Here is a 56,873-nt window from a genome sequence, read left to right on the forward strand (position 1 = left end):
CCTCTTGCCTCGGTCCGTCAGTTATTTTGTTCTGTGGGCGGTCGAACCCGCTTCAAAAAATCAAATAAAGCAGGTTTATTCAACGCCCGTTCACATCTATCAACATAAACAATCGGGCAAAACTAGGGCAGACCGTTTACTGAATGGCGAAAATTGCCTTCATCCTTCTGTGCCACAAGGAGCCGGACGCGATCATCCGCCAGGCACAAAGCCTGACCGCGGCGGGCGATTACATGTCGATCCATTTCGACGCCCGCGCCCGGCCCGAGGACTACGCCAAGATCCGCGCCGCGCTGCGTGAAAATCCCAACGTCACCTTCGCCCGCAAGCGGCTGAAGTGCGGCTGGGGGGAATGGTCGCTGGTCGCCGCCACCCTCAACGCGGTCGAGGCCGCGGTCGATGCCTTCCCGCGCGCCACGCATTTCTACATGCTCTCGGGCGACTGCATGGCGATCAAGTCGGCGGAATACACCCACGACTTCCTCGACCGGCACGACAAGGACTTCATCGAGAGCTTCGACTACTTCAACTCCGACTGGATCAAGACCGGCTGGAAGGAAGAGCGGCTGGTCTATCGCCACTGGTTCAACGAGCGCACGCAGAAGAAACGCTTCTACGCGATGTTCAACCTTCAGCAGCGCCTTGGCCTGACCCGCCCGATCCCCGCCGACATCGACGTGATGATCGGTTCGCAATGGTGGTGCCTCAGGCGGCGCACCATCGAATGGATCCTCGACTTCACGAAAAAGCGGCGCGACGTCATGCGCTTCTTCTCGACCACCTGGATTCCGGACGAGACGTTCTTCCAGACCCTCGTCCGCCACCTCGTCCCGGAGGCCGAGATCAAGAGCCGCACGCTCACCTTCCTCATGTTCACCGAGTACGGGATGCCCGTGGTCTTCTACAACGACCACTACGACCTGCTGCTCAGCCAGGACTTCCTCTTCGCCCGCAAGATCAGCCCCGAGGCGCTCGAGCTGAAGCGCCGCCTCGGCGTGCTCTTCTCCTCCGAGGGGGTGAAGTTCCAGATCTCGAACGAGGGCCGCTCGCTCTTCAAGTTCCTCTCCGCCAAGGGCCGCATCGGCCGCCGCTTCGCCCCGCGCTTCTGGGAAACCGAAAGCTCGCTGGGGCGCGACCGCGAACTGCTCATCGTCGTCTGCAAGAAGTGGCACGTCGCCAAGCGGCTGGTCGAACGCATCCGCAAGATGACCAACGTCCCCTGCGTCGAATATCTGTTCAACGAGGAAAGCTGCCCGCTGCCCGACCTCGGCGGCATCCAGTCGACCATGGGCAAGCGCCACCGCCACCGCCGCGCGCTGATGCGGATGCTGTTCGACTATTACGAGACCGACCGCCTCGTGGTCTGCATGGACCCCGCCAACCTCGACCTGCTCGAGGACTTCGGCCGCGACCGGTCCACCACCCGCTTCCTCGAGGTGGAGTGTCAGTTCTCCGACGACTACCTGATCGGCCATGCCATGCGCGTGGGCCTCGCCGGTGCCCGCACCCCGCGCGAGACGATCGAGCGGCTTCTGCCCACCGTGCGCAACGACATGATCCACGAAAGCGACCGCATCCGCGACGCGGGGTTCGAGCATCACAACCACATGCGCGAGATCGACCCGATGGAGGTCAGCGCCCGCGCCGTGGCGGAGTTCCTGACCGTGCCCGAAAGCGTCGCGCAGGACATCGTGCGCCACGACCACCTCTTCGCCGACTGATCGGGCGCAGCCGACAGTCGGCAAGACCCGCCAGGGTCTCACGGAAACCCTTAGTCCTTCCGCGCCATCCACAGCCGCGTCACGCCCCACAGCACCACGCCGATTCCCAGCAGGACCGCCGCGATCATGTATTGCGCCGGGTCGCGCCCGGTCCACGGTCCCAGCAGGAAGGCGCAGGTCAGGGCGCCCAGCACCGGCAGCGCGGTCGGCGTGCGGAAATGCTTGTGGTCGACATTGTCCCGCCGCAGAACCAGCACCGCGACGTTGACCACGGTGAAGACGCCCAGCAGCAGGAAGGCGGTGGTGCCGCCCAGCTCCGGCACGGCGCCCACGAAGGTCACCAGCCCGGCGGCCAGGACCGAGGTGAACAGGATCGCCGTCACCGGCGTCTGCCGCGACGCATTCACCTTGCCCAGCACGGAGGGCAGCACCCCTTCCTCGCTCATGCCGTAGATCAGGCGGCTGGCCATCAGCAGGTTGATCAGGGCCGAGTTGCCCACGGCGATCATCGTGATCAGCCCGAAGATCCACGGCGGAAAGCCCGGCGCGCCCGCTTCCACCACCTTCAGAAGCGGCGTGTCGCCCTCTGCAAGCTCTTCCACCGGCACGATGGAAATGGCGACGATGGACACCACGAGGTACAAAACCGCGGCGATGGTCAGACCCGCGAACAGCATCTTGGGGAAGCTGCGCGAGGGGTCCTTCGTCTCTTCGGCCATGTTCACCGAATCCTCGAAGCCGACCATGGCAAAGAACGCCAGCGTCGTGCCCGCGATCACCGGCCAGAACACCCCTTCGCTGCTGTCGAACTCGAAGGCCTTCGACACGTCCGCCTCTCCGGCGCCGAATACCCACAGGCCGATGCCCACGATGATCAGAAGGCCGGTCAGTTCGATGCAGGTGAAGACCGCGTTGACCAAGACGCTTTCCCCGACACCGCGCATGTTGATCAGCGCAATCGCCGCGATGAACACCAGCCCCACCAGCGTGACGGCCCAGCCGCCCAGTTCCAGCCCGAACCCGGTCGAGAAGTTCTCGGCAAAGGCGCGCGCGGCGGTGGAGGACGACGTCAGTCCCGACGACATCACCGCGAAGGCCACGAGGAAGGTGACGAAGTGGATGCCAAAGGCCTTTTCGGTGTAAAGCGCCGCACCGGCGGCCTTGGGATACTTCGTCACCAGTTCGAGGTAGCTGCAGGCGGTCAGACCCGCCACGACGAAGGCCACGAGGAAGGGCAGCCAGACGATGCCGCCGACCTCTTCGGCGACCTTGCCGGTCAGCGCGTAGATGCCGGTGCCCAGCACGTCGCCCACGATGAACAGAAGCAGCAGTCCCGGCCCGATGGCGCGCTTCAGCTTGCCGTCCGATCCGGCCTCTCCGTTCTCGGGCTGCCCGGATGCGGACTTGCCGTCGCTCTCAGTGAATGCCATGGAGCCACCCTTTTCTGGCTGGTGCCGGAAAACGCCCGGACACAGTGGGGGGTTCCCGCCTGCGCCCGTCCGCACCTTGCACCGGCCCGCTTTTTCCGCCTTCATGGCGGCAAACCGAATACCGCAGGATGACGCACATGGCCTACAGCTACGACGACCAGAACATCTTCGCCAAGATCCTTCGTGGCGAGATCCCGAACCAGACGGTGCTGGAGACCGAGCATTCGCTCGCCTTCCGCGACATCCGCCCGCAGGCGCCGCTGCACATCCTGGTCATTCCGAAGGGCGCCTACGTGACCTTCGACCACTTCGCGCAGGAAGCCTCCGACGCCGAGATCGCCGATTACGTGCGCACCGTCGGCAAGGTCTGCGAGATGGAGGGGGTGGAGGCCGACGGCTGGCGGCTGATCTCCAACGCCGGGGCCAATGCCGTGCAGGAGGTGCCGCACCTGCACGTCCACATCCTCGGCGGCCGCCCGCTGGGCCGGATGCTCGAACCCGCCGCGTGAGGCATGACATGGCGCGGACGGCTCCTTCTGCTGCCGCCCGCGCTGGTGGGCCTGTACCTTCTGGCCGCCGTCGCGGGCGCCCTCTGGCCCAATGACCGGACGGGCGGCGGCGACGGTCCGGTGACCGTCTGGCTGCTGTCCGGGCCGATCCATTACGATTTCCTGCTGCCCGACGACCCGGCGACCGTCGCCGCCTTCGGTTTTGCCGAACGCGCGGGCGTGCCGCTTTCCGACCCGCGTGTCGAATGGATCGTCGTCGGCTGGGGCGCGCGCGCCTTCTACACCGCCACAGAAAGCTATGCGGACCTCGGTGCCGCCACCGTCTGGCGCGCCGTCAGCGGCGACGAGGCGGTGCTGCATGTCTCCGTCGCGGGCGGGCTGGGCGACGGCAGCGGCGCCCGCCCCCTGCGCCTCACCGCCGCGGAATATGCCCGCCTGCGGGATGCGATCCTCGCCTCTGCCCCCGCGCCCGATCCCGTGCCGGACGCCGGGTTCGGTCCCTACGACCGGTTCTTCGCCGCCACGGGCCGCTTTCACCTGTTCAGGACCTGCAACGTCTGGGTCGCGGAGGTGCTGGACCGCGCCGGCATCCGCTTCGGGCTCTGGACGCCGACCCCCTTTGCGGTCACGCTGTCCCTGGCCCGTTTCCAGGCGGATTGATCCGGCAACACCCGATGCCATGCGTCAACCACCCGCTGCGGCGCCATATTGCCCCCGCGCCGGGGTTCGGCCATAACGCCCGGAGTCACATGCCATCGACCATGAGGGACCGTCATGACCACGCAAGCCCCCGAAACACGCATCGTTCAGGCCTACCGCATCCCCTGCGACGGCGGCGGCGTCGCGCTGGGTCATCCCCGCGTCTGGTTGCAGATCCCCGAGGACAAGGGCTATGTCGAATGCCCGTACTGCGATGCGAAGCTCGTGCACAAGGACTTCGAAGGCAAGGTCTGAGCGGGCGCCGCACGACATCCGCCATTCGGAGTGACTGATTTGAGCAAGCTGGTTGTTTCCCTGACGACGATTCCGTCGCGCGTGCCCTACCTGTCCGCCACGCTCGACAGCCTGCTGGCCCAGAACACCCGCCCCGACGCGATCGAGATCAACGTCCCCCGGACCTACCGCCGCCCGGAATTCGGCACGCTCGACACCGCGCTGCTGCCCGACGGCCTCGACGTCCACATGATCGGGTCGGACTACGGCCCGGCCACCAAGATCCTGCCGACGGTCGAGCGTTACCGCGACCAGGACGCGCTTCTTGTCTACTGCGACGACGACTACTCCTACGATCCGGACTGGCTGACCCGCCTGACGGAAACCGCGGCAAGACACCCCGAGGCGGTCATCGCCGAGCGTTGGCGCTCCTCCCTCAAGTGGGAAGGGGCACAGCGCTGGATGCACCGCCGCAACAGCCTCTCGTACCGCCTGCGCCGGATTGCGTCGCTCGGACTGTGGCGGCCGCTGCGCACCGGCGGCTACGTGCCCGACATCGCCGAGGGGGCGGGCGGCGTGCTGATCCGGCCGCATTTCGTCGACGCGGAAGCCTATGACATCCCGGACAAGTTCTGGGCGGTGGACGACATCTGGCTCTCCGGCATCTTCCAGAAGAACGGCCACCCGGTCGTGCCCACCGGCATCTCGCGCCGCGGCCCGGACCAGAGCACCGTGGTCGACGGCAAGCTGATCCGCGAGGTGGACGCCTTGCTGGACCTCGTTCACGACGGCATGGACCGCTGGCAGCTCAACGTCGCCTGCATCGAGCATATGCGCGCGCGCTTCGGCGTCTTCGACAAGGGGCGCATCAGCCGCAACTGAGCCGCCCTCCCGTCCGGCGCACGGTCGCCCGGAAGACAGATCGGAACTGGCAGAACGGCCCGGAACGTGGCACACCCGCCGGAAACGGAGCAACGCGCGGAGAAATGCACCATGGCGGAAACTTTCGGCAAGGGCTGCCATCTGCACCTGATCGACGGATCGGCCTACATCTTCCGCGCCTTCCACGCGCTGCCGCCGCTGACGCGCAAGTCTGACGGGCTGCCCATCGGCGCGGTGTCGGGCTTCTGCAACATGCTGCACCGCTACGTGGAGGACAACCACGGCCCCGACGCGCCGACCCATGTGGCCGTCGTCTTCGACAAGGGCAGCCACACCTTCCGCAACGACCTCTACGAGGACTACAAGGCCAACCGCGAGGCCATGCCGGAAGAGCTGCGCCCGCAGATCCCCCTGACCCGCGAAGCGACCGAAGCCTTCAACATCGCCTGCAAGGAGATCGAGGGATTCGAGGCAGACGACATCATGGCGACACTGGCCTGCATGGCGCGCAAGGCCGGCGGCCGGGTCACGATCCTGTCCTCGGACAAGGACCTCATGCAGCTGGTCGGCGACGGTGTCGAAATGCTCGACCCGATGAAGAACAGGCGCATCGACCGCGAAGGCGTGATGGAGAAATTCGGCGTCGGGCCGGAACGCGTGGTGGACGTGCAGGCGCTTGCGGGCGATTCCGTCGACAACGTGCCCGGCGCGCCCGGCATCGGCATCAAGACCGCCGCCCTCCTGATCAACGAGTTCGGCTCCCTCGAAGAGCTTCTGGACCGCGCCGAAGAGATCAAGCAGCCCAAGCGCCGCGAGACCCTGATCGAGAAGCGCGCCCAGATCGAACTGTCGAAGAAGCTCGTGCAGCTCGACTGCGACATGGAGCTGCCCTTCACCCTCGACGACCTCGAGGTGAAGGAACCCGATCCCGACACGCTGCTCGCCTTCCTGACGAAGATGGAGTTCCGCACCCTGACGAAGCGGATCGCCGAGAACGCCGGGGTGGACGCGCCCGCCATCCCGGAACCGGCCCAGCAGGACACGCCGGAGGCCGCGCCGGACTGGCCCGCCATCGACCCCGCCGCCTACGAATGCGTGCAGGACATGGCGGCGCTCGAACGCTGGATCGCCCGCGCCATGGACCTCGGCACCGTCGCCGTCGACACGGAGACCACCGGCCTCAACGAAATGCTCTGCGACCTCGTCGGCATCTCGCTGGCGGTCGCCCCGGGCGAAGCGTGCTACATCCCGCTCGCCCACCTCGCAGAGGACGGCGGCGAGGGGCTTTTCGCCTCCGACGCCAAGGCCGAGGGCCAGATCCCCATGCAGCAGGCGCTCGACGCGCTCAAGCCGCTGCTCGAAGACGCCTCGGTCATGAAGATCGGGCAGAACATGAAATACGACGCAAAGATCTTCTCCCGCTACGGGATCGAGATCGCGCCGATCGACGACACGATGCTGATGTCCTACGCGCTGCACGGCGGCGAACACCTGCACGGCATGGACACGCTGTCCGAACGCTACCTTTCGCACACCCCGATCCCGATCAAGGACCTGCTGGGCACCGGCAAGGGGCAGATCACCTTCGACCGCGTGCCGCTCGACAAGGCCACCGGCTATGCCGCCGAGGATGCGGACATCACCCTGCGCCTCGCGCTGACCTTCAAGCCGCAGCTGCACCGCGCGCGCGTCACCCGTGTCTACGAGACGCTGGAACGCCCGCTGGTGCCCGTGCTCAAGGCCATGGAAATGCAGGGCATCAAGGTGGACCGCGCCACGCTGTCCCGCATGTCCGGCAAGTTCGCGCAGAAGATGGCCGAGCTGGAGGAAGAGATCCACGAGCTCGCGGGCGAGAAGTTCAACGTCGGCTCTCCGGCACAGCTTGGCGACATCCTGTTCGAGAAGATGAGCCTGCCCGGCGGCAAACGCGGCAAGAACGGCAAGTACAGCACCCCTGCGGACGTGCTCGAAGACCTCGCCACGGAACACGACCTGCCGGGCCGCGTGCTCGACTGGCGGCAGCTGTCAAAGCTGAAGTCGACCTACACCGACGCGCTGCAGGAACACATCAACCCCGACACGGGGCGCGTGCACACCTCCTATTCCATCGCGGGTGCGAACACCGGGCGACTGGCGTCGAACGATCCGAACCTGCAGAACATCCCCGTCCGCTCGGAGGAAGGCCGCCGCATCCGCGAGGCCTTCGTCGCGCCGGAAGGGCATACGCTGGTTTCCCTCGACTACAGCCAGATCGAACTGCGCATCCTCGCCCACATGGCCGACATCGACGCGCTGAAGGAGGCCTTCCGCGACGGTCTGGACATTCACGCCATGACGGCGAGCGAGATGTTCAACGTGCCGCTCGACGAGATGACCCCCGACATCCGCCGTCAGGCCAAGGCCATCAACTTCGGCGTGATCTACGGCATCTCGGGCTTCGGCCTCGCCCGCAACCTGCGCATTCCGCGCGGCGAGGCGCAGGGCTTCATCGACCGCTACTTCGAACGCTTCCCCGGCATCAAGCAGTACATGGACGACACGGTGAAGTTCGCCACCGAACACAAGCGGGTCGAGACCCTGTTCGGCCGCGTCATCCACACGCCCGAGATCGGCGCCAAGGGCCCGCGTGCCGGTTTCGCCAAGCGCGCCGCGATCAACGCACCGATCCAGGGCACCGCCGCCGACATCATCCGCCGCGCCATGGTCCGGATGCCCGACGCCATCGCGAAGATCCCCGCGAAGATGCTTTTGCAGGTGCACGACGAACTGATCTTCGAGGTCGAGGACGGCGCCGCCGACGACCTGATCGACGCGGCCCGCGAGGTCATGCAGAACGCCTGCGATCCGGTGGTGAAACTCGACGTGCCGCTGGTCGTCGACGCGGGGCAGGGGGCGAACTGGGCAGAGGCGCACTGATGGGCGACTTCGACCGTTCCCCGGACGGGCTGGTCTTCACCCCCGCCGTGCAAGAAATGCAGCGCCGCCTTGGCTCGCGCGGGATGTTCGAAACCGCCGAATGGCCCATCGACATCTCCGCCGACCTCGAGTCCTTCATCGCCCGGCAGCGCAGCGTCTTCCTCGCCTCCGCCAGCGCCGACGGCCAGCCCTACGTCCAGCACCGCGGCGGCGCGCCGGGGTTCCTCAGGGTGCTCGACAGCCGCACGCTGGGCATGGCCGACCTGCGCGGCAACCGGCAGTACGTCACCCTCGGCAACCTGTCCGAAAATCCCCGGGTCGAGCTTTTCCTGATCGACTACATGCACCGCCAGCGCGTGAAGATCTGGGGCAAGGCCCGCGTCACCGACGACCCCGCCACCGTCGCCCGGCTCCGCCCCGAAGGCGCCCGCGCCGACCGCGCCCTGCTGATCGAGGTCGAGGCCTGGGACGTGAACTGCCCGCAGCACATCCCCCAGCGGTTCGAGGCAGAGGACGTCGCCGCCAGCATCGCCAAGCGCGACGCCCGCATCGCCGAGCTTGAGGCCGAGGTGCAGGCCCTCCGCGCCCGCCTGGCCGAGGGCTGACTCAGTCCAGCTGCCCCTTCGGCGCCTGGATCAGCCCGTGCCCGCAGTCCAGAACCGTCTGCCCCGGCACAAGCCCCTGCCGCGTGACCGTGCCGATCAGCTTCGCCGCAAGGCTCTGCGCGGTGACACGCTCGCCCTCGCCGCGCATCTGCTCCACCCAGAGCGCCGCCACCCCCGCCGCGTGGGCCGCCGCCATCGAACTGCCGTTCAGCGACCTCAGCCCGCCGCCCAGGCTGGCCGAGATGATGCCCACCCCCGGCGCCACCAGCGCGGGCCCGGCGTTGGAGAAGACCGCGGGCTCCAGCCCCTCAGGCCCCGGCCCGCAGGCGCCCACCGCCAGCACGTGGCGGGCCGCCGCGGGCGCCGCCGGCCCGGTCTCGAAATCCGGAGAGATCACCCGCAGGCTGTCGTTGCCGATGGCCCCCAGCAGCAGCGGGCCCTTGGCGGCGCAGATCATCTGCATCACCAGCTCGAAGATCCGCAAGTTGCCGCGATAGGCGTTCACCGCTGCCGTGTTTGCCTGCACCCGCGGATAGCCCTCGGCGGTCAGCGCCTCCACCTGCGCGGCGATGTCGAAACTCAGCGCAAAGACCGCGATGTCCACCTCTGCCCCGGCGGCCCAGAGCACCGCCTGCATGAACCCGTCCGACCGCCCCATGCCGTTGTCCGCCAGCGTCTTGACGACGAACAGATCCTCGACCCCGCGCGCCACCCCGATCCGCGTGCCGCCCAGGTCGCGGCCAAGGATCGTCCCGGCCATATGCGTGCCATGGCCGTTCGCATCGCCCACGCCTGTCCCGACGAAATCCTTGGTGATCAGACGCACCCCGGCAAAGGCCGGGTGCTTGCGGTCGATGCCGGTGTCCAGAAGCGCCAGCCGAACCCCGTGCCCCGTGGCATTGGTCCAGTCCGCGCCCACCGCGTGCAGGCCCCAGCCGGGCACCGCGTCCTCCGCCCTCAGGTCGTCCAGCGGTTCGGGATTGACGATCCGGGTCGGCATCACCGGCGCCACCGTCAGGCAGGTCGGGTCGCGCACCAGGTCGCGCAGCTCGGCGGGGCTGAGGTCGACGGATTCGATCAGCGGGTCGGACGCGGCCTCCGGCGCCCGCGGTGCCACCGAGGCACTCAGCGGCACGGATGGCCGACGCCAATTGTCGGCCCTGTCGCGCAGCACGATGAATCTGGACATCAAATCCCCGGGACAAAATCTCTGTCCACAGGCTACATCCGCGGGCGACGGGCCGGAACGGTGTCCGCGTGAATGGCGCGTTAAAAAAGACGCCAACCGGCGTCAGAGCGCCCGCACCCCCGGGCCGGGCGCCGCGTCAGGGCGGGGATCAGGGCCGGGATCGGGGTCAGCGAACCGGGGCGCAGGCCGCCCCGGCACATCACGCGATGCGCCCCTCAGACCAGGCCCTTCTGACGGAACAGGCCCATGACGTTGGCCTCCGGACGCGGTCCCATGTGGCCGATCACCTCGCGCGCGGCGACGGTGCCCATGCGGCCGGCGGTGGCCATGTCGCGCCCGGTCGCCAGACCGTAAAGGAAACCGGCAGCGAACTGGTCGCCTGCCCCGGTCGCATCCACCGGCACGATCTTTTCCACCGGGACGTCCGTCCGCGTGCCGTCCCGCAGCACAGACACGCCGTCGCCCGACCGGGTGCAGACCACCAGCGGGCAGATCGCGCCCACCGCCTTCAGGTCGGCCTCGAGGTTGTCGTTGCCGTAGAGCGACCGGATCTCCGCCTCATTGCCGATGACATAGTCCATCTCGTGCTCGATCAGCCGCAGGAAATCTTCCCGGTGCCGTTCCACGCAGAACGGGTCGGAGATCGCGATGCCCACCTTGCCGCCCGCCGCCCGGCAGGACCGCGCCGCCTTCAGGAAGGCCTCTTTCCCCTTGTCCTTGTCGAAGAGGTAGCCTTCGAGGAACAGGATCTCCGCCTCCGCGGCCACCTCCTCCGAGACATCCTCCGGCGCCAGCTCGGCCGAGATCCCGAGGTAGGTGTTCATCGACCGCTCCCCGTCGGGCGAGACGAAGATCATCGAACGCGAGGTCGGCAGCTCGCCGCCCGCCACCGGCGGGTTGACGAAATCGGTGCCGTCGTCGGCCATGGCATCGGCGTAGAACCGGCCAAGCGCGTCGTCCCGCACCCGCCCGATGAACCCGGTCCTGAGCCCCATGGCGCCGATCCCGGCCAGCGTGTTGGCGACAGAGCCGCCGGGCGCCTCCACCCGGTCCTTCATCGCGCCGTAAAGGTGTTCCGCGCGTTCGCGCTCCACCAGTTGCATGATGCCCTTCTGGATGCCCATGAGGTCGAGGAACCTGTCGCTCTCCCGGGTCAGCACATCGACGATGGCGTTGCCGATCCCGACAACCTGGTACTTCTTCATGAGGTCTTACTCCTGCAGGATGGCATCCGCGCGGCGGGCAAGGCCCCGGGCCGGGCGGCTCAGGGTGCACGCCACCGGAAGGACGTCCATCCGGGTGGAAATTTCAGTCAGGTCGATCTGCGCAAAGGACGCGCCCCGGACATCCGCCCGTCCGGTAAGCCCGACAACCGCACCCGCCTTCCGCCAACCGCCGTCCGTTCCACGAACAGCGGCACGACAGGCCCCGGTCCCCGGTGCCGGCGGCACCCGGTGGGGCACGTTCACGCGATGGCTCATGCGGTCTTTTCCTCGAACGGGCAGAGATCGTTTATGAGACACGCCTTGCATTTCGGTTTACGCGCCACGCAGATGTAGCGCCCGTGCAGGATCAGCCAGTGATGCGCGTGCTGCTGGAAATCCACCGGCACGTGATCCTCGATGGCCCGCTCCACGGCGACCACGTCCTTGCCCGGACAGATCCCCGTCCGGTTGCCGACCCGGAAGATATGCGTGTCCACCGCCTGCGCCGGGTAATGCCACCACATGTTCAGCACGACATTCGCCGTCTTCCGCCCCACACCGGGCAGCGATTCCAGCGCGGCGCGCGAACAGGGCACCTCGCCGCCGTACTCCTCCACGAGGATGCGCGACAGCTTGATGACGTTCTTCGCCTTGTTGCGGAACAGCCCGATCGTCTTGATGTGCTCGATCAGCCCCTCTTCGCCCAGCGCCAGCATCTTCTCCGGCGTGTCCGCCACGGCGAACAGCCCCGCCGTCGCCTTGTTCACGCCCGCGTCCGTCGCCTGCGCCGACAGCGCCACCGCGACCACCAGCGTGTAGGCGTTCACGTGGTTCAGTTCGCCCTTCGGCTCGGCCTCCGCCGCCCGGAAGCGCGAGAACACCTCACGCAGGGTGTGATAATCCATCTGCCTGGCCATGAAACCGTCATGCCCGCTCGCGCGCCCGCCCGCAAGCACCGCGCCGCCCCCCGCCCTTCATCTTGGCAAAAATACCTCTGGGGGGCCGAAGGCGGGGGCAGCGCCCCCTCCGCCCCGAAGGATCCCGCGCCGCCCGGACAGGCCGGGCCCAAAACCGCAAGAAACGGGCTGCGCAGCCCCCGCGCCCCACGCTATCTTCCCCCCAAAGGAGCCAGCGCCATGCCCAGGGACGACACCGAAAGCTACCACTACCACGTCATGGCCCGCGCCATCGAGGCGGTCGACCGCCTCGGGCCGAAGGCCACCCTCGACCAGCTCGCGGCCGAGATGCGCATGTCGCCCGCCCACTTCCAGCGGCTCTTCAGCCAGTGGGCGGGCGTTTCGCCGAAGCGGCTGCAGCAGTACTTCACCCTGGGCCACGCCAAGGCGCTGCTGCAGGACCGTTTCACCACGCTGGAAACCGCGCTCGCCACCGGGCTCTCCGGCGGCGGCCGCCTGCACGACCTCTTCCTCAGGTGGGAGGCGATGAGCCCCGGCGACTTCGCCCGCGGCGGGCTGGGGCTCACCATCTACTGGGGCTGGTTCGAAAGCCCCTTCGGCCCGGCGCTCGTCATGGGCACCGACAAGGGCATCTGCGGCATCGCCTTCTCGGCGGAAACGACCGAGGAACACGCCATGCAGGACCTCACCGGCCGCTGGCCCAACGCCACCTATGTCGAGGACCCGATGCGCCTGCGCCCCTGGGTGATCGCCGCCTTCGGCCAGCAGGCCGAGGGGCCGGTGCCGCTCTTCCTGATCGGCGCGCCCTTCCAGATCAAGGTCTGGGAGGCCCTCATGCGCATCCCCTCCGGCCATGTCACCACCTACTCGGAAATCGCCGAGGCCATCGGCCATCCGAAGGCCGTGCGCGCCGTGGGCACCGCCGTGGGCCGCAACCCGATCAGCTTCCTGATCCCCTGCCACCGCGCCCTGCGCAAATCCGGCGGGCTCGGCGGCTACCACTGGGGCATCCCGGTGAAACGCGCGCTGCTGGCATGGGAATCGGCGCGGCTCGAAGCCTGAGCAGCCCCTTGCAGACCCGGCCAGCGCCCCTAAACTCCGCCCCACCCGGAGGAGGAGCGCCCATGCCGCAGGACCTGATCGCCGCCATAAAGGAGCAGGAGCGCGCCCTCGTGCTCCCCGCCTTCAACGAGGACACGGCCTTTGCCATCGGCTGCGCCCTGCGCGAGCGCGCGCAGGCCATCGCCGCCCCCGTCTCCATCGAGATACGCTCCTCCGCCCGCCGCTATTTCTTTACGACGCTGCCCGGCGCCACGCCCAACAACGAGGAATGGGGCCGCCGCAAGGGCAACACCGTGCTCCGGACGTGGAAGTCCTCCATGCGGGTCGGGCTGGAACTCGAACGCTCCGGGCGCGTGCAATGGCCCGACGCCGGTCTGCCCTACGAGGACTTTGTCGACCACGGCGGCGGCTTTCCGGTCACGCTCCGCGGGATGGGCGTGATCGCCGCCATCGCCGTTTCCGGCCTGCCCTCGGTCGAGGATCACCAGTTGGCGACCGCCACCCTCGCCGCGCACCTCGGCATGGCGGAGATTCCGCTGCCAAGACCGGACTGACCCGGAAGGGGCCGGTCACATCTTGCGCAGATACGCCTCCGAGACGAAGCCGCGCAGCCCCATCGCCCGGTCCAGCCCCACTTCGCACCACTTGGTCGCCCCCGTGCGCTGGCAGTCCAGCACCCGGACCACCGTGCCGTTCGGCAGGCCGACGATCACCACGTAACCCGTGCCCGGACCTTCCCGCATCTTCAGCATGTCGTCGCCTTCGACGCCGAAGACCTCGTAGCGTTCCCGCCACTGTGCCGCCGCGGGGGTTGCCCCCGCCAGAACCAGCGCCGCCGCCACGGCGGGCACCATCGCCCCAAGGATCACCTTGCGCATGCCATTACTCCTGCTCGATGTCGTCTTGTTGTTCTTGCGCGCAGTCTAGCCCGCGCGCGCGCCGCTGGAAACCGTGCCGGAACGCAAACGCGCGGGGAATTGCGCGCCGCCAATACCGTTGATCGAAACGCCCCTCCCGGCGCACCATGGCGCATCGCCCGCCGCCCGTCCCGACCCGCAAGGACACCTCCGCCATGACCCGCCGCACGCATTACCTCGGGCCGCTGACCGACAGCAGCCGCTGGGATGCCGTCACGCTCCGGCCAGACGACGTGATCGTCGTGACCCCGCCCAAATGCGGCACGACATGGATGCAGACCATCGTTGCGCTTCTGCTCTCCGGCGATCCGGAGGTCGAGACGGAGCTGGCGATCCGCATGCCGTGGATCGACATCAGGCATCGCGACATCGCAGAGGTCACCGCACGGCTCGACGCGATGCCGCACCGCCGCAGCATGAAAAGCCACACGCCGCTGGACGGGCTGCCTCTGGACGACCACGCGCAGTACATCTGCGTGTTCCGGCATCCACTGGATGTGCATGTCTCGTTCAGCAAACACGTCCGCAACATTCCCGTCCCGTGGTTCGACGACTGGTATCCGCAGGACGACAGGGCGGGCCTGACCTTCCGCCATTTCCTTGAGGGCGCGCCGGACGGCTACGACTGCGATGCCGTGCCGCTGGCCCATATCCTCAGGCATTACGAGGCCGCCCGCGCGCTGGCCGGACGGCCAAACGTCGCGCTCTTCCATTATGCCGACATGACGCGGGACCTGTCGGGGACGTTCGAACGGGTGGCGGCACTTCTCGGCACGCCGCACCCCGCGCCGCTGATGGCGCGGCTTGCCGGGGTCGCCACCTTCGACAACATGAAGCGGAACGCCGCCCGCTATGCCCCCTCGGGCGGCAAGGGATTCATGAGGTCCGATTCCGATTTCTTCCATCGCGGCACCCACGGCCAATGGCAGGGTGTGCTGACCGATGAGGAACTGGCCGCCTATGACGCCATGATGGACGCCCGCCTGTCCCCGGAAGACCGGTTTTGGCTGGAGAACGGGGCAGGGCGCGCGGTCCCGCGCTGAACGATCACGATTCGGCTTCGGGCGTCAGCCCAGGCTTGCACCGCAACATGGCGCCTGCCGCCTCGCGCGACGCCCCCGGCCCGCGCCATGCGAAGTGCCGAGAGGGCGCGGTCCGGACCTTTGCGCCATGCGACGACTCTCCGGCCGCCGTCTCGTACCGGGGCAAAGCCTCACCCGGGGCCCCGCTTCCGGAGGGCCATCCGCGACAAGTCTTTCAGCCTGCAACGGTTCCGCGTGATCTGCCGCTTTTCTGGGTTAACCAATTGTTAATAAAAGAGGTTTCGCCGCGAAACCTCCCGTTCCTTGCCAGCGGGTGGCAATTTGCCGCCACCCATCCGCGAAAGAGTGGATTTTCTCGGGAACCTTGCCCCTCCCTGTGGCATTAAGCCTTCAGGACAACAACGCGCCCTCGAAAGGTGCGCCAGAAACTACGAGAGGCAATGAGAGACATCATGATCCGTTCGTCCATCCTTCTTTCCACCGTGGCCGCGCTTGGCCTGTCCGCCTGCACCACCGGCGGCGCGCTCTTCGACGAGAACGACCCGAACCGCCAGGCCAAGACCGGCGCCCTGGCCGGTGCCGCCACCGGTGCCGTCGCGGGCCGTCTGGCCGCCGGCAACGGCGACGTGGGCGAGCGCAACCGCTCCGTTCTGGCCGGCGCCCTGATCGGTGCCGCCGCAGGCGCCGCCATCGGCAACCAGCTCGACAAGCAGGAAGCCGAACTGCGCCAGCAGCTCGGTTCCCAGGTCGATATCCGCAACACCGGCGACCGCCTGATCGTGACCATGCCGCAGGACATCCTGTTCGCCACCGACAGCGCCACCCTGAGCGGCGGCCTGCTGGGCGACATTCAGGACGTGGCCCAGTCGATCCTGCGCTACCCGAACACCACGACGCAGATCATCGGCCACACCGACTCCGATGGCGACGCGGCCTACAACCTCTCGCTGTCGCAGCGCCGGGCTCAGGCCGTGGCCAACGTCTTCCTCGCGCAGAACGTGCCCGCCAGCCGCATTCAGGTCATCGGCCGCGGCGAGGACCAGCCCATCGCGTCCAACCTGACGCCGCAGGGCAAGCAGCAGAACCGCCGGGTGGAAATCGTCATCCTGCCGAACGCGACCTGACCCTCCGGATATCCGTCCGACGGGCACTCCGATGCCCTCCCGAAGCGCCGTGGCCTTGCCGCGGCGCTTTTTCGTTTATGTTGTGAGGCGACTGCAATTTTTCGCGCGGGTTCCGCCGCGAAACCCCAGACAGGAGACACCATGCCCGATCTGAAGCTTGTCGGCCTCTGCGGCGCCCTCCGCGCCGCCTCCACCAACCGGCTGCTGCTGAACGAGGCCGCCCGCCGCTTCGGCCCTGCGGAGTACACCGAACTGGACCTGCGCTTCCCGCTCTATGACGCCGACATCGAGAACGGCCCCGGCATCCCGGAGGAGGTCCAGCAGGCCGCCGACCGGATCGCCGCCGCCGATGCGGTGATCGTCGCCTCGCCGGAGTACAACAAGGGCATCACCGGGGTGCTGAAGAACGCGCTGGACTGGATCAGCCGGACCGAGGGCAACCCGTGGCGGGACAAGCCCGTGGCGCTGGTCTCTGCTGCTGCCGGCATGGCCGGGGGGCCGCGGTCGCAGGCGCAGGCGCGGCTCTGCCTGATCCCCTTCCGCCCGCACCTCCTGCCCGGGCCGGAGGTCATGGTCGGCCAGACCTCCACCAAGTGGGACGAGGATGGCCGCCTCAAGGACGAGACGGGGATCAAGCTGCTGACCGAGCTCATGGAGGATCTGCGCAGGCTGGCGGAAGCCAAGCGCGGCTGAATCAGGCGCGTGGGGCCCCGTCCCGGCACATCGGCGTGAAGATCGGGTCAAGCCTGCGCGCGGTGCGGGCGGGCAGGGTGCCGCGGGTTTTGGCGGGGCTCTGACCTTGCGGGGGCGAGGATCTTCGCCGCAGAGGCAGCCGGAAGGCGCGTCACCAAGGCCCGGAGGTCCATGCATGGGGGAGGTCATCGGGCCAGGACGCCCCCTCAGGCAGCCGGACAAGCCGCCCGCTCTCTGGACGCCACCCGCTGCCGCCGCTAATCCACGAGGGTCGAGGAGCCGCCCATGCAGGACAACCCCACCGAACCGCAGATCAGGACGGACGTGCTGGACCCGGCGCGTGCCGGGGCGCTGGCCGCTACGCTCGGGCTGGAGGCGACCTTTGCCGAGGGCACACCTCTGCCGCCGTTCTTTCACCAGATCTATTTCTGGGACGCCCGTCCGCTCGAGGCCCTTGGCCGCGACGGTCATCCGGCGGTCGGCGACGCGCTGATCCCGGCCTTCGGCCTGCCGCGGCGCATGTGGGCCGGTGGCGCGCTGGAGTTCCTTGCCCCGCTGCGGGCCGGGCGGCCAGCCGAGAAACGCTCCTCCCGCGTCAGCACGTCCCGCAAGACGGGGCGAAGCGGGCCGCTGGCCTTCGTCACGCTGCACCACGAGATCTGGCAGGAGGGGACGCTCTGCGTGCGCGAGGCGCAGGACCTGGTCTACCGCGCCGACGCGGCACCGGATGCGCCCGGACCGGTGGCGCCCCGGGCGCCCGAGGGCGCGGCGGGGTCGACCGAAGTGCGCTTCGACCCGACGCTGCTGTTCCGGTATTCCGCGCTGACCTTCAACGGCCACCGTATCCACTACGATCCGGCCTATGCCCGGGAGGTCGAGGGTTACGACGGGCTGGTCGTGCACGGCCCGCTACTGGCGCAGAAGCTGCTCCTGTGGGCGGAGGAGGCGGGGCCGGTTGCGACCTTCCGGTTCAGGGGCACCTCGGCCCTGATTGTGCACGAGGCGGCAGAGCTGTGCCGTGACGGCGCCCGGATGTGGGTGCGCGGACCGGACGGACGGCAGGTCATGACGGCAGAGGTGAACACGGGCCAAACTGTGTGAACGCAGGGTTAACGGCCTGTCAAAGTTTCCCCCTCCCTACCGCCCTCCAACCTGAAGCGATTCGGAAAATATAGGGTTGATGCGGGGCGGATGAGGCGGCACGCCCGCTCAGGGCTCAGGGCTCAGGGCTCAGGGCTCAGGGCTCAGGGCTCAGGGCTCAGGGCTCAGGGCTCAGGGCTCAGGGCTCAGGGCTCAGGGCTCAGGGCTCAGGGCTCAGGGCTCAGGGCTCAGGGCTCAGGGCTCAGGGCTCAGGGCTCAGGGCTCAGGGCTCAGGGCTCAGGGCTCAGGGCTCAGGGCTCAGGGCTCAGGGCTCAGGGCTCAGGGCTCAGGGCTCAGGGCTCAGGGCTCAGGGCTCAGGGCTCAGGGCTCAGGGCTCAGGGCTCAGGGCTCAGGGCTCAGGGCTCAGGGCTCAGGGCTCAGGGCTCAGGGCTCAGGGCTCAGGGCTGGCCCTGCGGCGCGCTGTCCGCACCCGCGCCAGACTGCAAAACCTTCGACGCAAAGGGATACTTCAAATCCGGAACGGCTCGCGACCGAGGGGCGACGCTCCCCATGGGCCGTGGCCGTTCCGCAGCTGGTTCCGGACGTTGCCGCGCAGGAGGTCGCGGCTGGTGTCCGGTCTTCTGTCAGGTCCGCCCGGTTCGGAACCTTGCCGGGAGGCGCTTCGGTGTGCCGCGTTCAGCGCGGACATGTGTCACGTTCGTTGAACCGGGCCTGCGCCCTTCCGGGGGCCGACCGTCCCGGCCCGCAAGAACGCTTGCGGGGGGCAGGGGCGGTTCCGACCTCGTCAGAGGCTCTGGCCCTTCGGTCATCGAACGCGGTGCCGAGCGGTTGCCCGATCAGCAGCCGGTGCCGTGGACAACCACGCGCACCGTCTTCAGCAGGACGCGGAGGTCCGTGACGAAGGACAGGTCGCGCAGGTAGTCGGTGTCGAAACGGGCGCGCTCGGAGAAGCTCGACTCGTTGCGGACCGAGGTCTGCCAGAAACCGGTGATGCCGGGGCGCAGCGAGTAGTAGGCGGTGCCCGGGTAGATCTCGCGCTGGTTCAGCATCATCGGACGCGGACCGACCAGGGACATGTCGCCCACAAGCACGTTGAGGAGCTGCGGCAGCTCGTCGATCGAGGTCTTGCGGATGATCCGCCCGATCGCCGTGATCCGCGGGTCGCGGCGCAGCTTCTGGGTGAGATCCCATTCCATGCGCGCTTCGGGATTGGCGGCGAGGTAGGCGCTGAGCTGGGCGTCGGCGTCCGGCACCATGCTGCGCAGCTTCCACATGCGGAAGGTGCGGCCGTTCCGGCCGACCCGCTGCTGGCTGTAGAAGGGCCCGTGCCCGTCGAGCATGACGAGGCCGGCGAAGATCAGGGTGAGCAGGACGGCGGGCAGCGCGACCAGCAGGACCAGCGTAATATCGAGCGCGCGTTTCAGCACGTCGCGGTACGGGGTGGCCCCAATGTTGCAGAAAAGCGTTTCGTCAATGAGCGCTTCGAATTTCGCCGTCGGCAACGGCTGACGAATATGCAGTGTCATGATGACCTCCTGTGCGTCGTGAAAGACGGGGAGGCACACCGGCAGTGATCCAGTTTTTCGGCATAGCTTCGCTGTCGCGCAGAATGCGCGTTACACAACACCGGGCCGTTTCAGGCGACGGTCAGATTACCGATAACATTTCAAGGCAGATCGCAGCAGACGTACCTCAATACTCCCAAAGTGGAAGCACCAACCCCCAAGTGCCGTGGAAAGTGGAACTGGGCAGAAGTATGTCAGAACCACGCGACAAGGCTCTTATGCCCCCGGGCTAAAATCCGGTCAACAAACGCTTTTTCATACACTTTCTGGTTGATCTGGCTTGTTGGGAGGTGCCCGAAAACACCCGGAATTTCGCATGATTTCGTCTACACGATTAGGTTGCGTGGTATCCTAACGAGTATCATCGAAGTGGTATTTTTTGGGCCTTACGTCGCAAAAGGATAGGTCAAATTTCACGGACGAATATGACGCGATTGCGCGTCATCAGTTGACAATAATCCGGTCAATATATGCAGTTTTGCGATACTGTCATTCTGCTTTGCGGCGTGGAGGCAGGATGGATCGGGAAATCGTTTCCCGTTTGGAAACCTGACCCCGGGTAAAAGCCGGTCTGGGGGCCTGAAACGTGCTGATCGCACACAGTTGACCGAACACCCGTAACGCGCGCGTGATCGAGGGGTGTAAAACAATTCCCGGGAGAGCACTTTTGATCACGGAATGTTACAGAGGCCCGGAATGCGTGAGAATCGGTGCCCGAATCGCACCCGATCTCCGCCGCATTTCCGCCCGAATCTGCCCTTCGGCTGCCTTTTTCCCGGTTCCGCAGGGGCCAATTGTGGCAAGCCTCCGCCGGGGGCTGAGTTGAAAGACCTGTGGCCTGCGGATATGTCGTCCCAGACAGTTTCCACCGCGAGGGGCGCGCTGACATGGCCAATCACCTGCACCACGGCGATCTGCCTGACGACCTCGACCTCGGGCCGGTGGTGGCGATCGACTGCGAGACGATGGGCCTGCATCCCCACCGCGACCGGCTGTGTGTCGTGCAGCTGTCGGCGGGGGACGGGAATGCGCACCTCGTGCAGGTGGCGCGCGGCCAGACCGAGGCGCCCAACCTTGCCCGGCTGCTTGCGGACCCGGACGTGCTGAAGCTGTTCCACTTCGGGCGGTTCGACATCGCCGCCATGTACAATGCCTTCGGGGCGCTCGCCGCGCCGGTCTACTGCACCAAGATCGCCAGCCGGCTGGTACGCACCTACACCGACCGCCACGGGCTGAAGTCGCTGACCCAGGAACTGCTGGGCGTCGATATCTCGAAACAGCAGCAGTCGTCGGACTGGGGGGCGGAGACGCTGACCGACGCGCAGAAGGACTATGCCGCCTCGGACGTTCTGCACCTCCACCGGCTGCGCACCGTGCTGGACGCGATGCTGGAGCGCGAGGGCCGGACGGAGATCGCCCAGGCCTGTTTCGACTTCCTGCCGGCGCGGGCAAAGCTGGATCTGGCAGGCTGGCCCGATACGGACATCTTTGCCCATGTCTGAAACCGCATCTTCGCGAAAGTCTGACCGCCAGGCGCCCAAGCCCTGTGCCGCGTCCGCCGTGTGGCGCCGCCGCAGCGCGGGGGCCTGAGCCATGGCCCGGGCGAGCGGGGGCTATTCCCGCCTGATCGCGTGGCTCAAGATCCTCCTGCCGATCGCCGCGCTGGCGATGCTGTCGACGATCTTCCTTCTGGCCTCCGACCGGGAGGTGCTGGAGAACGTGCCCTTCGCCGAGGCGCTGCGGCAGGGCGAGACCGCCACCGAAGGGGTGTCCGACCCCTATTACTCCGGCACCACGCGCGACGGCGGCCTGCTGACCATGACGGCGCGCCGGGCCTGGCCGCTGGAGGATGGCGACATCCTGGCCGACCGGTACTCTGCCCGGATGCAGATGGAGGACGGGTCGGTCATCCAGCTCGACTCCAGCAAGGCGACGATGCGGGAGGGCGAACGGAAGGCCTACCTCGACGATGGCGTTCGCATTGAAAGCTCGCTGGGCTATGTGCTCACGACGAATGCGATGGTCAGTGCGCTCGACTCCGTGAACGCCGAAAGCCTCGGCCCGGTGGAGGGCAACGGACCGGCGGAAGAGCTGGAAGCGGGCCGCATGGTCATTGCCCCGGCGGACGAGGATGGCGCGGTGCAAATCCACTTCACCGGCGGCGTGAAGATGATATACCGGCCCGCAGACAAGGAAGTTGACGAATGACCAAGGCATTTTTCGCGGCGATCTGCATGGCCCTTATCCCGGCCATGACGCTGGCGCAGTCGCAGGTGTCTTTCGGCGGGGGCGGTCAGGACACCAGTGCACCGGTCGAGGTCACGGCGGATTCCCTGTCGGTGAACCAGTCGGACGGCACGGCGCTTTACACCGGCAACGTGGTGATCGTTCAGGGCGACATGCGTCTTGCCGCGCCGCGCGTGCTGGTGATCTATTCCGAAGAACGGTCCGAGATCACCCGGATGGAGGCGACCGGCGGCGTCATCGTGGTGCGCGGCGAGGAAGCCGCCGAAGGCGAACGCGCCGACTACAACATAGATGACGGCCAGATCGTCATGTCCGGCAACGTGCTGGTGACGCAGGGCGACAGTGCGATGACCTCGGAACGGATGGTGGTCAACCTCGAGGACGGCACGGCGCAGATGTCCGGCCGCGTGAAGACCGTGTTGCAGCAGGGCAGCCAGGACGGGGGCCAGTAACGCGGATGTCCCGACCTGACTTGCGACTGACCGAAGGCGACAGCGGCCTGCGTGTGAGCCACCTGCGCAAAGCCTACCGGAAGCGCGTGGTGATCCGCGACGTGACCATGCGGCTGGACCGGGGCGAGGTGGTCGCCCTTCTGGGCCCGAACGGGTCGGGGAAGACCACGTCCTTCTACGCCATCGCGGGGCTGGTGAACCCCGACGCGGGCGAAGTGCTGATCGACGGGCACGACGCCACCTACCTGCCGATGTACCGCCGCGCCCGGCTGGGCATCGGCTACCTGCCGCAGGAGATGTCGATCTTCCGGGGACTGAGTGTCGAGGACAACATCGGCGCGGTGCTGGATATCTCGGAGCCCGACACCCACAAGCGGCGCGAGCGGCTGGAGGAGCTGCTGGGGGAGTTTTCCATCGAGCACCTGCGCCGCGCGCCTGCGCTGGCGCTGTCGGGCGGCGAGCGCCGCCGGGTGGAGATCGCCCGCTGCCTTGCCGCCGATCCGAAGTACCTTCTGCTGGACGAACCCTTCGCCGGGGTGGACCCGATCAGCGTGGGCGATATCCGGCACCTGGTGGCGGACCTGAAGACGCGCGGCCTTGGCGTGCTGATCACCGACCACAACGTGCGCGATACGCTGGAACTGGTCGACCGGGCCTACATCCTGCACGACGGGCAGGTGCTGATGTCGGGGACCCCGGAAGAGGTGGTGCAGAACGAGAACGTGCGCCGCGTCTACCTGGGCGACAATTTTCGCCTTGTGTGACCCTGTGGCGTGCCGCGGCGCAGCATCCTTTGCCCCGTGCACGAAAAATTCGCAAATCCGGCGTATGAGCGTCGGCGGACGCCCGGATTTGAACCACTCTGTCACTCCGGTTTGCATTGACACACGAGGGGCTTTCCACCTCAAATGGCAACATGGTGCTCTGTATTGCGGCATGTCAGATCTTCCGACTCCCGGCTTTCCGGGTCGGTCGCGCGCTGACCGCATGCGGGCGCCTTTCCTGAACCGGCACCTTTCCGGCCGGGGGTATGGCGCCCCCGGAGGAAGTGTCTGGTGATAAGAGAGAAGGACGGATCATGCGTTACCAGATCACGGGCAAACAAATCGACATTGGCGAAGCTTTGCAGACCCACGTTCAGACCGAGCTTGGCTCGGTGCTGGAGAAGTATTCCCAGCGCCCGACCGACGCGACCGTGATTTTTTCCAAGGCGGCCCATGAGTACGTGTGCGAGGCCGTCGTCCACCTTTCGAGCGGGCTGAATGCAGCCGCGAAGGGCCATGCCACTGAAATCTATGCGGCGTTCGACGCCTGCACCGAGAAGATGGACAAGCAGCTGAGGCGCTACAAACGGCGTCTGAAGGACCACCACAAGGACCGTACGGAACCTGTTGAATTTCTCGGGGCCTCTTCGTATATCCTCGCGCACGATGGCGCAGACGACGCTGCCGAACCCGAAACGCTTCAGCCGATCATCGTGGCGGAGATGGAGACCAAGATTCCCTCCCTGTCCGTCGGTGAAGCCGTGATGCAGATGGAACTGGCCGGCGCCCCGGTGCTGGTGTTCCGGAACGAAAAGAAAGACGGAGTGAATGTCGTCTACCGGCGCGACGATGGCAACATCGGCTGGATCGATCCATGATCCGTATCCCGTGTTGACCGGTAACCGATTTTCTCCAGAGGCTGGATGATGAAGTTTAGCAATCTGCTGAAACCGGATGCCGTGAAGGTCATGGGCTCCTGTTCGTCGAAGAAGCGGCTGATGCACGACATCGCCGACCTCGCCGAAAGCGCCCATGGCCTGCATGCCCAGCGGGTCGTCGAAGCCCTGATGGAACGGGAATCGCTGGGGCCGACGGGTGTCGGCCACGGCGTCGCCCTGCCGCACGCTCGGGTGTCGGGCCTCGACGAGGTGCTGGGTGTGTTCATGTTGCTGGAACGGCCGATCGACTTCGACGCCGTCGACCGGCAGCCGGTGGATCTGGTGTTCTCGCTCTTCGCGCCGGAAGAGGCGGGGGTCGAACACCTGAAGGCGTTGGCGCTGGTGTCACGCACATTGCGGGACGCGGGGCTTTGCACGAAACTGCGCGCCAATCCCGACCCGGCCACGCTTTTCACGATCCTGACGGAGTTCGAGACGGTCAAGGCCGCCTGAGCCCGCGACTGCCGGCAGGACGGGACTCTGGCTTCGCCATTCGCCCGCCCGCCGGCCCTTCAACCCGAATGACCCATTGGCCCCAAGCTGCCTGATCGGCGGCCCGTGGAAACGTGGAATTCAGGTATTTGGACCAAGATGAAGGAGCAACCGTCCTGCCCTTCATCTTGGCGGAAATACCTCGGGGAGCGCGAGGGGCGGAGCCCCTCGTACCGCTGACGCCGAAGGCGTCAGCCCCAGGTATCGAAGCCGAACATCAGGTAGTCGCGCTGGTAGGCGTCCTGGGCGAGGGCTTCGATCTCCTCGTCGTAGATCTGGGCGAGGCCGAAGGGGGCCTTGTTCGGAACGGATTCGGGGTCCGGCGGGGCGGGGTGGCCGACCTGCATGGCGAGCGCGGGCAGGTAGTCGGCAGCTTCGGTTTCGCGGATGATCATGTCGGGCAGGGTGAAGTCGCCCATGCCCTGGATGGATTGCGCCTGCGTCGCCCAGTGACCGTCGACACGGACGGCGGTCTGGCCGGAGAGGTTGGCCTTCACCCAGCGCAGCCAGGCGGTGAAGGCTTCGCGGTGGGCGTTCACGTCATAGTCCGCGCCGGGTTCGCCTTCGGGGATCGGCAGGGCGTGCACGCGGCGGAGCGTCTGGCGGATGCCCTTGAAGCTGCCCTTGCCGGTGGAGAGGATCTTCGAGCAGAAGGCCTCGTGCGCGCGGGCGAGCGGGTGGCGGATCACGGTGAAGCTGCGGTGGCCGGGGCGTTCGCGTTTCCAGGCGCGCAGGCTGCCCTGGGTGAAGTCGCCGGTGAGCTGTCCGGGGTTCACGCCGTCGAGCGCCGCCATCCAGTCCGTCACCATGGTTTCCGGGCCTGAGCGGATCGGCATGTAGAGGAGCGGCGTCCTGGCGCAGGCGAGGTAGCCGGGCACGACCGGGCCGCGGCGCGGTTCGAAGTTGGGCGTCCGCGTCAGGTTGAAGCTGTCCTGCCGGGAGAGCGCCTTCTGCATCTCGTCGAAGTTCTCGACCTTTTCCGACAGCGGTTCGGGGTTCTGCCGTTTCAGCGCGGTGTTCAGGCTGTCGAGCTGCGCATTGCAGCCGAGCCAGCGCGCCAGCCCGTTCATCACAGCCACGTCCTGCAGGTCCTCGTAGGCGACGTAAAAGGCCGTCTGCGCCGTGGTCTGCAGGGCGTTCAGGAGTTTCACCTGGAAGGCCTGCAGCCCGTTCACATGCGCCTCGAACTCGCGCGCGTCGAAGCGGGCCTTCGCCTCCTTGCGCTTCTTAACGTTGGTCAGTTTCCACTGGCCGGTGGTGCGGGCGATCTTCCACGACACATAGCTGTCGACCGGGTTCCGGGTCAGCACGATCTTGGCGATCTTCGGGTCGGTCAGCAGGGTGTCGAGGATGCGCGGGTCGTGGTCGTGGAAGTAGCGGAAGCCGCCCAGCCCGCCGGGTGTCGCCATGCGGATCTGGGTCAGCAGGCATTCCGGGTCGCGGTCGCGTTCCGACTGCACGATGCCCAGCACGTCCGTGGCGTTGGGATAGCCGATGAAATGCGGGTTGAACGCCTCGCCAAAGCAGGACAGCCCGTCGAAGGCGTTGAGGTTGGCTTCGAGGAAATTCGAGCCGGTGCGCATTTCGGCGAAGACGACGAAGCAATCGAACTTGGGCATGGATTATTTCTTTACGAGGTAGGGTTTGCGCGTGGTGCCCCGGCTGTTGCGCGGGGCGGGATCGACGGGGAAATCGCCCATCAGGTAGGGGTGCATGCCCTGGTTCTTGAGGTTCTGCAGGAACTGGCCGAAGCCGGTCAGGTCTTCGAGCCTCGGCGCCTCGGCCAGTCGGCGCAGGGATTTCTGTCCGATCTCGTCGATGATGACCTGCAGCGGCTCCATCGGGCTTTCGATGAATTCGGCCATGGACCAGATGCGGATGCGGGCCTTCACGTCCGGGCTGCGCAGGGTGTCGAGCATCCGGCTTTCGACCTTCTGGAGGCGCGCGGCCTCCGCCCGGATGTCGGCGAAGTTGGCGTTGGACTTGAAGAGCGGCACGGCCCAGGCGCCGGAGATCACGGAGATCTGGGCGTTGGGGTCGCGCGACACCGGCCAGAGGATCTGCGGGTTGTCGCGGGGGCCGTACTGGAAGCACTGGCGTTCGCCGCGCGTGTTCCAGATCAGGTTGGTCAGGAAGGCGCGCGGGTTGGCGTCGCGCAGCCTGGCATTGTCGGAGAGGGCGCCGTTGATGAGCGTCTGGCCGCCGGTGAACTCTGCCCGTTCCGGGGCGTAGAGGTGGCCATGCACCTGCGCGCCGGTGGCACGCGCCAGCCATTGCTCGAAGTCGATGAACAGCTCGGAAAAGCCCTGGAAGACGGAGTACTTGCCCGCGGTCACGCCGTTTTCCCAGCCGTAGTTCGGGAAGCGCGACTGCATGTAGAGGCCGGGGCGCCCGCGGGTCCGGCGGTCCACCGCCTTGGCGAAGATGCGGTCGATCTTGCCCGGGTTGGGTTCCTGCCGAGACATGGCGCGGTTGGGATCGGTGAGGAAGGCGTCGTAAAGCCGGTCGGCGTGCGGCCAGATCTTGCGCGCCACGAAGCAGTCGGAGCGGCGCAGCAGTTGCAGGTGGTCGTCGTAGAAGATGTGCGGCTTGCCCTGGAAATCGAACTTCGACAGCGTGAGCGAGCGGCTTTCGATCTGTGTGGAATAGACCCGCGCGAGTGTCTGGAAGTAGCTCTCGTCCGGGATCCAGACGTGTTTGAAGTAGGCGTCGTAGCGCCGCCGCTCCGGATCGCCGAGGATGGCCGACAGCGTCTGCCGCGTGAGGCACCACCACTGAGAGCCCATGTGCGGGATGATGCCGTTGGGGATGTGGCGCTTGTAGCCGGTCATGCGCTGCAGTTCGACGAAGCTGTCGAAGAGCATCCGGTTCTTGCGCCAGGAGAAGGGGAAATGCAGCGTGAAGCGTTCGTGGTCGAGCCCGCCCACCGTCCACGGCACGTCGGCGGTCGTGGCGCTTTCGATGAAGTCGGTGCGGGGGCGTTCGGCGAGGTAGCTGGTCAGCTCTTCCACCGGGCGCAGCGGCAGGCAGGAGCCGGAGGCGAGGTAGACGTGGCGCACCTCCTCGAAGCTTTTCAGCATCAGCTCGGACGCGTCCTGCGAGGCGGCGACCAAGCCCCAGGTGCCCCATTCGCAGCGGTGGCGTTTCGAGAAGAGGATGCCCGGTGTCTGCGACAGGCGTTCGCGGAAGGCGTTGTAGCTGGCGCGGGGGACGGCGCTGTCGACGTGGATGACCACCGGGCAGCCGCCCTTGGCCCAGTGCAGCGCCACCTGTTCGGCCCGGTCGAAGGCGGTGTGGACCAGCATCACGATACCGACGCTCATGCCCAGTTCCCCTTGGACATGATGCCGAGGATCTCGAGCTGGCGCCAGTTGATGTACTTCTCCGACCACTTGCACCAGAGGTCGGGGTTCTCCTTCACCCCTTCGGCGTAGGCGATGTATTCGCGGGAGGCGCCGTAGTGCTGACGGCGCTCAAGCTCTTCCTCGGCCTTCTTCGAGAAGGTGTCGAGGAACTTGGTGTGCAGCAGCACGCCCGACGCCTTTTCGCCGCCCCATTCGTCGTAGATCAGGTTCAGCCCGCGCGGCAGCAGGTTGTGGGTGGAGGACATGTAGGCGTACTTGCGGTCCCAGCGGACCAGCGGGATCTTGTTGAGGGCGGGCGCGGCCTCCGGCATCTCGGTGAAGAACATGCGGGCGCGTGGGCCGCCCTGGATCCAGAGGTTGCCGAACTGCGGGTTCTTGGAGATCGTGTAGTTGCCGGCGTCAAACCAGTTCGCGATCTCCAGCGGGTCCTGCCCGGCGCTGTAGGGATAGAGGTCGATCCGCCCCTTGGGATACATGTCGAGCAGCATCGCCGAGAACGACTTGATCGACGAGGCATCGAGCCAGTCGGTCAGGGCGCGCAGGGGCCGGGTGTCGCAGAACGGGTATAGCAGAAGCTCGTCGGGATCGACGGTCAGGCACCAGTGGTCGTGCCCGTACTTCATCAGCAGCCAGTTCATCCAGTCCACGCCGAAGCGCGACCGCTTGTAGCTGGCGCGGGTGGTCCAGACCGACACGTCCGGCTGGCGGCGCAGGTAGTCGAGCGAGCCGTCGTCGCTGTCGTTGTCCACGAACAGGAAGTGGTTCACCCCCATCTCGCGGTAATACTGGAGGAAGTACGGCAGGCGCACGCCCTCGTTCCGCTGGGTGGAGAACAGCAGCAGGTCGGAGGGGCGGATGTCGGCTGTGCGGTCGGCGACGGGCCTCAGGTCGCGGCGTTTGCGGAACGCGCGAATACGGCAGCGTCGCCTCCGCAGCCGCAGCTTGTATGACTGCCAAGCACCCAACGTCTCTTGCCCTTCTCATCGGCCGGCGTCCCGGTCGAATGCCTCTGCTCCGGCTATCAGAGGTGCGTTAAGACTGCCTTGAAATGGTCGTCCCACGTCGGGGGCACCATGGGGGGCTGCGTCGCAACGCCTGCCTTGTGGTCTTGTGCCAGCTTCCTGATCGCCTCGATCCATAGATAACTGTCATTGACGTTCGCGTAAACGGGATAATCTCCCAGCACTTCGCGGAAGATAGGGAGGTCGTTGCAGATCACCGGCACGCCCATCGCAGCGGCCTCCAGCGGCGGCAGGCCGTAGCCTTCGGTGAAGGACGGGAAGAGCATCCCGGCAGAGCCCTTGACAAGCGAGAAGACCTCCGCATCGCCGAGGTTGTTGTACTCGAACACGCGGGGCGGTTTCTGGTCGAGGCGGGCAAAGACGTCCTCGCTCATCCAGCCGCGCCGTCCGATGATGACGAGATCGGCGTCGGGGATACGGTCCCAGATGTCCAGCAGCAGCCTGTGGTTCTTGCGGATCTCGATGGTGGAGAGGATCACGAAATAGGGGTTCTCGCCCGGCGGCGGGGCGGGTTTCACGTCGTGCACGGGCACGTCGATGCCCAGGTGCCCGGTCACGGTGCGCGGCGTGCGCGGGGCGGCACACCGCAGGACGTCGTCCTCCGTCACCTTCGAGTTGCACAGGATCACATCGGAATAGTCGATCATGCGGTCGAAGAAGTCGGCGAAGCGCTTGCCGTTGCGGTCGTCGCAGAACTGCGGCCAGTCGAGCGGGATGGTGTCGTGCAGCATGGTCGCGATCGTCGGCTGGATGGTGCGAAGCGCGTCGAGGAACCGGCGGGTGGCCGTGGTCAGGCCGACGTTGAAGTAATGCGTGCCCTTCGGCAGGTGACGCCCCAGCATCTTCGGAAGCCGGGTCGAGCGGCAGCGGGCCAGTGCAACGCGCCGCACGTCCGATTCCGCCGCCGCACGGTTTTCCGTGTACTTCCGGCGAAAGCGCGAAAGCAAGTCGGGACGGCCCCACCGGTTGTCCCGCACGCGGTCGCGCAGGTCGGCCATGCCCGCGCGGTCCAGAAGCAGATAGCCCACGGCGGTCCGCAAGATGGCGAAACACGGCACCGACGTGTCTTTGACGAAATAGTCGAGATAGGCGTATTCAACGCGGTCGACGCCGGTCAACCGGTCGCCGGCCCGCGAGACCAGGCGCGTCACCTCGAGGAGACGCGCCTGCCCGATTCCGTCATTTTTCATAGTGCCCGTTCCGGTGCCACCGCCACGCATCCGCGATCATCTGCGGCATGGTCGAGCGGTGGGCGACCCAGCCCAGTTCGTCCTGTGCGCGGACAGAGCCGGAGACCAGCTTTGTCGCATCACCGGCCCTGCGGGGGCCGTCGGAAGAGGGGACCTCGGCGTTGGTCACGGTGCCCGCGGCGGTGATGACCTCGCGCACGGAAAAGCCCTTGCCGGTGCCAAGGTTGAACACCCGGCTGCCTTTGCCGTCCTTGAGCCACTTCAGCCCCAGTACATGCGCATCCACGAGGTCGCAGACATGCACGTAGTCGCGGATGCAGGTGCCGTCCGGGGTGTCGTAGTCGGTGCCGTTCACCGTCAGCGCCGGGCGCTGGCCGTCGACGGCCTCGAGCATGACGGGGATCAGGTGGGTTTCGGGGCGGTGGTGTTCGCCGATCTCGCCCTCAGGATCGCCGCCCGCCACGTTGAAGTAGCGGAAGATGACGTGGCGCAGGCCGTACGCGGCGCCGAAGTCGCGCAGGATGTCCTCTACCGCGCGCTTCGACGCGCCGTAGGCGTTCAGCGGCTCCTGCGGGGTGCTTTCGTCGAGCACGACATTGTCGTGCTCGCCGTAGGTCGCGCAGGTGGAGGAGAACACGAAGTCGAGGCAGCCGGCGGCCACTGCCGCCTCGATCAGGGTCAGCGAACCGCAGACGTTGTTGCGCCAGTACATGCCGGGCTTTGCCATGGCCTCACCGACCTGGCTGAGCGCCGCGAAGTGCATGACGGCCACGGGTTCGTATTTGCGAAACACCTCGTCCAGACGGGCGCGGTCCATCAGGTCACCCTGTTCGAAGGGGCCGAACTTCACCGCGTCCTGCCAGCCGGTGACAAGATTGTCATATGTCACCGGCGTAAAGCCTGCAGCCTTCAGCGCCTTGCAGGCATGGCTGCCGATGTACCCGGCTCCGCCGGTAACCAGAACGTTCGTCACTGTCTTATTCGGCGGCCTTGCGGGTGGACATCAGTTCCTGGAGATAGCCTTCCAGCTCTTCGCGCAGGTCGTCGCGGGCAAGGCCGAAGGCGACGGTCGCCTGGAGGAAGCCCGCCTTGGAGCCGCAGTCGAAGCGCTGGCCGCGGAAGCGGAAGCCGTAGACGCCGCCGTCCTCCTTGCCGATCTCCTGCGCGATGGCGTCGGTAAGCTGGATCTCTCCGCCGGCGCCGGTCTGCTTCGCGTTCAGGTTCTTGAAGATCTGCGGTGACAGGATGTAGCGGCCGATGACGGCCAGGTTGGACGGTGCGTCCTTCGGTTCCGGCTTTTCGACCATCCCCTTCACCTTGACCATGGAACCCATGTCTTCCTCGACGTCGAGCACGCCGTAGGCCTTGGTCTTTTCCTGCGGGACTTCCATCGCCGCGACCATGTTGCCGCCGGTTTCCTCGTAGGCCTCGACCATCTGCTGGAGGCAGGGCTTTTCGGACGCGATGACGTCGTCGGGCAGCATGACCGCGAAGGGTTCGTTGCCGACCAGCTTGCGCGCGCACCAGATCGCGTGGCCGAGGCCGAGCGCCTTGTGCTGGCGGATATAGGCGATCTCGCCGGAGTCCATGTTGGTGGACTTCAGGATGCTCAGCAGCTCGTCCTTGCCCTTCCTCTTCAGCTCCTGTTCGAGCTGCGGGGCATGGTCGAAGTAGTCCTCGAGCGCGCCCTTGCCGCGCGAGGTGACGAAGATGAATTCCTTGATGCCTGCTGCACGCGCCTCATCGATGGCGTACTGGACCAGCGGACGGTCCACGAGCGTCATGATCTCCTTCGGCACGGACTTCGTCGCGGGCAGGAAGCGGGTTCCGAGGCCTGCAACCGGGAAAATTGCCTTGGTGACCTTTTTGGGCATCCGTATGCTCCTTTTTTGCTATCGGATGGTCATTTCGAAATCGGTGTCTTGAGGTTGACCGGACCTTCGCGTGCAACCAATGAAAACGCCAGCAGTTTGGTTCCAATTTATGGCACATTTAGTGGGGTGACGCCAATAAATGGGCACGTTAACCACGAACGTTTTGTGTCCGAAGCACTTCTGAGTCAACCCTGCGTTGAAAATTCCAGGCCTGCCAGATACGGCCTTTCCGGAGGCTTCGCCCGAACAGTCCGCCGGTCTGTTCCCAGACGCCGGACTCGGTAAAAGCCACGCGGTGATAACGGCTTCCGGGGCTCATTATATAGAGTGAAACGATGGCCCCTTCGGCGGCTTTCGCGGCGGCGGTCCTGCGCAGAGAGGCCGCCTGCCAGATGCGTCCGGACAGCCGGATGCGCGGCGCGCCGGGCCGCCCGGGATAGGGCAGGAAGCCCTGCGCGGCGCGGGGGATTTCCGGGCAGCGGTCGAGGATGCGCTCCGCGCCTTCTCGCCCGCCGCGCCGGAGTCCGCGCATCAGGCGCCGGACGTCCAGCGGATCGAGCGGCCCGCGCTGCATGTAGCCCAGAAGCCGCGCGCGCTGGTCCCCGACGAAGCGGTCCCATGCGGTGGCGCGTGCCTCTTTCGGGCAGTGCTTGCGCAGGAACGCCTGCTGCGAGGCGCCGATCTCCGTCAGGTCGCGCGGGGTCCGGTCGGGGGCGCGGCGGGCGCTTTCGGCAAAGCCGTGGTGCACCTGCGCCAGGGGCACGATGGCCGTCGCCAACCCGCGCCGCGCCAGCCGCAGGTTCAGGTCGGTTTCGTCGAGGTAGAAGCGGAACGCGGGATCGAAGCCGCCCATCCGGGCCAGCACGTCGCGGCGCAGCGCCATGTTGGTGCCCTCGGTCTTGATCGCGCGGTCGGGGGTAGGGTGCAGCACGGTCGGCTGCGTGTCCGACACGTCGAGCGGTGTGGCCTGGCCTGTGGCATCGACCGTGCGGGCGGTCCACTGGAAGGTGATGCCGTTGCGCCCGATCACGAAGCCCCCTGCGGCGGCGACCTCTGCGCTGTCGAACGGCGCGGCGAGGTGGGTCAGCCAGAGCGGTTCGGGCACGGCGTCGTCGTCGATGAAGGCGACGATCTCGCCGGCGGCGCGGGAAATCCCGAGGTTGCGGGCCGCCGAGATGTTGGGTTCGTCGTAGGGGACCTGCTTGATCAGGTCCGCATCCGCCCGCTGCGCGAGCGCCGCCAGCCCGGCAGGGCAGGCGACGACGATGACCTCGAAACCCGGATAGTCGAGTTGCGAGATGCCGGTCAGGCAGCGCATGAGGGCAGCGGGCCGGTGCCTGCTGACCACCACGATGCTGACCGGCAAGGCCATGGTCAGCCCTTCTTCAGGTCGACCCCGGGTGCGAAGGCGATGAAGAACGGGTTGGCGAAGCCGTCCTTGCCGTAGGACAGCGCGGAGTGGTCGTCGAAGCGCACGACCTTGCCGCCCGCACCCGCAAGCACGGCGTGCCCGGCGGCGGTGTCCCATTCCATCGTGCGGCCGAGGCGCGGATAAAGGTCGGCCTCGCCGGTGGCGACAAGGCAGAACTTCAGCGAGGAACCGGCGGAGGTCATGTCCTTGACGTTGTACTGCGCGATGTAGTCGTCGGTGGCCTGGTCGCGGTGCGATTTCGAGGCGACGACCATCAGCGAGTCGTTGTTCGGCTCGGTCACGCGGATCGGCTTTGTTTCGCCCGGGGTGGCGGGGTCGAAGGGGCCCATCTCCTCGACCGAGTGGCCGACGGAATTGGTGTAGAACATGCGGCCCTTGGCGGGGGCATAGACGACGCCGCGCGTGGGCACGCCTTCCTCCACCAGCGCGATGTTCACGGTGAAGTCGCCGCGGCGCTTGATGAACTCCTTGGTGCCGTCGAGCGGATCGACGATCAGGAAGGTCATGGCGGAGGTGTCGTGCGAGGCGGCCTGCTCCTCGGTCACGAGCGCCACCTCGGGGAAGACCTCGCGCAGCCCGGCAGAGATCAGGGCATCGGCGGCCTCGTCGGCCTCCGTCACGGGGGAGGCGTCCGACTTCGTCTTCACCTCGAAATCGGGGGAGTCGTAGATTTCCATGATCTTGTCGCCCGCTTCGAGGGCGAGGCGGCGCATGACGGTCATCAGTTCCGAATAATTCATGGAAAGCTCCTTTGGCGCCCCGGTCCCGCGTCCGGCGGCGATTTATTGATTTGCAACGCTACTGGCCTTATGCTGCCGTTTACAAAGAACGGCAAGGATGCCGCACGATATGGCAGAGCAGAGCGCTGCAGAATGCACGCGCATCACGGAGCAGGCCTATGTTTCAATCAACAACGCGACCGAAGTCCAGTCTGGGCTCGGCGTTGAACATCGCCGAACTGGTGTATCACAACTCGGTTCGCGCGGTGCGGAAGGCCCATGGCAACGCCTTCATGGCGATCTTCATGAACATGCTCCAGTCGATCATCTTCGTGCTGGCCTTCTACTTCATGTTCCAGATCATGGGGATGCGCAGCGCCGCGCTGCGGGGCGACTTCATGATCTACATCATGACGGGCGTCTTCCTCTACATGACGCACACCAAGACGATGGGCGCGGTCGCCGGATCCGAAGGGCCTGCCAGCCCGATGATGCAGCACGCGCCGATGAACACGGCCATCGCCATCGCCGCCGCCATGGTGTCGACGCTCTATATCCAGGTGCTGTCGCTGTTCGCGATCCTTTTCGTCTACGACGTGGCCTTCAACCCCTTCGTCATGCAGGAGATCTATGACCCGATCGGGTGTCTCGCGATGCTGCTGCTGTCGTGGTTCTCGGGCGCGGCGATCGGCATGGTGGTGCTGGCGGTCAAGCCGTGGTTCCCGACGCCGGTCAGCATCCTGTCGACGGTCTACCAGCGGGCCAACATGATCGCCTCGGGCAAGATGTTCGTGGCCAACACGCTGCCGGGATACATGCTGGTGATGTTCGACTGGAACCCGTTGTTCCACACCATCGACCAGTCGCGCGGCTATGCCTTCGTGAACTACGTCCCGCGCAATTCAAGCTGGGAATACGCGTTCTACCTGTCTATCGTCCTGGTGATGATCGGGCTGATGGGGGAGTTCTACACCCGCAAGCATGCCTCGGTTTCCTGGGGCGCGCGGCGCTGAGGACTGCTGCGCCCCGGCCTATGGGAGGGCAGGGACGATGCGCGGATTTCTGGCAATTCTGGTGACGCTCTGGACGGCGGTTTCGGCCGCGGCGCAGGACGGGTCGCTTCCGGCGCTGCACCGGGTGACCGGCGTGGCGGCGGACGACGTGTTGAACGTGCGCGCGGGGCCTGCGGCGGATACGGAGATCGTGGGCACGCTGGCGCCCGGTGCGACCGGGGTCGAGGTTGTCCGGACAGAGGGCGGCTGGGGCCTGGTGAACGCAGGTGAGCGGGCGGGCTGGGCTTCCCTTCGGTTCCTGGAGGCGGAGCCGGGTGGCACGCTGGCCGAGGCCGGCGTGCTTGGCTGCTTCGGGACGGAGCCGTTCTGGAACCTGCGGATCGCGCCGGGCGCGACGGCGGTCCTGACCTCGCCGGAGAACATGGAGGGCGACGGCTACGGAATCGGGGGGCTGAGCCGGATGCCTTCACCGCTGGAGAAATACCTGGTGGACGGCAGCGGGCCTGCGGGTGCGGTCACGGCGATCATCCAGCGCGCGGCCTGCAACGACGGCATGTCGGACCGGGCCTTCGGGCTGGATGTGTCCGTGGTGCTGTCCGGCGACGGGCGGCGGATCCTGTCCGGCTGCTGCACGCTGGGTGAGTGAGCCGCCGCTTTACGGGCGCCCCGACTGGTGCCCCGGCGGGCACCAGCAGCCCACCCTCCAAGCCGCGGCCCGTGTCCGTGCAGCTCAGGTGACGACGCGCAGGGTCAGGTTCAGCCGTCCGCCGTCGGGGAACAGCGTGGAGGTGCCGGGGCGCAGGCGGTCGATGCCGTGGAACGCGCGGCGGGACGGGCCGGTGAGCAGCACGAGGTCGCCCGACGCCAGCCAGACGGAGCGCGTGGGATCGCGGCGGCTTTCCCCGCCCATGCGGAAAAGCGCGTCGTCGCCCAGCGAGACCGAGAGCACGGGGCAGTCGTAGTCCTGTTCGTCCACGTCCTGGTGCAGCCCCATGCGGGCGTCTTCGGCGTACCAGTTGATCAGGCAGCATTCCGGCGGGCGCGGGCTTTTGGCGTAGGTGTTCCAGAGCGCCATGATGCTGTCGGGGATCGCGGGCCAGGCCGTGCCGTTGGGGTGGGTCTCCTCGTAGCGGTAGCCCTTCGTGTCGCTGATCCAGCCGAACCGGCCGGCCGCGCTCATCCGCACCGACATTGGGCCGCGGCGGGTGCGCGGGCGGAAAAGCGGGGCCTGTTCCAGCACCTTGCGGACGTCGGCCACCACCCGTTCCTGGGCGGCGCGGTCGAGGGCCGCGGGGAAAATCTCGAAACCTTGGCGGGAAATACGCTCCATGCGTCACATCTGGCGCCTTGAAAACGATCTGCCAAGGATTTGTCGCGTAATGAACGTCCCGGAAGGCCCGAATCCACGCAAATTGGCCCCTCGCGGACGCTTGGCAAAGGTGGAGGGCCTCCTTATATACCCTCCGAACGCGCTGGCGGGGCCACCGCCCGCGTCAACCGATGCGGGGCGCGGATGCCGAAACGGGTCCATGGCCTCGCGGTATCGCCTGAACTTGAAAAAGGGATCGAAAACATGGGTAAGGTAATTGGCATCGACCTCGGGACCACCAACTCCTGCGTCGCCATCATGGATGGCAGCCAGGCCCGGGTGATCGAGAATGCCGAAGGCGCGCGCACGACGCCTTCGATCGTTGGTTTCACCGAAGACGAGCGGCTGGTTGGCCAGCCCGCGAAGCGTCAGGCGGTGACGAACCCGGAAAACACCGTCTTTGCCGTGAAGCGCCTGATCGGCCGTCGCACCACCGACGCCGAGGTGACGAAGGACAAGGACATCGTTCCGTACAAGATCGTCGACGGCGGCAACGGCGACGCATGGGTCGAGATTCGCGGCGAGAAGTACTCGCCGTCGCAGATCTCTGCCTACACGCTGCAGAAGATGAAAGAGACCGCCGAGTCCTACCTTGGCGAGGAAGTCACGCAGGCGGTCATCACCGTTCCGGCGTACTTCAACGACGCCCAGCGTCAGGCCACGAAGGACGCGGGCAAGATTGCCGGTCTCGAAGTGCTGCGGATCATCAACGAGCCGACGGCAGCCGCACTGGCCTACGGTCTGGACAAGAAGGACGCCAAGACGATCGCGGTCTATGACCTCGGCGGCGGCACCTTCGACGTGACCATCCTCGAGATCGACGACGGCCTGTTCGAAGTGAAATCCACCAACGGCGACACGTTCCTCGGCGGTGAAGACTTCGACATGCGGATCGTCAACTACCTCGCGGACGAGTTCAAGAAGGAGCACTCCGTCGACCTCCGCAAGGACAAGATGGCGCTCCAGCGTCTGAAGGAAGCGGCCGAGAAGGCGAAGATCGAGCTTTCGAGCGCGACCCAGACCGAGATCAACCAGCCGTTCATCTCGATGGGCTCCGGCGGTACGCCGCTGCACCTTGTCATGAAGCTGACCCGTGCGAAGCTGGAAAGCCTCGTCGGCGATCTCATCAAGGCGTCGATCAAGCCCTGCCAGGCGGCCCTGAAGGACGCAGGCCTGACCACCTCCGACATCGACGAAGTCGTTCTGGTCGGCGGTCAGACCCGCATGCCGAAGGTCATCGAAGAGGTGACCAAGTTCTTCGGCAAGGAGCCGCACAAGGGTGTGAACCCGGACGAAGTCGTCGCGATGGGCGCCGCCATCCAGGCCGGTGTCCTGCAGGGTGACGTGAAGGACGTGGTCCTTCTGGACGTGACCCCGCTGTCGCTGGGCATCGAGACGCTGGGTGGCGTGTTCACCCGCCTGATCGACCGCAACACGACGATCCCGACGAAGAAGTCCCAGGTCTTCTCGACCGCCGAGGACAACCAGAACGCCGTGACGATCCGCGTGTTCCAGGGTGAACGCGAGATGGCTGCCGACAACAAGATGCTCGGCCAGTTCAACCTCGAGGACATCCCGCCGGCACCGCGCGGCATGCCGCAGATCGAAGTGACCTTCGACATCGACGCCAACGGCATCGTGTCGGTTGGGGCCAAGGACAAGGGCACCAACAAGGAACAGAAGATCACGATCCAGGCGTCTGGCGGTCTGTCGGACGACGACATCGAACGGATGGTCCGCGAAGCCGAGGAGAACGCCGAAGGCGACAAGGCCCGCAAGGAGCTTGTCGAGGCGAAGAACCAGGCAGAAAGCCTCATCCACTCGACCGAGAAGTCGATCGAGGAGCATGGCGACAAGGTCGATCCGTCGACCATCGAAGCCATCGAGCTGGCGGTTGCCGCGCTGAAGGACGACCTGGAGAAGAACGACGTCACGGCTGACAAGCTGAAGTCGGGCATCCAGAACGTGACCGAAGCGGCGATGCGTCTCGGCGAGGCGATCTACAAGGCGCAGGCCGAAGGCGGCAACGACGACGCGGACATGGGTGGCGACAGCCGCAACTCCGCGTCGGACGACGACAACATCGTCGATGCCGACTTCGAGGATCTGGACGACAACAAGCGGGCCTGAGGCACGCGCCCGGAAACTCAGAAGGGGCCGGTCCGGATGCCGGGCCGGCCCTTTCGTTCTGACCGAGGGTCAGATTGTTCGGGCCGAGAGGAGGACTTGAATGTCCAAGCGTGACTATTACGACGTGCTCGGGGTCAAAAAGGGCGCCTCTGCGGAAGAGCTGAAGAAGGCCTACCGGGCCAAGGCGAAGGAGCTGCACCCGGACCGCAACAAGGACAACCCTGACTGCGAAGCACTCTTCAAGGAAGTGAACGAAGCCTACGACGTCCTGAAGGACGCCGAGAAGAAGGCGGCTTATGACCGTTTCGGCCACGCGGCCTTTGACGGCGGCATGGGCGGCGGTCCGCGTCCCGGTGGCGGTGCCCACGGCAACGCGGATTTCGCCAGCGCCTTTTCGGACGTGTTCGACGATCTGTTCGGCGACTTCATGGGCGGCCGCCAGGGTGGACGGCAGCGGGCGGCGCGCGGCGCCGACCTGCGCTACAACCTGCGGATCAGCCTGGAAGATGCCTTCAACGGCATGGCCAAGACGATCAACGTGCCGACCTCCGTCCAGTGCGGTGTCTGCAACGGCACCGGCTCTGAGGGCGGATCGGAACCCACCACCTGCCCGACCTGTTCGGGCATGGGCAAGGTGCGCGCGACGCAAGGGTTCTTCACGGTCGAGCGGACCTGTCCGACCTGTTCGGGCATGGGGCAGATCGTCAAGAACCCCTGTGGCAAGTGCCACGGCGCGGGCCGTGTCCAGAAGGACCGGGCGCTGTCGGTCAACATCCCGGCCGGGGTGGAGACGGGCACGCGCATCCGGCTGGCCGGCGAAGGCGAGGCGGGGATGCGGGGTGGCCCTCCGGGCGACCTTTACATCTTCATCGAGGTGGAGCCGCACAAGATCTTCGAGCGTGAGGGCACGGAGCTGCACTGTCGCGTTCCGGTGTCGATCACCGCGGCAGCACTTGGCGGCGACATCGAGGTTCCGACCATCGACGGCGGCCGTTCGCGCGTGAAGATCCCTGCCGGGTCGCAGTCCGGTCGGCAGATGCGTCTGCGCGGCAAGGGGATGCCTGCCCTCCGGGGCGGTCTGGCCGGTGACATGTTCATCGAGCTTGCGGTGGAGACACCCGTCAACCTGACCGCGCGCCAGAAGGAACTGCTGAAGGAGTTCGACGAGCTGTCCGAGGACAACAACCCGGAAAGCTCCAGCTTCTTCAGTTCGGTCAAGAACTTCTGGGATTCGATGAAGGGGTAATGCCCCGCGGGCTGCTCCGGTCATGCGGCCGGGGTCCTGTGACATCTTCGGGGCGGGGCGGATCATCCGTCCCGCCCTTTGTCTTGAGGGGCGCTCTTGCCGGAAAATTGCCGACAGGAGAGACACTTGGAACGATTTCAACCGACCCGGGGTTCACCCTAGAGTCATTTACCGAGCCATTGGGGAGCGGCGCACAGGATGTTCGACTGGATCACGAGCCTTATCGACGGCATGGGAGCGTTCGGCGTCGCCCTGCTGATGTTCCTCGAGAACGTCTTCCCCCCGATCCCCTCGGAACTGATCATGCCGCTGGCCGGCTTCAACGCCGCGCGGGGCGACATGTCGTTGTGGCTGGTGATCGTGTCCGGCAGCATCGGGTCGCTTGCGGGGGCGTACCTCTGGTACTGGATGGCGCGCAAGATCGGTTTCGACCGGCTGTGCAGCCTGTCGCACAAGCACGGCCGCTGGCTGTCGATCTCTCCGGACGAGCTGGACCGGGCGAATGGCTGGTTTGACCGGCACAAGGGCAGCGCCGTGCTGATCGGGCGCCTGATCCCGACCGTGCGGACGCTGATCTCGGTCCCCGCCGGGGTGCGCCGGATGCACCGGGGCAAGTTCCTCGCCTACAGCGCGGTCGGCACCTTCGCATGGACCACGGCGCTGACGATGGCCGGGTACTGGCTGGAAAGCGGTTACGACGTGGTGTCGGCATGGCTCGACCCGGTGTCGACGGCGGTCGTGGTCGGGCTGGTGGCGATCTACGTCTGGCGCGTGGCGACCTACAATCGCCGCAATCCGCAGGAAGCCTCCGGCAAGGCCGAGGAAACGAGTTAACCACTTGTTCACGGCGCGCGGTGCAGGCTGGCAGCATGACTCGCGCGCGATCCTTCTCCGACTCACAGGCGGCGCTCTTCGATCACGAGGAGGCGCCCCAGGCCGCACTGGCACCGGCGGAGAAGCTGCCGTCCTACATCAAGGATCACCGCGCCCGGCTGAGGGAACGCTTCCTGTCCGGCGGCGCGGATGCCCTGCCGGATTACGAGATGCTTGAACTGGTGCTTTTCCGGGCGATCCCGCGCCGCGACGTGAAACCGCTGGCGCGGCAGTTGCTGGAGGTCTTCGGCGATTTCAACGGCGTGCTGTCGGCCCCCGCCGCCCGGCTGGCAGAGGTCAGCGGCGTGGGGGAGGCGGTGGTCTGCGAACTGAAGATCGTGGAAGCGGCGGCCCATCGGCTGGCCCGGTCCCGGGTGATGCAGAAGCAGGTGCTGTCAAGCTGGGACGCCCTGCTGGCCTATTGCCAGACCGCCATGGCGCATGGCGAGATCGAGCAGTTCCGGGTGCTGTACCTCGACCGCAAGAACGTGCTGATCGCGGATGAGCGGCAGGCGCGCGGCACGGTGGATCACGTTCCTGTCTACCCGCGCGAAGTGGTCAAGCGGGCGCTGGAACTGAACGCCTCGGCGCTCATCCTCGTGCACAACCATCCATCGGGCGACCCGACGCCCTCGGCGGCGGACATCGAGATGACGGCTCATATACAGGCGGCGGCGGAAGTGCTGGGCATCGTGCTGCACGACCATCTGGTGATCGGCAAATCACGGGAGATGAGCTTCCGGTCGGAGGGGCTGCTTTAGGGCCGTGTCAGGGCGTTACTTCACCCAGACCTCGACCCGCCTGTTCACCTGACGCCCCCAGGAGGTGTCGTCGCAGGCCATGGGCATCGCCTCTCCGAAGGCATCGAGGGCCAGTTCCACGCGACTGAGGTCGGCGGTTTCGGCGGTGACCTCGACAGCGGCCTTCACCGCCTCGGCACGGCGGCGGGCGATGGTCAGGTTGGCATCCGCAGGCCCGGCCCCGTCGGAGAAGCCGACAAACAGCAGCTTGCGCCCGTCGTAACGCCCGGCCTCCAGATCGTGCGCCAGTTGCAGCACGTTCGAGCGGGACTGCGCATCGAGCCGGGAAGAGCCGGTCTCGAACCGGAAGGAGGTCGTCAGGCGGCGCATGGGCACCAGCGTGCCGGTCAGGCGCTTGAGCGTGGTCAGGCCGCCCTCTCCCTGCGCGGTGAGGATGGCGTTGGACAGCCGGTCGCCCTGAAGGTCGGCGCTGATCTCCTCCGCGGCCTGATCGACGAAACCGGCGCGGCGGATGACGATCTGGGCCTGCGGGCTGCGGGTGAAGCGCAGGAAGTCGCGCGCCAGAGCCGGCAGCCGCCGGGCAGGCACGTAGAGGAAGGCCGGGGCGGTCAGCGGATAGTCCTCGGTCTTCACGGCGCGGCGCGCGGCGCGCATCTGGAAGCCGCAAGGCCCCGTGAGGTCCAGCGCCTTGGCGTTGCCGATGTCGGAGAAGCTGGCGAGCCCGATGCCGAATGGATCGCGCGTCACCGCCGTCGCCAGGGCCGTGTTGGAGCGGTGCCGCCGCGCGGGGCCGAGCGTTGCGCGGGCGGGCTTCAATAAGCGGTCCTCGATGCCCTGCGCGAGGCCGGAGGCCTCGTCGCGCATGTGCACGGTGATCGGCGCGTCGGGGCCGCCGAAAGCCTGCCAGTTCGACTGGCTGCCGGAGAGGATGGCCACGAGATCGGACATGGACAGCGAGTCGACCGGGTTGCCCGGCGCGACGATCGGCACCACCGCGTCGAGGGCCAGGACCGTCGAGCGGGTGGACAGCGTCAGGTCGCCCAGCCCCGCCTCGCGCGCGCGGCGCGCCTCTTCCCGGCGGATTTCGCGCAGGGCCATGACGATGTCGGCGTCGTCCGCCAGAAGGTCGGCAAAGCCTTCGTCGGTGTTGGAGACGTGGACGTGGAATCGCCCCACCGTCTTGCCGGTGTCGTCGCTGGTCAGGTCGTAGCGGAAATGGGTGTCGTCGACCTTTGTCCGCTCTGCCGACATGGCGTTGCGCAGGGCAAAAGCCTCGATAAGGGCGGGCAGGAGGACCCGCCCGATGGTGGCGGAGCCGGAGACCTCGATCTCGGCCACGTAGTCGACAAGGGAGGGACAGCCGATGCCGGTGCAGCTGACGCCGGAGCCGTCCACCGTCAGCACGCCGAACTGGGTGTCGATGCGGTAGAATTCGCCGTCGAAGCCCAGGAGGTTGCCGCTCAGCTCGATGGAGCCGTCGCGGGACCGCAGCACGATGTCCTGAGCAAACGCCGAGGCGACCTGCATGAAAAGGAAAAGTGCGGCGAAAACCGCCGCACGTCTGATCGCCATGAAGGTCCTCGTCCGGCTTGCCGCTACCTCGCGGCGATTGTCAGGTCTTCGACGAGGTTTTTCAACACAAGAAAGTCACCGGAACTTGTGCAGTCGGGCATGTCGAGCGTCAGGTTGCGGGTCCGCAGCTTGGCGTCGCCCCGCAGTTCGAGCGTCTGCGCCTCGACCGGCTGGTTGCAGTTGGTTGCGGTGATCTCTGCCTCGACGGTCAGGTGCACGTCGCCGCTGCGCTGTGCCGTGCCGGTGGGGAAGGAATAGACCTCCGCCCGCAGGGCATCGGGTGCATCGGAATGGCCGAGCACCGTCATGAAACCGCCGTTGCCCTTCGCGGCAGAGCCGAGGTCGCCTGCCGCGCCGGACCAGACGTGGCCGGGGCCGAAGTAGTCCTCGGTGAATTCGCGGGCGTGCAGGCCAAGACCGGCATCGCCTTTCCACTGCACCACAACGCGGTCGTAGAACGGCAGGGAAGACACCTCGGTCATCGCGGTGGCGCCGTCGCCGGAGGCGAAGCTGGCGATGAAGAGGGCGTTTTCCGCCAGCGCCGGAACGGTCACGTTCAGGGTGCCGTCAGAGTCGGTCACATCGGTGAACATCATGCCGTGATGATGCAGGGTTACGCGCTCCGATGCGTTGCAGGGGGCGGAGAGCGTGAGGTCCACCATCGCGCCGGCGGTCGCAGCGGCTGTCATGGAGATGTCGCAGGACGCCACGGGGGCCGGTTCCCGCGAGGGGGCGGGGAGGGTTTCCATGTCGCGGTCATCGGCGGCGGCAAAGGTGATCACTGCCTCCGCTTCCACCTCGGGCTCAGGGGCGCGGGGTGCCATCGCCGGGATTCCGGTCATGACACCGGGCATCGCGGCAACAGCGGGGGCGGCGACAAGCGTCACGGGGGCCGGGCTGGTGGTGCCCATGTCCTCGGCCAGCGGGGAGCGCGCGGCGCCGATGTTGCCGGAGGATGTGGGGGTCACGCCGGTCACAGCGATCTGCTGCCCGGTGGGGGCCAGCGCCTGCTGTTGTCCGGGCAGGGCCACGCCGTACTGCATGATGTAGCCGATCCCCAGCGCACAACACAGGGTGACGCCGCCAAGCACGAGGCTCTTCTTGTGGTTTTTCGTCAGTTCCAGCAGCTTGGACATTCCTTGGCTCCTGTCCTTTAGGGTCGGGGACGAAAATCGCTCGGAAACGTGGCCATCGTTGGGCTGCAAGGCGGACAGATCGCGGCGTTTCACCTATTTGGCGAAAAAATTAAGGAATTGTCACGGGATAATGCAAGAAACGAAGGGGTGCCCGTGGGTCACGGACACCCCTTTCTTAACCATTTGCGACTCGGGTCAGGTCAGGCTGCCGTGGCAGTGCTTGAACTTCTTGCCCGAACCGCAGGGGCAGGGATCGTTGCGGCCGGGGTTGCCCCAGGTCGTCGGATCGGTCTCGTCGAACGCGGGCGCCGCGCCGTCGGGGGCGGTGGCGTTCTCGTCCGGCAGGGCCGCCTGTGTGGAGGCCGCGTCGGCACGGGCCTTGAGCGCGCGCTGCATCGCCTCCTGCTGCTGGCGCAGCTCCTGCATCATCTTCTGGCGCTCTTCCTCGGTCATCGGGCGGACCTGCGCGAGCTGTTCGGTCACCGTCTCCCGCAGGCTTTCCAGCAGGTTCTGGAAAAGCTGGAAGGCCTCGGTCTTGTACTCGTTCAGCGGGTCGCGCTGCGCGTAGCCGCGGAAGCCCACGACGGAACGCAGGTGTTCCAGCGTCAGAAGGTGCTCGCGCCACTTCTTGTCGATGGTCTGCAGCAGAACCTGCTTCTCGATGGAGCGCATGGTCTCCGGTCCGAAGGCTTCCTGCTTCTCGGCCATGATCTTGTCGGACTCGTCACGCAGCCGTTCGGCGATAACGTCCTGATCGACGCCGTCCTCGTCGCCCCATGCCATCAAGGGAGCATCGACGCCCAGCTTCTCGATGCAGGCGGCGTAAAGGCCCTGCATGTTCCACTGGTCGGCGTAGGTCTTCGGCGGGCAGTAGGTATCCACCAGCTCGTCGATGATGTCGTGGCGCATGTCGGTGACGATCTCCGACAGGTCCTTCGCTTCCATGATCTCGCGCCGCTGGGCAAAGATGACCTTCCGCTGGTCGTTCTGCACGTCGTCGAACTTCAGCAGTTGCTTACGGATGTCGAAGTTGCGGCCCTCGACCTTCGCCTGCGCGCGTTCGAGCGACTTGTTCACCCAAGGGTGCACGATCGCCTCGCCTTCCTTCATGCCGAGCTTGCCCAGCACGTTGTCGAGACGGTCGGAGCCGAAGATCCGCATCAGGTCGTCTTCGAGCGAGAGATAGAAGGAGGAGCGGCCCGGGTCGCCCTGACGGCCCGAACGGCCGCGGAGCTGGTTGTCGATGCGACGGCTTTCGTGACGCTCCGTCGCCAGCACGAAGAGACCGCCGGCCTCCTTCACGGCGCCTTCGTCGGCGGCATGGGCCTGCTCGATCTCGGCGCGGATCTCGTCGGGGTTGCGGTCCGGGTGGGCGGCGATGGCCTCCATCACCTTGAACTCGACGTTGCCGCCCAGCTTGATGTCGGTGCCGCGGCCCGCCATGTTCGTCGCGATGGTCACCGCACCCAGCTTGCCGGCGTCGGCGACGATCTGCGCCTCCTGCTCGTGCTGGCGGGCGTTCAGGACGTTGTGCTTCAGCCCGACTTCCTGAAGCATGCGGCTCAGCATTTCGGACTTCTCGATGGAGGTGGTGCCGACGAGAACCGGCTGGCCCTTCTTGTGCGCCTCGCCGATCTCCTCGACGATGGCGGCGTACTTCTCGCGCGCGGTGCGGAACACCTTGTCGTCGTCGTCAATGCGGGCGATCGGGCGGTTGGTCGGGACCTCGACGACGCCCAGGCCGTAGATTTCCATGAATTCGTCGGCCTCGGTCACGGCCGTACCGGTCATGCCGCCCAGCTTGTCGTAAAGACGGAAGTAATTCTGGAAGGTGACCGACGCCAGCGTGACGTTCTCAGGCTTGATTTCCAGCCCTTCCTTGGCCTCGATGGCCTGGTGCAGGCCGTCCGACAGGCGGCGTCCGGCCATCATGCGGCCGGTGAACTCGTCGATCAGCACGACCTCGCCGTCGCGGACGATATAGTCCTTGTCCTTCTGGAACAGCTTGTGCGCCCGGATCGCCTGGTTGACGTGGTGCACGACGGTCGTGGATTCCGGATCGTAGAGCGTCTGCCCCTCAGGCAGAAGGCCGCGGGCGTGCAGGTGCTCTTCGAGGTACTCGTTGCCCTCGTCGGTGAAGGTCACGTTGCGGGTCTTCTCGTCGACCTCGTAATGCTCTTCCACCAGTTCGGGGATCAGCTTGTCGACGGAGATGTAAAGCTCGGACCGGTCCTCGGAGGGGCCGGAGATGATCAGCGGCGTCCGCGCCTCGTCGATCAGGATGGAGTCCACCTCGTCGACGATGGCGTAATAATGGTCGCGCTGGTGGATCTGGTTCAGCTCCGACTTCATGTTGTCGCGGAGGTAGTCGAAGCCCAGCTCGTTGTTCGTCGCGTAGGTGATGTCGCAGGCGTAGGCCTGGGCCTTCTCGTCCTCGGGCTGGCGCGGATAGACCGTGCCGCAGGTCATGCCGAGCGCGTTGTAGACCTTCGACATCCATTCGGCGTCGCGCGTGGCGAGGTAGTCGTTCACCGTGACGATGTGCACGCCGCGCCCGGTCAGCGCGTTCAGGTAGGCCGGGAAGGTGGCGACCAGCGTCTTGCCCTCGCCGGTCTTCATCTCGGAGATGTTGCCCTGGTGCAGGAAGATCCCGCCCATCAGCTGCACGTCGAAGGCGCGCAGGCCAAGCGCCCGCCTCGCGGCCTCGCGGCAGTTGGCGAAGGCTTCCGGAAGGATGTGGTCAAGGCTTTCGCCCTTCGCCACGCGTTCCTTGAATTCGGCGGTTTTCGCGATCAGGCCGGCGTCGTCGAGCTTCTCGAACTCGGGCTCCAGCGCGTTGATCTTTTCCACCAGCGGGCGGGTGGTCTTGATCTTGCGGTCGTTCGGCGTTCCGAACACCTTGCGCGCGATTTTTCCCAACATGCCTGGTTACCTGTTCCCGGTTTCGTGTGCGGCATCTGCTTGCCCGCCTCGTACCGAGCCCATATGACAGGCTAGGAGACCGGCCACGCAGGGCCCTTGCGGCATGTAGTCGGCAGGCCGGAAAGTGTCAACGCCGCCCGCTATCACGGGACAGGCATCAGGAGGACGGTATGTCTAAAACCACGCAAGGTCGGGTCACTCTCACGCTCAGCACGGCGCTGCTTGCGCTGACGTTGGCGATGCCCGCGGCGGCGGAAAGCGCCGGACAGGGAGAGGAAACCACGACCGAAGGCCACTCGATGGATGCGACCGGGCAGGGCTCCGGCATGATGGCCGAAGGCGCGGCCGCTGAAGAGCCGGCCGAGGAGGCCGCCCCGTTCACCGCCGAAGACCTCGGGCGGGTCGTGGCGACGGTGGGCGGCACCGACATCACCGTCGGTCACATGATGGTCGCCAAGGCCAGCCTACCGCAGCAGTACCAGCAGATCCCCGACGCCCAGCTCTGGGACGGACTGCTGCAGCAGCTGATCCAGCAGGAGGTCCTCTCGCAGTCCAAGGACGCCGAGGAGACCGACCTCGTCCGGCTGTCGATGGAGAACGAGCGCCGCTCGCTGCTGGCGGCTGTGGCGATCACCACCGTGGCAGACCGCGCCGTGACCGAGGAAGAGGTGCTTGCGATCTACCAGCGCGACTACGTCGACGTGGAGCAGGGCAAGGAATACAACGCCTCGCACATCCTTCTGGAAACCAAGGAGGCCGCCGAGGAAGTGCTGGCCGAGGTCAAGGGCGGTGCCGACTTCGCCACCGTCGCGCGCGAGAAGTCGACCGGCCCCTCCGGCCCCAACGGCGGCTCGCTGGGCTGGTTCGGTGCCGGCATGATGGTGGAGCCCTTCCAGGTCGCGGTTGAATCGCTTGCCCCCGGCGACGTCACCGGCCCGGTGGAGACCCAGTTCGGCTGGCACGTCATCAAGCTGAACGAGACGCGGACCCAGGAAGCGCCGGAGCTCGAGACGGTGCGCGCGGAAATCGTGCAGCAGATCCAGCAGGATAAGGTAGAAGAACACATCGACTCGCTGATGCGGCAGATGGACGTCACCCGGATGCCGCAGGGCACCGTCGATCCGTCGATCCTGTCCGAGACGCAGCTTCTGGAGAACTGAGAATGCCGCCGAAGTCCCCGCTTGCCCCGGAAACCTTTCCGGACCTTCCCGTCATCGCGGGCGTGCGCCTGTCTGCCGTTGCGGCAGGGGTGAAATACAAGAACCGCACCGACGTGATGCTGGCCGTGCTCGATCCGGGCTCGGTCGTGGCGGGGGTCTTCACCCGCTCGGCGACGCGCTCCGCCCCGGTCCTCGACTGCCAGGCCAAGCTGGCGGGCGAGGGCGGTGAAGGTGCTGCGATCCTCGTGAACTCCGGCAACTCCAACGCCTTCACGGGCCGGGCCGGCGACGGCTCGGTCGCGGCCATATGCGCGGCGGTCTCCGCCGCCACCGGCCTCCCGGCGGAACGCGTCTTTACCGCCTCGACCGGCGTGATCGGCGTCCCGCTGCCTCATGACCGCATCATCGCGAAGCTCGACGAGGCGGTCTCCGCCCTCTCGGCAGAGGGCATCTCCGACGCGGCGGCGGCCATCATGACCACCGACACCTTCCCCAAGGGCGCTTCTGCCGAGGTTTCGGTGGGCGGCAAGACCGTGAAGATCGCCGGGATCGCCAAGGGCTCCGGCATGATCGCGCCCGACATGGCGACCATGCTGGTCTACATGTTCACCGATGCGAAGATCGGCCGCGCCGACCTGCAGAAAATCGTGTCTGAGGCCAACGCCCGCACCTTCAACAACATCACCGTGGACAGCGACACCTCCACCTCCGACTCCCTTATCATGGGGGCCACCGGGGCCTCCGGCGTCGATGTGACCGGCAATGCCGACTTCGCTGCGGCGGTGGAGGACGTGATGCGCGACCTCGCCCACCAGGTGGTCCGCGACGGCGAGGGCGCCACCAAGTTCGTGACTGTCACCGTGACGGGTGCGGCCACCGACGCCGACGCCCGCACGCATGCCCTGTCCATCGCCAACTCGCCGCTGGTCAAGACCGCCATCGCAGGTGAGGACCCGAACTGGGGCCGCATCGTGATGGCCGTTGGCAAGTCCGGCGCCGCCGCGGACCGCGACCGGCTGACCATCCGCTTCGGCGATGTGCTTGTCGCGGAAAAGGGCTGGGTCGCCGAAAGCTATGCCGAGGAACAAGGTGCGGCGGTGATGAAGCAGGCAGAGATCCCGATCAATGTGGACATCGGTCTGGGCACCGGCACCGCCACCGTCTGGACCTGCGACCTGACCCACGGCTACATCACCATCAACGCCGATTACCGCTCGTAATCCACCGAACCGGCGCCCGCTCCTTCATCTTGGCCGAAATACCTCGGACTCGTGGGGGGCTGGCCCCCCACGAGCCTGCGCCAAAGGGAGCGCCGCCCATGAAGATCGTCCTCGTTTCCGCCGTAGCCCTCATCGATCCCGACGGGCGCGTGCTGCTCGCACAGCGCCCTGAGGGCAAGTCGATGGCCGGCCTCTGGGAATTTCCCGGCGGCAAGGTCGAACCCGGCGAAACGCCGGAGGCTGCCCTGATCCGCGAACTTCAGGAGGAACTGGGGATCGAGACCTGGGACAGCTGCCTTGCGCCTCTGACCTTCGCCTCTCACACCTACGAGACTTTCCACCTGCTGATGCCGCTGTTCGCCTGCCGGAAATGGAAGGGCGTGGTGCAGGGCAAGGAGAACCAGGCGCTGAAGTGGGTGCGGGCGCAGCAGCTGAAGGATTACCCCATGCCCCCGGCCGATATCCCGCTGATTCCGATTCTCCGCGACTGGTTGTAAGGTTCCGGTTTGTCCACAGGTTAAGGTGGATTTTCGGTATGAAAGTTGAAAAATTCACCTAATCGTTTCCTGCGTGCACAATAAACCCGCGGAAACGTGTCATTTCTGTGACTTTAGAAGATAGTAATTTTGTCCGGTTACGGTATATTCGGCTGGGTCATCTGTGTCTGGGAGGATTTGACATGCTGAAGACGATCACGATCGGAAACTACATTTCCGTCCAGGGTATGCTTGAACAGCAACTGCCCGACGGTCGGATGTCGGTACGCGTAGGTAACACGGTCTACACGGGACACCCCGTGATGGGCAAAGCCGCCGCCTGACGACGGCTTGGTGACAGCGCCCTTCGGGGTGACTTTATGCGATTGGCGAAAAGGCTCCCGTTTGTTCGGGGGCCTTTCGTTCTTTCAGGCCATCGGCAACGCGCAATCGTCCGCCTGGGAACAAAGGAAAAGGCCGCAACCCGGGTGGGTCGCGGCCTTGTTCATGTCTTGGGTGCGTCCGGGATCAGTCCAGCGTACGCACGATCTCTTCACGCTCGAAGATCTCGATGACGTCCTGCGGGCGGATGTCGTCGTAGTTCTCGAACGCCATGCCGCATTCCTGGCCGGAGATGACCTCGGCCACCTCGTCCTTGAAGCGCTTGAGCGTCTTCAGCGTGCCCTCGTGGATCACCACGTTGTCGCGCAGGAGGCGGACACCGGCAGAGCGGCGTGCCACCCCTTCGGTGACCAGACAGCCCGCGACCTTGCCGACGTTGGAGACCTTGAAGACCTCCTTGATCTCGGCGTAGCCGATGAAGTTCTCGCGCACTTCGTTGGACAGCAGGCCGGAGGCCGCCTTCTTCACGTCGTCCACGAGGTCGTAGATCACCGAGTAGTAGCGGATCTCCACGCCCTTCTGGTTCGCGGCATTCCGCGCCGGTGCGTTGGCACGGACGTTGAAGCCGATGACCGGGCAGCCCGACGCTTCGGCAAGGCCGACGTCGGTTTCGGTGATGGCGCCGACACCCGAGTGCAGCACGCGCACGCGCACCTCGTCGTTGCCGATCTTCTCCATCGCCTGAACGATCGCCTCGGCAGAGCCCTGAACGTCCGCCTTAACAAGGATCGGCAGTTCGGAGACGTTCTCGTCGTCCTTGGCCTTCTGCAGAAGCTGGTCCAGCGTGGTCGCTGCACCGGCGGCTGCGCGCTTCTCCTTGGCGGCGTGGGCACGGTATTCCGCGATCTCGCGGGCCTGTGCTTCGGTTTCCGTCACGTTGAGCACGTCGCCGGCTTCGGGTGTGCCGTTGAGGCCCAGGACCTCGACAGGCACGGAGGGGCCGGCTTCCTTCACGCGTTCGCCCTTGTCGTTGATGAGCGCACGGACCTTGCCGTACTGCTCGCCCACGACGAAGATGTCGCCCTGCTTCAGCGTGCCCTTCTGCACCAGAACGGTGGCCACGGGGCCACGGCCCACGTCGAGCTGCGCTTCGATCACGGCGCCTTCGGCGGCACGGTTCGGGTTGGCCTTCAGCTCGAGGATCTCGGCCTGAAGCGCGATGGCTTCGAGCAGCTGATCCAGGCCCTGGCCGGTATGCGCCGAAACCTCGACGTCCTGCACGTCACCGGACATCTCTTCCACCACGACTTCGTGCTGGAGAAGGTCGGTGCGCACCTTGGTCGGGTTCGCGGAATGCTTGTCGACCTTGTTGATCGCCACGATCATCGGGACACCCGCCGCTTTCGCGTGGGAGATCGCCTCGACCGTCTGCGGCATCACGGCGTCATCCGCCGCAACCACCAGCACGACGATGTCCGTCACCTGTGCACCACGGGAGCGCATGGAGGTGAAGGCGGCGTGGCCCGGGGTGTCGAGGAACGACAGCACCTGGCCGTCTTTCGTCGTCACCTGGTAGGCGCCGATGTGCTGGGTGATCCCGCCGGCTTCGCCGGAGGTCACGTTGGTCTGACGGATCGCGTCGAGCAGCGAGGTCTTGCCGTGGTCGACGTGGCCCATGATCGTGATGACCGGCGGACGCGGCAGAAGATCTTCTTCCTTGTCCTCGACCGATGCGATCACGTCCTCGACGTCGGAATCGGAGACGCGGGTCACGCGGTGGCCGAATTCCTCGATGATGAGTTCGGCGGTGTCCGCGTCGATCGACTGGTTCTGCGTCGCCATGATGCCGGACTGCATGAGCGCCTTCACCACGTCTGCCACGCGCTCCGCCATGCGGTTCGCGAGTTCGGCGACGGTGATCGCCTCGGGCAGCTTGACGTCGCGCACGACCTTCTCGCGGTTCTGCTGGCCGCCCATCGCCTTCTGGCGCTGGCGTTCCTGCTTGCGCTTCATCGCGGCGAGCGACTTCTGACGGCCACCCTCGCCACCGGAAAGCGCCTGGTTCAGGGTCAGCTTGCCCGAGCGGCGACCGGAATCGTCGCGGCCACGGCCACGGCCGCGGTCGTCGTTCTCGTTCTCGCGGCGGGCCGGCGGGGCCTTGTCCTTGACGTCGCGCGCCTTGCGGGCGGGCTCGCCTTCGGCGGGCGCGGGCTGGGCAGCGGCCTGAGCGGCGGCTTTCGCCTTGCGCTCTTCGGCTTCCTTCGCCTCGCGGACCTTGCGGGCCTCGTCTTCCGCCTTGCGGCGCAGGGCTTCTTCGGCCTCGCGCTGCTCGCGTTCCTTCTGTTCCTTTTCGGCGCGGAGGCGCTCACGCTCTTCGGCGCGGGCTTTTTCCTCTTCTTCGCGCTTGGCCTGTTCGTCGGCCTCGCGGGCCTTCGCGGCCTGAAGCGCCTTCAGGCGGCGCTCCATCTCTGCATCGGTAATGCCGGCCGGCCGCTTGCCCGAGCCGCCCACAGGGCCACCCTTGCCGCCGCCTGCGCCGGCTGCCGCACCGGCACCCGGCTTCGGCACCACAACGCGCTTGCGCTTGGTTTCCACCACGACGTTCTTGGTGCGTCCATGGCTGAAGCTCTGCTTCACGCTGCCGGACCGGCCGCCACCACGAACCCCCAGGGTTTTCTTGCCGTCGTTATCGCTCATCAAACGTCTTCATCCTTTCCGGCGGGTTTCGCCGCCGCGAGCCGCTTTCGCGTCCATCGGTTCGGGCGCAACGCGGAGTCCTTTCAAGCGCATGGCTTCCTCTACAATACGCGGCACGAGTCCGCCAGAGCCAAGCGCGGCGTGTATAACAGTTTGTCGACCGAAGGCCGCGCCCAACTCGTCCGCGGTCAGCCAGCCGATATATCGCCCGCCGTAAGGCGTGCTCAATTTCGTTTTGCCCCGGCCAGAGCCGTCTTCGGCCTGGATCAGGACAGAGGCCTCCTCCATCTGGAGCATGGCCTTCACCTTCTCGTAACCCGCTATGGCTTCCCCCGATTTGCGGGCCAGCGAGATCAGGTCGATCACGCGTCGGGCCAGCATCTGTTCGAGAAGATCCGCCAGGCCGTCAGGAACCTGAACGGGTTGCTTCGCGGCGCGGGAGAAAAGGCCCTTCTTAACGGCTTTTTCCAGCGCGGCGCGGTCAGCAGAGACATATAGGCCTCTTCCGGGCAATTTTCCAGCCAGATCGGGCACAATCCTTCCGTCGGGGCCCGCGACAAAGCGCACGAGCCCGTTCTTCGGTTGCACTTCGCCCGTGGCGATGCACTTCCGTTCAGGTCCGTCTTCGCGGTTGGTGTCGCGGCCCCCTCGGGTCAATCGCTTACTCCTCGGCCTCTTCGGTGGCTTCTTCTTCCGTTTCCTCGGAAGACGAAACCAGCTCTTCGGGGTCGACCCAGCCCAGCATCACGCGGGCGGTCATCACCATGTTCTGCGCTTCCTCGAGGTCGATGCCGAACTTCTCCAGCAGGCCGTCGTCCTTGACGCGCTGACCGTCCTGGGTGGTCCAGCCGCCGGCCAGCTCCCAGTCGGCGCAGGTGGCGAAGTCCTCGAGCGTCTTCACGCCGTCCTCGGCGAGGGCGACCACCATCTGCGGGGTCAGGCCCTCGAAGGCCAGCAGGGTGTCGTCGGCGCCAAGTTCGCGGGCCCGGGCTTCCGCCTTGCGGGCCTGCTCTTCGAGGTATTCCTGTGCACGGGTCTGAAGCTCCGCCGCGGTGTCCTCGTCCACGCCGTCGATGACCAGCAGTTCGTCCATCTCGACGTAGGCGACTTCCTCGAGGTTGGTGAACCCTTCGGAAACCAGCAGCTGGGCAAAGAATTCGTCGAGGTCCAGCGTGTCCATGAACAGCTGCGTGCGCTCCTCGAATTCCTTCTGGCGGCGCTTCGATTCCTCTTCCTCGGTCATGATGTCGATGTCGAGACCGGTGAGCTGCGAGGCCAGACGCACGTTCTGGCCGCGACGGCCGATGGCGAGCGAAAGCTGCTCGTCCGGCACGACGACCTCGATGCGCTCTGCCTCTTCGTCCAGAACGACCTTCGACACTTCGGCCGGTTGCAGCGCGTTCACGAGGAAGGTCGGCACGTCCTCGTTCCACGGGATGATGTCGATCTTCTCGCCCTGCAGCTCGTTCACGACGGCCTGCACGCGGGAACCGCGCATACCCACGCAGGCGCCGACCGGGTCGATGCCGTTGTCGTAGGAGATCACGGCGATCTTGGCGCGGGAGCCCGGGTCGCGGGCCACGGCCTTCACCTCGATGATGCCGTCGTAGATCTCCGGCACTTCCATCTTGAAGAGCTCGCGCATGAATTCCGGCGCGGTGCGCGACAGGAAGATCTGCGGGCCACGGGTCTCGCGGCGGACGTCCTTGACGTAGCAGCGGATGCGGTCGCCCGGGCGATAGCTCTCGCGGCCGATCTTCTCGTTGCGGCGCAGGATCGCCTCGCCCCGGCCCACGTCGACGATGACGTTGCCGTATTCCTCGCGCTTGACCAGACCGTTGATGATCGTGCCGGCGCGGTCCTTGAATTCCTCGTACTGACGGTCACGCTCCGCTTCGCGGACCTTCTGGAGGATGACCTGCTTGGCGGACTGCGCGGCGATGCGGCCCAGTTCGACGGGCGGGACTTCCTCGACGTAGGTGTCGCCGATCTTCGGGTCGGCCATGTACTGCTTGGCCTGCTGGACGGTCAGTTCCGCCTGGTAGTTCTCCAGCTCCTCGTCCTCGACCACGGTGCGGACGCGGGTGAAGGTCGCGCGGCCGGTCTTGCGGTCGATGGAGACGCGGATGTCCATCTCCGCGCCGTAGCGGGACTTTGCCGCACGGGCGAGGGATTCCTCCATCGCCTCGACCACGAGACCGGGGTCGATCATCTTCTCGCGCGCGACTGCCTCGGCGGTCTGCAGGAGCTCCAGCTGGTTTGCAGAGGTGATTGCCATCTCTTATTCCTCCTCGGGCGTGTCGGCCTCGATGTCGTCGTACTTGTTTTCGTCCAGTGCGGCCGTCTTGCGGGCCTTGAGCATCTCGCGGACCAGCTCGTCGGTCATCACCAGCTTCGCGTCTGCGAGCCAGTCGAACTGCAGGCCGATCGTGCCCTCGTCCACGTTGATCAGAACCTCGGAGCCTTCGACCCCGGCCAGGATACCACGGAACCGCTTGCGGCCCTCTATCAGTTCGTCGGTTTCCAGCTTGGCTTCATAGCCTTCATACGTGTCGAAATCCTTGAGCCGCGTCAGCGGGCGGTCGATCCCCGGAGAGGAGACCTCCAGCGTGTAGGCTTCGACGATCGGATCCTCGACGTCGAGCACGGCGGACACGGCGGTCGAGATCGCCGCGCATTCGTCGACTTCGATCCCGCCCTCGGGACGTTCGGCCATGATCTGCAAAAGCGGCGTGTTGCCGCCCTGCAGGCGGATGCGGACAAGTTCGAACCCCATGTCCTCGATGACCGGGGCGAGGATCTCGGCAAGGCGCATGTCCATGCCGGTCTTTGCGATCATATTGGTCATTTCTATCGGGCCTTTCGGGCGCAGAAACAAAAAAGCGGGCCAGCGGCCCGCTCATCTTATCGGTGGGCGCTGCGGCCTCGCGGCCCCAGCTCCTCGCTGTTGAGGGCGATATAGGCGAGCGCGGCGCGGGACGCAAGCGGATTCGCTGCCGCGGCGGCGGAGGGGGGGCGCCGCCCCCCGCCTTCGGCTCCCCCCGAGGTATTTTCGCCAAGATGAAGGCATGGGCGCGTCTCCATCTTCATCTTGGTCCAAATACCTCGGGGGAGCCCACGCAGTGGGCGGGGGCGGAGCCCCTTTCAGGTCATGACATCCGGCGCGGTCCGGCCGGACCGTTCCTTGAGGCCGGTCAGGTCGTCCACGGCCGCGGCGATAGGGGCGAGCGCTTCCTGCGTCTCGATCGTCAGGTCGCCGTCCGGGGCTTCGTAGCGTTCGAGGTAGACGCGGATCGTGGCGCCCTCGGTGCCGGTCCCGGAGAGGCGCATCACCGCCCGGGCACCGTCGTCGAAGAACACGCGCATGCCCTGGTTGTGGCTCACGGAGCCGTCGACCGGGTCGGTGTAGGAGAAGCTGTCGATCTTCTCGATCCCCGCGGGCAGCGGGCCGTCCACCCTGGTCTTGAGGTCGGCCATGATGCCTTCGGCAATGGCGCTGTCCACGGCTTCGTAGTCGTGGCGGGAGTAATAGTCGCGCCCGTAGGTCTGCCAGTGGTCCAGCAGGATGTCCTTCACGCTCATCTTGCGCTTCGCAAGGATGTTGAGCCAGAGCAGCACCGCCCAGAGGCCGTCCTTCTCCCGCACGTGG

Annotated in this window: 52 protein-coding genes (1 of these 52 cut by a window edge); 29 read left to right on the forward strand and 23 right to left on the reverse strand. The window is 66.2% G+C overall.

From position 1 onward, the window contains the following. Positions 1-143 precede the first annotated feature (143 nt). Positions 144-1,721: a DUF5928 domain-containing protein gene (locus tag CDO87_RS11130; protein WP_100928845.1), complete on the forward strand. Its 1,578-nt coding sequence runs from the start codon at positions 144-146 to the stop codon at positions 1,719-1,721. 50 nt (positions 1,722-1,771) lie between these two features. Here the strand turns inward: CDO87_RS11130 and CDO87_RS11135 are convergent, their stop codons facing one another. Next, positions 1,772-3,151: an APC family permease gene (locus CDO87_RS11135; protein WP_100928846.1), complete on the reverse strand. Its 1,380-nt coding sequence runs from the start codon at positions 3,149-3,151 to the stop codon at positions 1,772-1,774. 137 nt (positions 3,152-3,288) lie between these two features. Between CDO87_RS11135 and CDO87_RS11140 the strand changes: the two genes are divergently transcribed. From CDO87_RS11140 to CDO87_RS11165, 6 genes are all read left to right on the forward strand, one after another. Continuing rightward, positions 3,289-3,660 carry a histidine triad nucleotide-binding protein gene (locus tag CDO87_RS11140; protein ID WP_100928847.1) on the forward strand — a complete coding sequence of 124 codons (372 nt, stop codon included), beginning with the start codon at positions 3,289-3,291 and terminating at the stop codon, positions 3,658-3,660. Between the two features lie 3 nt (positions 3,661-3,663). Further along, positions 3,664-4,320: a TIGR02117 family protein gene (locus CDO87_RS11145; protein ID WP_100928848.1), complete on the forward strand. Its 657-nt coding sequence runs from the start codon at positions 3,664-3,666 to the stop codon at positions 4,318-4,320. Positions 4,321-4,434: 114 nt separating this feature from the next. Beyond that, positions 4,435-4,614 carry a zinc-finger domain-containing protein gene (locus CDO87_RS11150; RefSeq protein ID WP_100928849.1) on the forward strand — a complete coding sequence of 60 codons (180 nt, stop codon included), beginning with the start codon at positions 4,435-4,437 and terminating at the stop codon, positions 4,612-4,614. A gap of 39 nt (positions 4,615-4,653) precedes the next feature. After that, positions 4,654-5,475, forward strand: coding sequence for a glycosyltransferase (locus CDO87_RS11155; RefSeq protein WP_100928850.1), 822 nt, complete (start codon positions 4,654-4,656; stop codon positions 5,473-5,475). Between the two features lie 111 nt (positions 5,476-5,586). After that, positions 5,587-8,391, forward strand: coding sequence for a DNA polymerase I (gene polA, locus CDO87_RS11160; RefSeq protein WP_100928851.1), 2,805 nt, complete (start codon positions 5,587-5,589; stop codon positions 8,389-8,391). Further along, positions 8,391-8,996 (forward strand): pyridoxamine 5'-phosphate oxidase family protein, encoded by a 606-nt coding sequence (locus tag CDO87_RS11165; RefSeq protein WP_100928852.1) that lies wholly within the window; start codon positions 8,391-8,393, stop codon positions 8,994-8,996. Before polA ends, CDO87_RS11165 begins: the two co-directional genes overlap by 1 nt. Position 8,997: 1 nt before the next feature. Here the strand turns inward: CDO87_RS11165 and CDO87_RS11170 are convergent, their stop codons facing one another. The 3 genes from CDO87_RS11170 to nth all read right to left on the reverse strand — a co-directional run bounded on the left by CDO87_RS11170 (position 8,998) and on the right by nth (position 12,307). Further along, positions 8,998-10,185, reverse strand: a complete 1,188-nt coding sequence (locus tag CDO87_RS11170) for a S8 family serine peptidase (RefSeq protein ID WP_100928853.1) — start codon at positions 10,183-10,185, stop codon at positions 8,998-9,000. 215 nt (positions 10,186-10,400) lie between these two features. Further along, positions 10,401-11,390, reverse strand: coding sequence for an adenosine kinase (locus CDO87_RS11175; RefSeq protein ID WP_100928854.1), 990 nt, complete (start codon positions 11,388-11,390; stop codon positions 10,401-10,403). A gap of 272 nt (positions 11,391-11,662) precedes the next feature. Then, positions 11,663-12,307: an endonuclease III gene (gene nth, locus CDO87_RS11185; RefSeq protein WP_100928856.1), complete on the reverse strand. Its 645-nt coding sequence runs from the start codon at positions 12,305-12,307 to the stop codon at positions 11,663-11,665. Positions 12,308-12,526: 219 nt separating this feature from the next. Between nth and CDO87_RS11190 the strand changes: the two genes are divergently transcribed. Both CDO87_RS11190 and CDO87_RS11195 read left to right on the forward strand, forming a co-directional pair. After that, positions 12,527-13,369 carry a methylated-DNA--[protein]-cysteine S-methyltransferase gene (locus CDO87_RS11190; protein ID WP_100928857.1) on the forward strand — a complete coding sequence of 281 codons (843 nt, stop codon included), beginning with the start codon at positions 12,527-12,529 and terminating at the stop codon, positions 13,367-13,369. A gap of 62 nt (positions 13,370-13,431) precedes the next feature. Then, the gene (locus CDO87_RS11195) at positions 13,432-13,923 is read left to right on the forward strand and encodes a heme-degrading domain-containing protein (protein WP_100928858.1); all 492 of its coding nucleotides are present in this window, start codon (positions 13,432-13,434) and stop codon (positions 13,921-13,923) included. A gap of 15 nt (positions 13,924-13,938) precedes the next feature. Here the strand turns inward: CDO87_RS11195 and CDO87_RS11200 are convergent, their stop codons facing one another. Continuing rightward, positions 13,939-14,247 carry an SH3 domain-containing protein gene (locus CDO87_RS11200; protein ID WP_100928859.1) on the reverse strand — a complete coding sequence of 103 codons (309 nt, stop codon included), beginning with the start codon at positions 14,245-14,247 and terminating at the stop codon, positions 13,939-13,941. 194 nt (positions 14,248-14,441) lie between these two features. Here CDO87_RS11200 and CDO87_RS11205 point away from each other — a divergent pair, with 194 nt between their 5' ends. The 4 genes from CDO87_RS11205 (at position 14,442) to CDO87_RS11220 (ending at position 18,247) form a co-directional block, all read left to right on the forward strand. Then, positions 14,442-15,329, forward strand: coding sequence for a sulfotransferase domain-containing protein (locus tag CDO87_RS11205; RefSeq protein WP_157814972.1), 888 nt, complete (start codon positions 14,442-14,444; stop codon positions 15,327-15,329). A 452-nt stretch (positions 15,330-15,781) separates the two neighbouring features. Further along, positions 15,782-16,453 carry an OmpA family protein gene (locus CDO87_RS11210; RefSeq protein WP_198521698.1) on the forward strand — a complete coding sequence of 224 codons (672 nt, stop codon included), beginning with the start codon at positions 15,782-15,784 and terminating at the stop codon, positions 16,451-16,453. 141 nt (positions 16,454-16,594) lie between these two features. Beyond that, entirely contained in the window at positions 16,595-17,146 is a 552-nt protein-coding gene (locus tag CDO87_RS11215; protein ID WP_100928862.1) for an NADPH-dependent FMN reductase, read from the forward strand. 285 nt (positions 17,147-17,431) lie between these two features. Then, positions 17,432-18,247: an acyl dehydratase gene (locus tag CDO87_RS11220; protein ID WP_100928863.1), complete on the forward strand. Its 816-nt coding sequence runs from the start codon at positions 17,432-17,434 to the stop codon at positions 18,245-18,247. Between the two features lie 836 nt (positions 18,248-19,083). Here the strand turns inward: CDO87_RS11220 and CDO87_RS11225 are convergent. Further along, complete coding sequence (locus CDO87_RS11225) at positions 19,084-19,773, reverse strand: sugar transferase (RefSeq protein ID WP_100928864.1); 690 nt, start codon at positions 19,771-19,773, stop codon at positions 19,084-19,086. Between the two features lie 926 nt (positions 19,774-20,699). Here CDO87_RS11225 and CDO87_RS11230 point away from each other — a divergent pair. The 6 genes from CDO87_RS11230 (at position 20,700) to CDO87_RS11255 (ending at position 24,666) form a co-directional block, all read left to right on the forward strand. After that, positions 20,700-21,314, forward strand: coding sequence for a ribonuclease D (locus CDO87_RS11230; protein ID WP_100928865.1), 615 nt, complete (start codon positions 20,700-20,702; stop codon positions 21,312-21,314). A 91-nt stretch (positions 21,315-21,405) separates the two neighbouring features. Then, positions 21,406-22,020 (forward strand): hypothetical protein, encoded by a 615-nt coding sequence (locus CDO87_RS11235; RefSeq protein WP_100928866.1) that lies wholly within the window; start codon positions 21,406-21,408, stop codon positions 22,018-22,020. Next, positions 22,017-22,511, forward strand: a complete 495-nt coding sequence (gene lptA / locus CDO87_RS11240) for a lipopolysaccharide transport periplasmic protein LptA (protein ID WP_100928867.1) — start codon at positions 22,017-22,019, stop codon at positions 22,509-22,511. The genes CDO87_RS11235 and lptA overlap by 4 nt, the downstream gene beginning before the upstream one ends. A gap of 5 nt (positions 22,512-22,516) precedes the next feature. After that, positions 22,517-23,275 (forward strand): LPS export ABC transporter ATP-binding protein, encoded by a 759-nt coding sequence (gene lptB / locus CDO87_RS11245; protein WP_100928868.1) that lies wholly within the window; start codon positions 22,517-22,519, stop codon positions 23,273-23,275. A gap of 314 nt (positions 23,276-23,589) precedes the next feature. Then, entirely contained in the window at positions 23,590-24,153 is a 564-nt protein-coding gene (gene hpf / locus CDO87_RS11250; protein WP_100928869.1) for a ribosome hibernation-promoting factor, HPF/YfiA family, read from the forward strand. 48 nt (positions 24,154-24,201) lie between these two features. Next, on the forward strand, positions 24,202-24,666 hold the full coding sequence (locus tag CDO87_RS11255) for a PTS sugar transporter subunit IIA (RefSeq protein ID WP_100930931.1): 465 nt from the start codon (positions 24,202-24,204) through the stop codon (positions 24,664-24,666). 230 nt (positions 24,667-24,896) lie between these two features. Here the strand turns inward: CDO87_RS11255 and CDO87_RS11260 are convergent, their stop codons facing one another. The 8 genes from CDO87_RS11260 to cysQ all read right to left on the reverse strand — a co-directional run bounded on the left by CDO87_RS11260 (position 24,897) and on the right by cysQ (position 34,328). Continuing rightward, a complete protein-coding gene (locus tag CDO87_RS11260) occupies positions 24,897-26,324 on the reverse strand; it encodes a nodulation protein NodH (RefSeq protein WP_100928870.1) in 1,428 nt (475 codons plus the stop codon). 3 nt (positions 26,325-26,327) lie between these two features. Then, on the reverse strand, positions 26,328-28,028 hold the full coding sequence (locus tag CDO87_RS11265; protein WP_100928871.1) for a beta-1,6-N-acetylglucosaminyltransferase: 1,701 nt from the start codon (positions 28,026-28,028) through the stop codon (positions 26,328-26,330). Next, positions 28,025-29,035: a glycosyltransferase family 2 protein gene (locus CDO87_RS11270; protein WP_100928872.1), complete on the reverse strand. Its 1,011-nt coding sequence runs from the start codon at positions 29,033-29,035 to the stop codon at positions 28,025-28,027. The genes CDO87_RS11265 and CDO87_RS11270 overlap by 4 nt, the downstream gene beginning before the upstream one ends. A 56-nt stretch (positions 29,036-29,091) precedes the next feature. Continuing rightward, the gene (locus CDO87_RS11275) at positions 29,092-30,282 is read right to left on the reverse strand and encodes a glycosyltransferase family 1 protein (protein WP_100928873.1); all 1,191 of its coding nucleotides are present in this window, start codon (positions 30,280-30,282) and stop codon (positions 29,092-29,094) included. Next, the gene (gene galE, locus CDO87_RS11280) at positions 30,272-31,255 is read right to left on the reverse strand and encodes a UDP-glucose 4-epimerase GalE (protein ID WP_100928874.1); all 984 of its coding nucleotides are present in this window, start codon (positions 31,253-31,255) and stop codon (positions 30,272-30,274) included. Before galE ends, CDO87_RS11275 begins: the two co-directional genes overlap by 11 nt. Before the next feature lie 4 nt (positions 31,256-31,259). Continuing rightward, complete coding sequence (galU, locus tag CDO87_RS11285) at positions 31,260-32,156, reverse strand: UTP--glucose-1-phosphate uridylyltransferase GalU (RefSeq protein ID WP_100928875.1); 897 nt, start codon at positions 32,154-32,156, stop codon at positions 31,260-31,262. A 148-nt stretch (positions 32,157-32,304) separates the two neighbouring features. Further along, entirely contained in the window at positions 32,305-33,528 is a 1,224-nt protein-coding gene (locus tag CDO87_RS11290; protein ID WP_100928876.1) for a glycosyltransferase family 2 protein, read from the reverse strand. A 2-nt stretch (positions 33,529-33,530) separates the two neighbouring features. Further along, positions 33,531-34,328, reverse strand: a complete 798-nt coding sequence (cysQ, locus tag CDO87_RS11295) for a 3'(2'),5'-bisphosphate nucleotidase CysQ (protein ID WP_100928877.1) — start codon at positions 34,326-34,328, stop codon at positions 33,531-33,533. A gap of 158 nt (positions 34,329-34,486) precedes the next feature. On the opposite strand from cysQ, the gene CDO87_RS11300 reads away from it, so the two are divergent. Continuing rightward, positions 34,487-35,320 (forward strand): ABC transporter permease, encoded by an 834-nt coding sequence (locus tag CDO87_RS11300; protein WP_100928878.1) that lies wholly within the window; start codon positions 34,487-34,489, stop codon positions 35,318-35,320. A gap of 37 nt (positions 35,321-35,357) precedes the next feature. Then, positions 35,358-35,966: a COG3650 family protein gene (locus tag CDO87_RS11305; protein WP_100928879.1), complete on the forward strand. Its 609-nt coding sequence runs from the start codon at positions 35,358-35,360 to the stop codon at positions 35,964-35,966. A gap of 84 nt (positions 35,967-36,050) precedes the next feature. Here CDO87_RS11305 and CDO87_RS11310 read toward each other — a convergent pair whose 3' ends face one another. Continuing rightward, positions 36,051-36,650 carry an alpha-ketoglutarate-dependent dioxygenase AlkB gene (locus tag CDO87_RS11310; protein WP_100928880.1) on the reverse strand — a complete coding sequence of 200 codons (600 nt, stop codon included), beginning with the start codon at positions 36,648-36,650 and terminating at the stop codon, positions 36,051-36,053. A 243-nt stretch (positions 36,651-36,893) separates the two neighbouring features. Here CDO87_RS11310 and dnaK point away from each other — a divergent pair, with 243 nt between their 5' ends. The 4 genes from dnaK to radC all read left to right on the forward strand — a co-directional run bounded on the left by dnaK (position 36,894) and on the right by radC (position 41,699). Next, positions 36,894-38,819, forward strand: a complete 1,926-nt coding sequence (gene dnaK, locus CDO87_RS11315; RefSeq protein WP_100928881.1) for a molecular chaperone DnaK — start codon at positions 36,894-36,896, stop codon at positions 38,817-38,819. 100 nt (positions 38,820-38,919) lie between these two features. Further along, entirely contained in the window at positions 38,920-40,065 is a 1,146-nt protein-coding gene (gene dnaJ / locus CDO87_RS11320) for a molecular chaperone DnaJ (RefSeq protein ID WP_100928882.1), read from the forward strand. Between the two features lie 198 nt (positions 40,066-40,263). After that, positions 40,264-40,899 (forward strand): DedA family protein, encoded by a 636-nt coding sequence (locus CDO87_RS11325; RefSeq protein WP_100928883.1) that lies wholly within the window; start codon positions 40,264-40,266, stop codon positions 40,897-40,899. 35 nt (positions 40,900-40,934) lie between these two features. Next, positions 40,935-41,699 (forward strand): DNA repair protein RadC, encoded by a 765-nt coding sequence (radC, locus tag CDO87_RS11330; RefSeq protein ID WP_100928884.1) that lies wholly within the window; start codon positions 40,935-40,937, stop codon positions 41,697-41,699. Positions 41,700-41,714: 15 nt separating this feature from the next. Here the strand turns inward: radC and CDO87_RS11335 are convergent, their stop codons facing one another. From CDO87_RS11335 to secA, 3 genes are all read right to left on the reverse strand, one after another. Continuing rightward, complete coding sequence (locus CDO87_RS11335; protein WP_100928885.1) at positions 41,715-43,271, reverse strand: substrate-binding domain-containing protein; 1,557 nt, start codon at positions 43,269-43,271, stop codon at positions 41,715-41,717. A 23-nt stretch (positions 43,272-43,294) separates the two neighbouring features. Next, positions 43,295-44,407, reverse strand: a complete 1,113-nt coding sequence (locus tag CDO87_RS11340) for a translocase (protein ID WP_100928886.1) — start codon at positions 44,405-44,407, stop codon at positions 43,295-43,297. A gap of 195 nt (positions 44,408-44,602) precedes the next feature. Further along, positions 44,603-47,329 (reverse strand): preprotein translocase subunit SecA, encoded by a 2,727-nt coding sequence (gene secA, locus CDO87_RS11345; protein WP_100928887.1) that lies wholly within the window; start codon positions 47,327-47,329, stop codon positions 44,603-44,605. Between the two features lie 170 nt (positions 47,330-47,499). Between secA and CDO87_RS11350 the strand changes: the two genes are divergently transcribed. The 4 genes from CDO87_RS11350 to CDO87_RS27000 all read left to right on the forward strand — a co-directional run bounded on the left by CDO87_RS11350 (position 47,500) and on the right by CDO87_RS27000 (position 50,529). Next, complete coding sequence (locus CDO87_RS11350) at positions 47,500-48,489, forward strand: peptidylprolyl isomerase (RefSeq protein ID WP_100928888.1); 990 nt, start codon at positions 47,500-47,502, stop codon at positions 48,487-48,489. A 2-nt stretch (positions 48,490-48,491) separates the two neighbouring features. Further along, positions 48,492-49,709, forward strand: coding sequence for a bifunctional glutamate N-acetyltransferase/amino-acid acetyltransferase ArgJ (gene argJ, locus CDO87_RS11355; RefSeq protein ID WP_100928889.1), 1,218 nt, complete (start codon positions 48,492-48,494; stop codon positions 49,707-49,709). 98 nt (positions 49,710-49,807) lie between these two features. After that, positions 49,808-50,206, forward strand: coding sequence for an 8-oxo-dGTP diphosphatase MutT (gene mutT, locus CDO87_RS11360; protein ID WP_100928890.1), 399 nt, complete (start codon positions 49,808-49,810; stop codon positions 50,204-50,206). A gap of 182 nt (positions 50,207-50,388) precedes the next feature. Continuing rightward, positions 50,389-50,529: a hypothetical protein gene (locus CDO87_RS27000; protein ID WP_198521699.1), complete on the forward strand. Its 141-nt coding sequence runs from the start codon at positions 50,389-50,391 to the stop codon at positions 50,527-50,529. Positions 50,530-50,713: 184 nt separating this feature from the next. Here the strand turns inward: CDO87_RS27000 and infB are convergent, their stop codons facing one another. The 5 genes from infB to CDO87_RS11385 form a co-directional block, all read right to left on the reverse strand. Then, entirely contained in the window at positions 50,714-53,224 is a 2,511-nt protein-coding gene (gene infB, locus CDO87_RS11365) for a translation initiation factor IF-2 (protein WP_100928891.1), read from the reverse strand. Between the two features lie 9 nt (positions 53,225-53,233). After that, positions 53,234-53,881: an RNA-binding protein gene (locus tag CDO87_RS11370; RefSeq protein ID WP_100928892.1), complete on the reverse strand. Its 648-nt coding sequence runs from the start codon at positions 53,879-53,881 to the stop codon at positions 53,234-53,236. Between the two features lie 4 nt (positions 53,882-53,885). After that, entirely contained in the window at positions 53,886-55,502 is a 1,617-nt protein-coding gene (nusA, locus tag CDO87_RS11375) for a transcription termination factor NusA (protein ID WP_100928893.1), read from the reverse strand. 3 nt (positions 55,503-55,505) lie between these two features. Further along, complete coding sequence (rimP, locus tag CDO87_RS11380; RefSeq protein ID WP_100928894.1) at positions 55,506-56,072, reverse strand: ribosome maturation factor RimP; 567 nt, start codon at positions 56,070-56,072, stop codon at positions 55,506-55,508. A 296-nt stretch (positions 56,073-56,368) separates the two neighbouring features. Next, on the reverse strand, positions 56,369-56,873 hold the 3' end of the coding sequence (locus CDO87_RS11385) for an alpha-D-glucose phosphate-specific phosphoglucomutase (protein WP_100928895.1). It continues 1,112 nt past the right edge of the window; 505 of the gene's 1,617 nt are visible here — the last part of the coding sequence; the start codon falls outside the window, past its right edge; it ends in the stop codon at positions 56,369-56,371.

The organism is Sagittula sp. P11, from assembly GCF_002814095.1.
In the GTDB taxonomy this organism is placed as follows: Bacteria; Pseudomonadota; Alphaproteobacteria; order Rhodobacterales; family Rhodobacteraceae; genus Sagittula.

Coding starts and splice junctions, on each gene's coding strand:
- CDO87_RS11130 (WP_100928845.1), top strand. CDS start 144: ATGGCGAAAATTGCCTTCATCCTTCTGTGCCACAAGGAGCCGGACGCG.
- CDO87_RS11135 (WP_100928846.1), bottom strand. CDS start 3,151: ATGGCATTCACTGAGAGCGACGGCAAGTCCGCATCCGGGCAGCCCGAG.
- CDO87_RS11140 (WP_100928847.1), top strand. CDS start 3,289: ATGGCCTACAGCTACGACGACCAGAACATCTTCGCCAAGATCCTTCGT.
- CDO87_RS11145 (WP_100928848.1), top strand. CDS start 3,664: ATGACATGGCGCGGACGGCTCCTTCTGCTGCCGCCCGCGCTGGTGGGC.
- CDO87_RS11150 (WP_100928849.1), top strand. CDS start 4,435: ATGACCACGCAAGCCCCCGAAACACGCATCGTTCAGGCCTACCGCATC.
- polA (WP_100928851.1), top strand. CDS start 5,587: ATGGCGGAAACTTTCGGCAAGGGCTGCCATCTGCACCTGATCGACGGA.
- CDO87_RS11165 (WP_100928852.1), top strand. CDS start 8,391: ATGGGCGACTTCGACCGTTCCCCGGACGGGCTGGTCTTCACCCCCGCC.
- CDO87_RS11170 (WP_100928853.1), bottom strand. CDS start 10,185: ATGTCCAGATTCATCGTGCTGCGCGACAGGGCCGACAATTGGCGTCGG.
- CDO87_RS11175 (WP_100928854.1), bottom strand. CDS start 11,390: ATGAAGAAGTACCAGGTTGTCGGGATCGGCAACGCCATCGTCGATGTG.
- nth (WP_100928856.1), bottom strand. CDS start 12,307: ATGGCCAGGCAGATGGATTATCACACCCTGCGTGAGGTGTTCTCGCGC.
- CDO87_RS11190 (WP_100928857.1), top strand. CDS start 12,527: ATGCCCAGGGACGACACCGAAAGCTACCACTACCACGTCATGGCCCGC.
- CDO87_RS11195 (WP_100928858.1), top strand. CDS start 13,432: ATGCCGCAGGACCTGATCGCCGCCATAAAGGAGCAGGAGCGCGCCCTC.
- CDO87_RS11200 (WP_100928859.1), bottom strand. CDS start 14,247: ATGCGCAAGGTGATCCTTGGGGCGATGGTGCCCGCCGTGGCGGCGGCG.
- CDO87_RS11205 (WP_157814972.1), top strand. CDS start 14,442: ATGACCCGCCGCACGCATTACCTCGGGCCGCTGACCGACAGCAGCCGC.
- CDO87_RS11210 (WP_198521698.1), top strand. CDS start 15,782: ATGATCCGTTCGTCCATCCTTCTTTCCACCGTGGCCGCGCTTGGCCTG.
- CDO87_RS11215 (WP_100928862.1), top strand. CDS start 16,595: ATGCCCGATCTGAAGCTTGTCGGCCTCTGCGGCGCCCTCCGCGCCGCC.
- CDO87_RS11220 (WP_100928863.1), top strand. CDS start 17,432: ATGCAGGACAACCCCACCGAACCGCAGATCAGGACGGACGTGCTGGAC.
- CDO87_RS11225 (WP_100928864.1), bottom strand. CDS start 19,773: ATGACACTGCATATTCGTCAGCCGTTGCCGACGGCGAAATTCGAAGCG.
- CDO87_RS11230 (WP_100928865.1), top strand. CDS start 20,700: ATGGCCAATCACCTGCACCACGGCGATCTGCCTGACGACCTCGACCTC.
- CDO87_RS11235 (WP_100928866.1), top strand. CDS start 21,406: ATGGCCCGGGCGAGCGGGGGCTATTCCCGCCTGATCGCGTGGCTCAAG.
- lptA (WP_100928867.1), top strand. CDS start 22,017: ATGACCAAGGCATTTTTCGCGGCGATCTGCATGGCCCTTATCCCGGCC.
- lptB (WP_100928868.1), top strand. CDS start 22,517: ATGTCCCGACCTGACTTGCGACTGACCGAAGGCGACAGCGGCCTGCGT.
- hpf (WP_100928869.1), top strand. CDS start 23,590: ATGCGTTACCAGATCACGGGCAAACAAATCGACATTGGCGAAGCTTTG.
- CDO87_RS11255 (WP_100930931.1), top strand. CDS start 24,202: ATGAAGTTTAGCAATCTGCTGAAACCGGATGCCGTGAAGGTCATGGGC.
- CDO87_RS11260 (WP_100928870.1), bottom strand. CDS start 26,324: ATGCCCAAGTTCGATTGCTTCGTCGTCTTCGCCGAAATGCGCACCGGC.
- CDO87_RS11265 (WP_100928871.1), bottom strand. CDS start 28,028: ATGAGCGTCGGTATCGTGATGCTGGTCCACACCGCCTTCGACCGGGCC.
- CDO87_RS11275 (WP_100928873.1), bottom strand. CDS start 30,282: ATGAAAAATGACGGAATCGGGCAGGCGCGTCTCCTCGAGGTGACGCGC.
- galU (WP_100928875.1), bottom strand. CDS start 32,156: ATGCCCAAAAAGGTCACCAAGGCAATTTTCCCGGTTGCAGGCCTCGGA.
- CDO87_RS11290 (WP_100928876.1), bottom strand. CDS start 33,528: ATGGCCTTGCCGGTCAGCATCGTGGTGGTCAGCAGGCACCGGCCCGCT.
- cysQ (WP_100928877.1), bottom strand. CDS start 34,328: ATGAATTATTCGGAACTGATGACCGTCATGCGCCGCCTCGCCCTCGAA.
- CDO87_RS11300 (WP_100928878.1), top strand. CDS start 34,487: ATGTTTCAATCAACAACGCGACCGAAGTCCAGTCTGGGCTCGGCGTTG.
- CDO87_RS11305 (WP_100928879.1), top strand. CDS start 35,358: ATGCGCGGATTTCTGGCAATTCTGGTGACGCTCTGGACGGCGGTTTCG.
- CDO87_RS11310 (WP_100928880.1), bottom strand. CDS start 36,650: ATGGAGCGTATTTCCCGCCAAGGTTTCGAGATTTTCCCCGCGGCCCTC.
- dnaK (WP_100928881.1), top strand. CDS start 36,894: ATGGGTAAGGTAATTGGCATCGACCTCGGGACCACCAACTCCTGCGTC.
- dnaJ (WP_100928882.1), top strand. CDS start 38,920: ATGTCCAAGCGTGACTATTACGACGTGCTCGGGGTCAAAAAGGGCGCC.
- CDO87_RS11325 (WP_100928883.1), top strand. CDS start 40,264: ATGTTCGACTGGATCACGAGCCTTATCGACGGCATGGGAGCGTTCGGC.
- radC (WP_100928884.1), top strand. CDS start 40,935: ATGACTCGCGCGCGATCCTTCTCCGACTCACAGGCGGCGCTCTTCGAT.
- CDO87_RS11335 (WP_100928885.1), bottom strand. CDS start 43,271: ATGGCGATCAGACGTGCGGCGGTTTTCGCCGCACTTTTCCTTTTCATG.
- CDO87_RS11340 (WP_100928886.1), bottom strand. CDS start 44,407: ATGTCCAAGCTGCTGGAACTGACGAAAAACCACAAGAAGAGCCTCGTG.
- secA (WP_100928887.1), bottom strand. CDS start 47,329: ATGTTGGGAAAAATCGCGCGCAAGGTGTTCGGAACGCCGAACGACCGC.
- CDO87_RS11350 (WP_100928888.1), top strand. CDS start 47,500: ATGTCTAAAACCACGCAAGGTCGGGTCACTCTCACGCTCAGCACGGCG.
- argJ (WP_100928889.1), top strand. CDS start 48,492: ATGCCGCCGAAGTCCCCGCTTGCCCCGGAAACCTTTCCGGACCTTCCC.
- mutT (WP_100928890.1), top strand. CDS start 49,808: ATGAAGATCGTCCTCGTTTCCGCCGTAGCCCTCATCGATCCCGACGGG.
- CDO87_RS27000 (WP_198521699.1), top strand. CDS start 50,389: ATGCTGAAGACGATCACGATCGGAAACTACATTTCCGTCCAGGGTATG.
- infB (WP_100928891.1), bottom strand. CDS start 53,224: ATGAGCGATAACGACGGCAAGAAAACCCTGGGGGTTCGTGGTGGCGGC.
- nusA (WP_100928893.1), bottom strand. CDS start 55,502: ATGGCAATCACCTCTGCAAACCAGCTGGAGCTCCTGCAGACCGCCGAG.
- rimP (WP_100928894.1), bottom strand. CDS start 56,072: ATGACCAATATGATCGCAAAGACCGGCATGGACATGCGCCTTGCCGAG.